Genomic DNA, 56885 nt, shown 5'->3' with positions numbered 1-56885 from the left:
CGTGCCGATCGATGTCGGCTGGCCGGCGCTGCGGCTGCGCGCCGTCGCCGCCACCACCGAGGCGGGCATCGCGATCGCCGGCGACGAGGGCCACGAGGCGCTGTTGGCGGCGGGTGTGCGTGTCGTCGGGATGCGTTTGGAAGGGGACGGCCGCCGGACCACATCGGTGCCGGGCGCCGGCGCGAGCGGCGCTGGCGCCGATCTGGTGTATGGGTTCTTCACCTCCGGTTCCACCGGCGTGCCCAAATGCGCGCTCAATCATCACGCCGGGCTGGCCAACCGCTTCCGCTACATGACGCGCCGTTTCGGTCAACGCCAGGTGGTGTACCAGAACAGCGCGCCGTTGTTCGATTCGTCGATCTGGCAGATGCTGTGGCCATTGACCGGCGGCAGCGTCTCGGTCCTGCCAGAGCGGCGCGGCCGCTGGGATCTGGATGCCGTGGTCGAAGACATCGCGCGCCACGGCGTCACCATGACCGACTTCGTGCCGACGCTGTTCAAGCTGTTGGTGCGCGGCCTGGAAAGCGGCGGCATCGCCCGTGCCAAGCTGGCCAGCCTGCGTTACTTGCTGATCGGCGGCGAGGAAATCGACGCCCCTTCGGTGCACAGCTTCCGCCGCCTGCTGCCGCAGTGCCGCGTGATCAACACCTATGGCCATACGGAGGCGTCCATCGGCATGGTGTTCCATGAGGTGCACGACGAGGACGGGCAGCATATCCCGCTCGGACGGCCGATCGATAACACCCATGTGCGCATCGTCGATCCGTCGATGCGGGTGCTTGTCGACGGGGAGCTTGGCGAGATCGTCGTCGGCGGCGTCTGTGTCGGCGCCGGCTACCTGAACCTGCCGCAGCTGACCGCGCGCGCCTTTGTGGCGAATCCCTTCCCGGACGTTCCGGGCCCGATCGTGTACCGTACCGGCGACATGGGACGCGTGCGCGCGGACGGGCTGCTCGAATATGCCGGACGGGCCGACGACCAGGTCAAGGTGCGCGGCGTTCGTATCGAACTGGGTGAGCTGGCGCTGGCGATGAAGGCGTGCTTCGATGACGTGGGCGACGCGGTGGCGCTGATGGCGCCGGCCGCGAACGGCGAGCCCGAACTGGCGCTGGCGTATGCCGCGCCGGCGGAGATCGAGGCATGCCGTCTGCGCCGGGCGCTGGCCCACCATTTGCCAATGACGCATATGCCGCGCCGTGTTCTGTGGCTGGCGTCCTTGCCGGTGTCGGCCAATGGCAAGCTGGATCGCAAGCGCATCGTCGACATGATCGCCGCGCAAACCGCGCCGGCGACCATCGCCCCCATTGCGCGGGAGGGCGCGGCCGGCATGCTGGAGATGATCGTGCATTGCTACCGCGGCGTGCTGCTGATGACAGACATCGGTCCGGATACGAATTTCTTCGATAACGGCGGCGATTCGCTGGCGGCGGTCAACCTGTCGCTGATGCTGGCACAAGCGAGCGGCGTGACGGTGCCGGTGACGCGGCTCTACGAATATCCGACGCCGCGCGCGCTGGCGGCATTCCTGAACGCGGGTGGCAACGCGGCCGGGCAGGGCAACTTGTCGCTGCCGGAGGTCGAGTACAGCAACACCGGCGTGCCGGCCGCCGCCAGCCGCCGTGTGCTGCTGACCGGCGCCACCGGCTGCATCGGCGTGCACGTGCTGGAATGCCTGCTGCGCACCACGACGCTGGAAGTGTCGGTGCTGCTGCGCGGCGCCAGCAGCCAGGCCGCGCTGGACCGGCTGGCGTCCGTCTACCGCGCGGCGCATCGCGGCCAGGCGCTGCCGCTTGCCCGCATCAAGGTGCTGCTGGGCGACCTGGCCGCGCCGAAGTGGGGGCTGCCGCTGCCGGTGTGGGAGCATCAGGCGGCCGAGATCGACGAGGTGATTCATTGCGGCGCGGAGGTCAATTTCCTGCTGCCGGCGACGCAGCTGTTCGCGCCCAACGTGCTGGGAACCGCCAGTTTGATTCAGTTTTGCCGTGAGGGCCGGGCCAAGCGCGTGCATCACGTTTCCTCGCTCGCCGCCAAGCTGAAGGCGGTGGACGTGCATGGCGCCGCGCCGGCCGGCACCACCGGCTATGGCTATACCAAGTACCTGGCGGACCGGCTGATCGTGCGCGCGCAGGCGCAAGGACTACCGGCCCGCATCTATAGGGTCGATGACGTGCTGCCGTCGATCTGCGCCGGCCATGTCAATCAGCAGTCGCTGGTGCATATGCTATTGAGTTGCTGCTTGCGGCTGGGGGTGGCGCCGGCCGGCTGCGGCGAGCTTGGCCTGCTGCCGATCGACGCGCTGGCGCGCTGGCTATGCGGGTTTGTCGGTACGCAGGCCAATTTCGGCGGCGCGCCGGCGCTGGTGGATGTGGTGGGACAGCAGTTCGTCCCGTTCGACATGCTGGTGTGGGCGGTCGCCGGCAAACTGGGGCGCGAGTCGGCGCCGATAGGCTACGACGCGTTTCTGGCGCTGCTGCGCCGGACCGACGATCCGCGCGCCGCGCTGCTGCACGACATGCTGCCGCAGGCGAGGAGCGGGCGCGTGGCCTTCACCCACCCGTTGCCGGCCGCGGAAACGCAGGCCAAATGCGCCGCCGTGCCGAACGGCCAGCAACTGGTCGCCAATCTGGGCGACTTCGCGCTGTATCTCGAATCGCTGGCGCGGACGCTGGACGGGCCGGGCGCATGATAGCGGCGCTGCTGACCACTTTGGCCAGCCTGTCCGCGCAGGCCGGCGGCGACGACGCGGCGCCAGGCGCGATGGAGGCTGCGGCCGGCCGCGCGGCGCCGGAGATGTTGGCGGCGGCGGCGACGATGCCGGCGATCCGGGCCGGCGACGCGCGTCAAACCGCGCCGTCGCTTGGCGCGATTGAGACACCGCCCGCGCAGCCCCGCATGCTGGCCGACAGTACGCTGCACATCCTGTTCAGGAACTACCGCGACAGCCTGACGATCAACGGCTACGGCACGCAGCGCGGCTGGGTGCAGGGCGCGCAGGGAAATTTCGTCTCCGGCTTGAGTTCGGGCCAAAGCGGTTTCGGTGTCGACGCCTCGCTCTTCGGCGCCGTCAAGCTCGATGGCGACGGCGCGTCCGGCGACATGGTGCACGTGGATCGTGACGGCAGCGGCGGCGAAAGGCGCAAGGCCTGGGCGTACATGGGCGGCTATGCGGTGAAGGCGCGCTATGGCGGCATGCTGCTCAAATACGGCTTGCAGCAGGTGGAGAATGTCTTTCTCGAGTCGAAGGACAACCGCGCGCTGCCGCCGTCGTTTCGTGGCGTGACGCTGACCGGGGAACCGGCCGGAGGGGTGGGCGTGGAGGCCGGCAGCGTCGATGCCGTCAATCCGCGCGGGCGCACCGGTGTGGTGGGGCTGAAAACCGCCTATGGCGGCACGCCGATCTCGCGTCTTAGTTACGGTGGCGTGAACCTGACTTCGGCGTCCAGCAAGGTATCGGTTTATGCTGCGCAGGCGCGCGATGTCTGGAACCAGCTGTTTATCGCGGGGAGGCATAGCGTCGGGGCCTCGGAGGCGAGCAAGTGGACCCTTGGCGGCGCGGCGTATTTAACCCGCGACCAGGGCGCGGGCTTGCAGGGGCCGATCGGCGGCAAGGCTTACAGCGTGGCGCTGGCCAGGCAGCTTGGCGCTTCGGAGCTGGCGATCTCGTTCCAGCACGTGATGAGCGACCAGTACCTGGACTATGTTCAGGAGGCGAACGGGCTGTATCTGGCCAACGGCATGGTGGCCGACTATAACGGGCCGCGCGAGAAGTCGCTGCAGCTGCGCTACACGGCGAACGGCGCCGATTTTTCGCTGCCGGGGATGAGCGTGATTTTTTGGGGTATCGCCGGCCGCAGCAAGTCGCCCGCCCAGGTGATGCGCGCGGCTCCCGAAGCGGGGACCTGGCGCGATGCCTACTGGCGTGGCGGGGCCCATGTCCATGGCAATCATCACGAGCTTGGGCTGAAGGCCAGCTACGTTTTCGATCGCGGCGACGTCAAGGGTATCAGCCTGGCTTTCATCGCGCTGGTGCACCGGGGTTCGGCGCACTACGTCGAACCCAGCGAGCGCGAGTACCGGTTGATCCTCAACGTGCCGGTGAAGGTGTTCTAGTCAGGATGCCCGGCTGCGGTAGCTTTGCGGCGCGAGGTCCTCTTTCGGCGCCAGCGCCTGCAGGCGCTTGTACAGCACGCGTGTTTCGAGCAGGTTCCAGACGCGCAGCATCGCTTCGAGCGTGTCGAATGGTTTGGTGAGGAAGTCCTTGGCGCCCAGGGCCAGCGAACGGCGCTTGGCTTCGGCGGTGGCGTCGGCGGTGACCACCAGCACCGGACGGAAGTCGTACGGATCGCCGCGCCGCTTGAGCCGCTCCAGCACCGCGTAGCCGTCAAGGTCCGGCATCATCAGATCGAGCACGATCAGGTCCGGGTCGAAGGCTGTGAACAGATCGAGCGCGGTCCTGGCGTCGGTGGTGCCGACGACGTGGGTCAGGCCCTCGCCGATGAACATGTCCTCCAGCAGTCGCAGATTGGCCGGCTGATCGTCGATGATCAGGATGCGCGAGGCCAGGACTTCGTTTTCCATCATTGTTTTTGCTCCGTGGTGTCGAGTAAGGCAAAGAATTCGGGGATCTTGAGCGGCTTGGCCAGATGGCGCGGCGCTCCCGGCGCGACTTCGCCGCCCAGCACCACCAGCTCGCCGGGCAGGGCGTGCACCGCGTCGTCGGCCAGGTCGCAGGCCACCAGCAGCAGATCGGGCGGCGATTGGCGCGCCAGCGCGATGCCGCCGGCCTTGTCGGCGGCGGCGGTGACGCGCCAGTGCGGCCGCCGCTGCATCAGCGCGGCGATCAGCGCGCGGGTGCCGGCGTCGGCATCGATGCAGATCATGCTGTGCGTGGTGGACGCCGGTGCCGGCGTGGAGACCGCGCGCGCGGCTTGGCCGATGGCGACATCGGCGGGAGCGCTGGAGACCGCGTCCGCGGCGGCGGCGGGCAAGGTCAGCGTGAACCGGCTGCCCCGGCCGGCCTTGTCATCAAGGCGGATATCGCCTTGCATGGCTTGCATCAGCGCCTTGGACACGGCAAGACCCAGGCCGGCGCCCTCGGTCTTGCCGCTTTCGGCGCCGAGGCGGTCGAATGGCGCGAACAGGCGGGTACGCAGCGCGGGCGTGATGCCGGGTCCGGCGTCGTCGATGTGGATGCTGACGGTGCCTGTGGCGGGATCGCTGCCGAAACCGATATCGACGTCGCCGCCTTGCTCGCCATATTTGATGGCGTTCGATAGCAGGTTGAGCATCACTTGCAGCAGGCGCTGACGGTCGGCCATGACGGCGCCGAAGATGGCCGCGCTGTCATGGCGTAGCCGCACCGCGCGTTTCTGCGCCATCGGCGCCATCAGCATCACCGCCTCGTCGACCAGCGGCGCCAGCGCCACCGGCGCGCATTCCAGCGTCAGTTTGCCGGCCTCGATGCGGCCGATGTCGAGCACCTCGTCGATCAGCGACAGCAGATGCTGGCCGGCCTGGCGGATATGCTCGGCGTGTTCGCGTTCGCGCGGAGCCTTCAGGCCCGCCTCCAGCAACTGGGCGTAGCCGAGGATGGCGTTCAAGGGCGTGCGCAGTTCGTGACTGGTGCGGGCCAGGAACTGGGTCTTGGCCAGGCTGGCCGCCTGCGCCGCCGACGCCCGTCCGGCCAGCAACACGCTGGCCTGGTGCAGCCGTTCGGCCAACTGGCCCAGTTCATCGCGGGTATCAGGCGCCGGTATCAGCGGCAGATCGCTGTTCAGGCGTTCGGCGTTTTCGGCCGCCAGGCGCACCCGCCGCACCAGGCCGACGGTGAAGGTCAGCGTGGCCATGGCGCCGGCCAGGCCGGCGGCGGCGACCGCGATGGTCATCCACAGATTGCGGTTGGAGGCCTGCTGCAGCGCCAGCGCGCGCTGCTCCACCAGCGCCGACTCGCGCAGGCTCATGACGCCGATTTCGGCGCGCAGCTGGTCGAGGATTCCTTTGCTGCTGCGCAGATGTTCTTGCAGCTCGACAGGGCTGGCGTTGCGCTGGCCGCGCATGATCTCCAGGCTTGCCAGCTTCTTGTTCAACAGCGGCGTGATACGCCGCAGGCTGGCGATTTGTTCGGTGTCCCGGACCTTGGCCTGCAGGCTGGCCAGGGTGGCCGGCAGCTGCGTGACCGCAACGCCGTAAGGCGTGAGGAAGTCGTCGCGACCCGTCAGCAGATAGCCGCGCACACCGGTTGCCGCCTCGGCGATCTGCGTGTGCAGGCGCTGGATGTCGGCCTGCGCCTGCATGGCGCGCAGCATGTCGGCGGTGGCGGCGGCGGTTTTGCGCTCCAGCGTATAGCTGGTGGCGGCGGAACCGAGCAACAGCGCCAGCGAGGCGGCGATGATGACGCCACCCTTGAAGCCTAGCGACCAGTGGCGCGGATGGAGCGCGCCGGTGCGCCCGCTCACCGCGCCGGTCATGCGCCCAGCCCCAGATCGGCGGCGCGCACCGCCGCCTGCGTGCGGTCGTTCAGATCGAGCTTGTGCAGGATGCGCTCGACGTGGACCTTGACGGTGCCGGCGGCGATGCCCAGGTGTTCGCCCATGGCGGCATTGGTCCAGCCGCTGGGCAGCAGCGCGAACACCTGCAGTTCACGCGGGGTCAGCACCTTGAGCATCTCGGCCGCCTCCGGCGCCGCCACGCGCGGCGCGTTCTGCGGCGCCGCCAGCACCGCCGCCAGCATCGTCGCCAGCGCCTGCAGCGTGAGCAGGTCGTCCGGATGGGGCGGGGGCGCGGCCTGGGTGCTGAGCAGCGCGAGCATGCCGCGATTTTTCCCGTCGAGGCACAGCGGCACCAGCACTTCGAGTCCGACCCGCTGTTCGCGGCCGATCCGCAGCCCGCTGGCGATGTCCTGCCGCACCAGCGGCGGGCGCGGACCCGGTTGCAGCACCGCCTGCAGCGCGGCCGCATACGCCAGGCGGGCGCCGACCGGCGGCACCTGCCCCTGGCTGGCCAATACCTGCAGCGCGTCGTCCTTGAGCACCATGATGGCGCCATCCTCCAGCGACAGGAAGGCCAGGGCCTTCGACAGGGCCGTCGACAGCGCCGACGCGCACAGTCCCTCGCTGGCCAGCGCGCTGGCGGCGTCGGTCAGCAGGCGCCACCGGGCCGCGCTGCTTTCGATTTGGCGATAGCGGTTGCGGACCGCGCGCGCGCTGTCGCCGGTGGAAGTCAGGTGGGTGATGTTGGTCATTTTGGACGCGGCATAGTCGAATAAATCGCGATTATATGCCAACCGGCATATGCGAATACCCCCGACCAGCAGATTTTCGAATCGCTCGCAACCATGATACTGGATTCATTGGCGGGGCAACGGCCCACCAAACTTCCTAAACAACGAATGGAGCATATGATGAAAAAGATTCTGATTTCCCTGGCACTGGCAGCTGCAAGCACCATGGCTTACGCCGATGGGGCGCCGAAGGTCTACAAGGGCGTGGCGGCGGTGCCGAGCAACGCGCAGGAAGCGGAGATCGCCGGGCTGTTCGTCAAGTGGAACGCGGCGCTGGCGACCGGCGACTCGGCCAAGGTGGCCGGCATGTACGCGCCGAACGCGGTGCTGGAACCGACGGTGTCGAACGAGGTGCGCTCCAACCCGGCCGCGATCAAGGACTACTTCGACAAGTTCCTGAAACTGAAGCCGCAAGGGACGATTAACTATCGGTATATCCACATGCTGGGCGCCGATTCCGCGCTCGACACCGGCGTGTACACCTTCCGGGTGACCCAGAACGGCAAGGTGCAGGATATCCAGGCGCGCTACACCTATGTGTACCAGAAGGTCGGCGGCGAGTGGAAGATCCTGAACCATCATTCGTCGGCGATGCCGGAAATCGCGGCCAAGTAAGCTTCATCGCCGTTGCAAAAAAAGCCACCCCGGGCGTTCAGCCCTCGGTGGCTTTTTGCTCTTCGACCGGGTTGAGGCCACTCCACGAGACGGTGGTGGCCTCGGTCACCAGCACGGACGATCCGGGGCTGATGGTCTGGGCGAAGCGGTGGATGGCGTCGCGCACTTCGTTGATCGGTTCGACGCCGCTGTAGCAAAATTCGCCCGGCGGCAGGTAGTAGCCCTTGCCGTCGTCGGCCTTGATGGCGCCGGCGATGTTGTACTTTGCCAGTTCGACCGCCAGGCGGTGGTAGGTCTGGCTGTCCGGGTCATCGAAGGCGACGCGAATGATGTAGTTGACCATGTCTATTCCTCAAAATTGGTGGGGAATCATGGCACAAAAAACCGCCCGTGGACTAAATTTTTGACCTGGCGTTTTGACAAAGCAAAGCCCCGAGCAAGCAGCAAACTTGTCGGGGCTTTTGGTCAATTACCGGAGAAAGCATTTGACTGGGGAGAAGCATAATGAAGAAAACTTAAAATTAACTTAGTTTCATCGTCGAACCCGGGGCTTTGGTGCGGTGGCCGGATGGTGTAGCATGTCGGACGGCGATTTGGCAGGGTGCAGTGGCCCCCGCCCGCCGGTATTCAAGGACAGATATGCAAATCAAAATTAATGAAGTGCTGCGCGCTTACATCGAACCGCTCACCGAGAGCGAATACGCGGCGCTGGAACGCAGCATCCTGGTCGAAGGCTGCCGCGACGCGCTGGTGCTGTGGCAGGACGTGCTGGTCGACGGCCATAATCGTTATCAAATATGCCAGCAACACGGGATTCCGTTCAAGGTCACGGAGAACACCAGTTTCCAGAACCTGGACGACGTCAAGCTGTGGATGATCGATAATAATCTGGGCCGCCGCAGCATTTCCGACTACCAGCGCGGCGTTCTGGCGCTGCGCAAGAAGGAAATCGTCGCCGCGCGCGTGGCCGACCTGATGGCGGAAGCCGCCGCCGAGGACGCGATGATCGCGCCGCCCGAAGGCGACGCGGCCAAACCCAAGCCGGCCGCCATGCCGTTGGCGTCGCGCGAGGACATCGCCCGCGCGGCCCGTTTGAGCAGCGCGACCATCAGCCAGATCGAAAAGATCCAGAAGACGGCGACGCCGGAGCTGGTGGAGGCGGTCCGCTCGGGCACGATCTCGATCAACGCCGCCGCCACGGTGGCCTCGCTGCCGGAAGCCGACCAGGTGGCGGCGGTCGCCGGCGGCAAAAAGGAATTGCAGAAGGCTGCCAAGGAAGTGCGCGAACTGCGCGCCGCCTCGCGTCCCGCCAAGGAGCCGAAGGAGGCCAAGGAAGGCGGCGACTACGGCCGTCCGCTGACCGAGGTGGAGGAGCTGCGCGCCGAGAACGCGTCGCTCAAGGAGAAGAACGCGGCGCTGCGGGCCGAGATCACCGCGCTGCAACTGCGTATTTCGGAGTTGGTCGACGCCAGCTGATGTTGTTTTCCCTTCCACCGTCCGGAGTCCGGTCCATGCCAAGTATGCGTTCCATGCTGCCGTTGATAGCTATTGTTTCGATGGGGGCGGTGGCGGCGCCGGTGTCTTTGCCGGCGCACGGGATGCCGGCGGTGGAGGCCAAGCGCTTGAAGGCGCTGGCGCAGCGGGTCACCATCCTGCGCGACAAATGGGGCATCCCCCACGTCTACGGCAAGACCGACGCCGACGCGGTGTTCGGTTTGATGTACGCGCAGGCGGAGGACGATTTCCGCCGCGTCGAACGCAATTACATCAACGCCATGGGGCGTCTGGCGGAAGTGGAGGGCGAGGCCGAGCTGTATCGCGACCTGCGCATGAAGCTTTTCATTGACCCCGCCGATCTGCAGGCGCAATACAAGCGCAGCCCGGCGTGGCTGAAAAAGCTGATGGTGGCCTTCGCCGACGGTTTGAACTACTACCTGGCCACGCATCCCGAGGTGAAGCCGGCGCTGATCACGCGCTTCGAACCGTGGATGGCGCTCAGCTTCAGCGAGGGTAGCATCGGTGGCGATATCGAAACCATCGATCTGAAACAGCTGGAAGCCTTGTACGCGAACGGCGCCAGGTATCCGCTGGCGCCGCCGCTGCTGCTGTCGTCGCCGCTGGAGCGGGGCAGCGATCTGGATAAGGAGCCGGGCGGATCGAACGGTTTCGCCATCGCGCCCGGGCTGACCAAAAATGGCCGCGCGCTGCTGCTGATTAATCCCCACACGTCGTTCTATTTCCGCCCCGAGGTGCAGGTGCAAAGCCGGCAGGGGCTGAACGCCTATGGCGCCGTCACCTGGGGCCAATTTTTTGTGTACCAGGGCTTTAACGACCGGCTGGGCTGGATGCACACGTCCGGCGGCGGCGACGTGATCGACGAGTACATGGAGACCATCATCGAAAAGGATGGCCGGTTCTACTATCAGTACGGCACCGAACAGCGCGCGCTGAAGGTGGTGGACATCACGTTGCCTTACAAGACCGGCGACGGCATGGCCAGCAAAGTGGTCAAGGTGTATTACAGCCACCATGGTCCGATCGTGCGGGCCAAGGACGGCAAATGGATTTCCGTGCGACTGATGAACGAGCCGCTCAAGGCGCTTACGCAATCGTTCATCCGCACCAAGGCGCGCAACTACAAGGACTTTTACAAGTCGATGGAGCTGCGCACCAATTCGTCCAACAACACGGTGTATGCGGACGCGGACGGGAACATCGCCTACTTCCACGGGAACTTCATTCCGAAGCGCGATCCGAAGTTCGACTGGAAGCACCCGGTCGACGGCAGCGATCCGGCCACCGAGTGGCACGGGCTGCACACGGTGAAGGAGACCATCTCGCTGTTTAACCCAAAGAACGGCTGGATACAGAACACCAACAACTGGCCTTACACGGCGGCCGGTCCGTATAGCCCGAAGGCCAGGGACTATCCGGCATACATGTCGATGAATCCGGAGAACCCGCGCGGCATCCACGCGGTGCGGGTACTGGAGAACAAGAAGGACTTCACCCTCGCCAGCTTGATCGACGCCGCCTACGACACGCAGTTGCCTGCCTTCGAACCGCTGCTGCCGCAGCTGTTCGCCGCCTACGACGAGCTGCCGGCCGACGACGCCCTCAAGACGGCGCTGGCACCGCAGATTACCGCGCTGCGCGGCTGGGACATGCGCTACTCGTTGGCGTCGACGCCGGCATCGCTGGCGATCTACTGGGCGCAGGACCTGACTGCCACGTACGGATCTGTCGCCAAGAGCAAGGAGGTGCTGGTGCTCGATTACATCCAGGCGGCGCTGACGCCGCGTCAGCGGCTGGAGGCGCTGGAGCGCGCGTCGGCCAAGCTGACCGCCGATTTCGGCACGTGGCAAACGCCGTGGGGCGAGATCAATCGCTTCCAGCGGCTGACGGGCGACATCGTGCAGCCGTTCGACGACAGCAAACCGAGTTTGCCGGTGGCGTTCGCGTCGGCCAATTGGGGATCGCTGGCGGCGTACGGCATGACGTCCAAGCAGACGACGAAGAAAATCTACGGCGAGCGTGGCAACAGCTTCGTGGCGGCGGTGGAGTTCGGGCCGCGCATCAAGGCGCGCAGCGTGCTGGCCGGTGGCCAGAGCGGCGATCCGGCGTCGCCGCATTTCGCCGACCAGGCCGAGATGTACGTGCGCGGGGAGTTGAAGGACGTATTCTTCTATAAGAGTGATGTCGAGAAAAACCTCGAGCGCCGGTATCGTCCCGGGGAGTGAGTTGCGGTGCGCTCCCGTTGGCGGTGTTCCGTTATCATGAAAAGCCTTCATCGTTTTCAATGGAGCACGTCATGGAGACTCTTGATATCCACCGTGGGCGCTTGATCGATCACATCCAGCTGGTCGTGCGCGATCTTCCCGCTTCCCGTAAGTTCTACACTTCCATCTTTGAAGTCCTGCAGATTCCCATCGAGGGCACCGGGGACGACTATTTCTGGGCCGATGAGCTGTTCGTTTCCACCGCCGACAGCGAGGCGGCGCAGGGCGCGCTGACCGGCCGCCATCACCTGGCGTTCCAGGCCCGGGACCGCGCCATGGTCGACAGGTTCTACCAGCAGGCGCTGGCCAACGGCGGCAGGGACAACGGAGCTCCCGGCGAGCGTTCCTATCATCCGGGTTACTACGCGGCGTTCGTGCTGGACCCGGAAGGTAACAACATCGAAGCCGTCTACCACGGCGAGGCCAAACGCAGCGCGCCTTCCGTCCACATCACGTTCTGATAAAAAAACGGCCCGGTCGCATTGCACGACCGGGCCGCTTACAACTCCCAGTTCACATCGGGCGGTCAGCTGCCGATACGGCCACCATCGTTTTTGGTGATGACGATGGTGGCCGAGCGTGGACGCTTGCCGGCGCCGTAACCGGCGTTCGACGGCCACTGGCTGGTGTACTTGGTCGGGTCGTTGATGTTGGCCAGCGAGGTGTTCTCACCCGGATGCTGGATGTTGATGAACATCGTCTTGCCGTCCGGCGTCTCGGTGATGCCGGTGATTTCCGAGCCCGCAGGGCCGACCAGGAAGCGCTTGAGCGTGTCGGCGGTCGGCTTCTTGCCGATGAAGGTGTCAACGGCCAGGGTGCCGCCGGCGGTGGTGGTGTAGTTCAGCGTGGACTTGGCGCCGTCGCCGACCTTGCCCGGTATCGCCGCCAGCATCATGCAGTTGGTGACATCGGTGTAGGCGCCATCGTCGGTCTGGATCCAGCAGATGCCGGTGTATTGGCTGAACGCCAGGCCGTCGGGGCTGGAGAAGTCCTGGTCGGCGGTGAGGCTCGACAGGTTGATCTTGCTGCTGTCGGCGCCGCTCTCGGCACCGAACAGGTACACGTCCCACGTGAAGCTGGTGGCAGCGGCCGCGCCGGTGCCTTCCTTGAAGCGGATGATATGGCCGTTCGGATTGCCGTTTTGCGCGGTGGTGCCTTTCATGTCCGTGTAGGCGCGCGGGTTGGCGCTGTCCGGGGCCAGCTGCGACGAGCCGGTCGGATTGACGGTGCGGTTCGAGTTATTGGTCAGCGTGTAGTAGATCTCGCCGTTGGCCGGGTTGACGGAGCACCATTCCGGACGGTCCATCTTGGTGGCGCCGACGGCGTCCGCCGCCAGGCGGGTGTTGACCATGATGTCGGCCAGGTCGGCGAACTTGTAGGCGGTGTAAGCCTGGATCTGCGCGTTCGACATCGACAGTTCGATCCACTGGCCGGTGCCGTCGGCGGCCAGCTTGGCCACATACAGTTTGCCGGAGTCGAGGTATTTGTCGCCGGTCGCCATGCGGTCGGTCGGGTTGGCGTCCGCCGCCAGCCAGGTGGCGTTGGAGACGAACTTGTAGATGTATTCGTTGCGCGAGTCGTCGCCCATGTAGACGGCCAGCTGCTGGCCGACGGCCGGCACGCTGAAGGCGGCGCTTTCATGCGCGTAGCGGCCCAGGGCAGTGCGCTTGCGGATGACCTTGGTCTTGTCGTAGGCGTCCATTTCGACGATGTAGCCCATGCCGTTCATGTCGTTGCGGTAGTCGTCGCTGCCGTCGGTCGACGTGCCTTTCTTGCTGATGTCCCAGCGCGCGTACTTGTCGTCGGTGCCGGCGGTTTCCCAGCCGTGGCGCGAGGTGGCGCCCTGGTTGCGGCCATAGCGCTTGAGCGCGACGACCGATTTGTCGCCACGGGCGGCGTCGTCGGTGGCGCTGCGCGTGAAGTAGTTGGCCCAGTTTTCTTCGCCGCTCAGGTAGGTGCCCCATGGCGATTTGCCGGTGCCGCAGTTATTCAGCGTGCCGCGCGTCTTGGTGCCGGTCGGCGAGTACTTGGTCACCACCAGCGCGTTGCCGCGCACCGGGCCGGAGATCTCGATGTCGGTCAGCGGGGTGACGCGGCGGTTGAAGGCCGAGTCGTTGACGGTGGCCCAGGTGGTGCCGGTTTTTTTCACTTCGACGACGCTCAGGCCGTGGACGGCCACTTCCTTGTCCACTTCGGCGGCGGGACGCGGCAGCGAGGTGGTGCCGCCGTTCACGTGCAGGAAGTGCGAGGCCAGTTTCTCGTCGGTGGTCGCTTCGTGGTTCATCGCCAGCACGCCGCGCTCGGCGCCCGATGCCAGCGGCGCGCCGGCCGCCGACAGGCCGAAGTACTCCATGCCGTCATGGTGGTCGCCGGCGCGGTTGTCGAAGTCGGTGTCGGTGCCGTCGTTCTTGTAGGCCGGGGTGGCGGCGCGCAGCGAGTCGCCCAGCGCGTAGATCGCGGTGGCGGTGTAGCCGGCCGGGACCGAGACTTGGTCGGCCAGGCTTTTCGGCACGGCGCTGAAGGCCAGCAGTTTTTCAGTCGGTGCCGGGGTTGGCGGCGTGACCACCGGCGCGACGTTGCCGCTGCCGCCGCAGGCGCTCAGACCCATCGATCCCATGATCGCCGTGGCGGCCGTGACGGCGCCGCCGCGCAGCATGTTGCGGCGGCTCATGCGCGCGGCCAGGATCGTGTTGAAATGCTCGCTCGGCGAGGCGTGGCTCTCGATATCATCCGCGTCGATGGAAGTGCGGACCAGATCGTTTGGCTTATTCATTGGGTGGCTTGTCCTGTAGTGACATGGTTAAAATGGCAAGCGCATGATAGCTAGCCTTTATGACGTCGCCATGACAGATCGATGACAAAATAGTGACAGTCGGTTTCTTTTGTTTCCACTAGTCGAGATTAATAATGCTTGTCTTTAGGTAATGATCTAAAATATTATTTTTTTGGTCATTAAGGCGAAAATGTCAACTCGCGAAATGTTGGTCGTTTTGAGTCTTTTGGTTGCGACGTCGGCGCAGGCGCGGACGGCGGCGGAGTTTCCGCCACCACCAGGATGCGATGTGATCGCCAGCAGCGCGGGCGTTTCCGCGGCCGAGGCGCGTCCTCAGGTATTTCCGCCGACCCAGCTCGAGGTCCGGACCCCGGTGGCGCCGACGCTGTTTCCGGCCGCCGGACGCGACTACTTGCTGTACGAACTTTATCTGAGCAACTTCTCGGATGAGGCCATGGTAGTGCGGGGCGTCGAAATCCTGAACGCCGACGACGACAGGATGCGCGTCGTCTCCCTATTAAAAGAAGCGCAGGTGAAGGAACGCCTGCGAATGGTCGGCGGCGTCGCGCAGGGCGCCCCGACGCGCCTGGGCGCCGGACAGGGCGCCATCGTTTCGCTGTGCCTCGCGTTCGACAAGACGGCGGCGCCGGCAAAATTGCGGCATCGCGTGCTGCTCGATGGCGCCTTTGCCGACGGTCCGGTGGTGACCACCCGTTCCACCAGGCTGCACGTGCTGGGCCGCCCGTTGACCGGATCGGATTGGACCGCCGACAATGGCCCGAACCTTCATTCGCACCACCGGCAGGGAGTGTTTGTCGCCGGCGGACTGGCGCAGAACGCGCGGCGCTATGCCATCGACTGGAAGAAGTACCGGAACGGCGAGATTTATAGCGGCGATGCGCGGGACGTCCGCGCGTATTACTCGTATGGCCAGGACGTCGTCGCCGTCGCCGACGGCATGGTGGTCGGCGCGCGCAACGACATGCCGGACAATATCCCGCGCACCAAGGACGGTTTCACGCCGGCCGTGCCGCTGACCATGGATAACCTGTCCGGCAATTTCATCGTCCTCGATTTGGGCAATGGACAGTACGCGCAATATGCGCATCTGCAGCCGGGGAGCGTGCGGGTCAAGGCCGGCGACAAGGTGCGGAAAGGGCAGCTGGTGGCGCGTGTCGGCAATTCGGGCGACGCGCGGGTGCCGCATTTACATTTTCAGGTGGCTACCGGGACCGATATCCTGGACGGCGAGGGTGTGCCGTACCTGATAGACCGCTTCCGCATGCGCGTGGACGAGGGCAAATGGGAGGTCCGGACGCGCGAGTATCCGCTGGATAGCGCGGTGATCGATTTCGAGGTGGACTAGCCGGGAGTCCGGCTAGTTGGCGAGGGCCTGCTCCTGCTGGACCCATTCCAGGTTGGCGATGGTGTTGTTGCGGACGTTGCCGTCCTTGTGGCGCACGCCGGTCAGCCGCTCGGGGTTGGGCAGGTAGACTTCGGCCACCAGGTCGTGCACCCAGAACTCGCCCACGCGGTCGCCGCCGCGCAGCTTGACCTTCAGGCCCTCCGGGTAGATCGTCGGGCGCAGCACGTTGACTTTGGTGCCCCCTGCCACCAGCACGCGGCCATCCCTGGAGACTTTGTAAAAGCCGCTTCCGGGGATAGGCTTGGCGCTGGCGACGCCTATCGAATAGACACAGGCGACGATGACGACGCCAATGAGGATGAAGACGAGTTCCAACATGGTTGCGATCTGGTTTCAGGCATGGTTGTTCACGTTGCGGATACTAGCACCTAAATCGCGTCGAGCGAACCGCGAATATCGGCCCTTAAATCCTCTATATCTTCGATTCCGACCGACAGCCGTATCAGGCCGTCGCCAATTCCCAACACCGCGCGCTGTGCCGGCGGGATGGTGGCATGGGTCATCAGCGCCGGATGCTCGATCAGGCTTTCGACGCCGCCCAGGCTTTCGGCCAGCGCGAACACCTCGCAATGCTCCAGGAAGCGGCGCGCTCCGGCAAGGTCGGTGTTCAGATCGATCGAGATGATGCCGCCGAAGCCTTCCATCTGGCGCTTGGCCAGCGCGTGCTGCGGGTGCGATTCCAGGCCGGGATAGTAGACGCGGCGTATTTCCGGCTGCTGCTCCATCCAGCGCGCCAGCTCCAGCGCGCTGCGGCAGTGGCGTTCCATGCGGATCGCCAGCGTTTTGACGCCGCGCAAGGTCAGGAAGCTGTCGAAAGGTCCGGCGATGGCGCCGACGGAGTTTTGCAGGAATCCCAACTGTTCGCGCCACGCCTGCTGGTGCGCCTCGGTGCCGACGATGGCGATGCCGCCGATGACGTCCGAGTGGCCGTTCAGGTACTTGGTGGCCGAATGGACGACGATGTCGAAGCCGTGTTCCAGCGGGCGTTGCACCAACGGGCTGGCGAAGGTGTTGTCCGCCACGGCGATGATGCCGCGCTCGCGGCAGATGGCGGCGATGGCCTTCAGGTCGGCCAGTTTGAGCATCGGATTGGTCGGCGTCTCGACCCAGACCATTTTGGTTTCCGGCTTGATCGCGGCCAGCAGGTTTTCCGGATTGGTCAGGTCGACGTAGGTGAAATCGTGGCCCGCGCTGCGGCGGCGCACCCGCTCGAACAGGCGGTAAGTGCCGCCGTACATGTCGTCGCCGGCGATGATGTGCGAGCCGGCGTCGGCCAGCTCCAGCACCGTCGATATCGCCGCCAGGCCGGAGGCGAAGGCGAACGCCTGCGCGCCGCTTTCCAGGTCGGCGATGCAGCGCTCCAGCGCCCAGCGCGTGGGATTGTGCGAACGGCCGTAGTCCAGCCCCTTGTGCACGCCGGGACTCTCCTGCACGTAGGTGGAGGTGGCATAGATCGGCGGCATGATGGCGCCGGTCGACGGATCGGGCGACTGGCCGGCGTGGATCACGCGCGTCGACAGGGCATGGGCGGCTTTTTTGTTCAAGATAGTGTCCTTCGGAGATGGTTGAGCAGGTCGAAGCGGGTGATCAGGCCGTAGAAGATGTCGCCGTCGGCCACCACCGCCGTCAGTCCGCGATCGAGCACGGCGCGCAGCGCGTGCAGGTCGGCCGACGGAGGCAGCGTTTCGAGCCGCCGCGTCATGGTCGCGCCGACCGGGTTGGCGAAGCGCTCCGGTTGCGTGTCGACCGTCAGCAGCAGGTCCGATTCGTCGATGATGCCGACCAGCCGGCCGGCGGAAATCACCGGCAACTGCGCCAGGTCGGCGGCGCGCATGCGGTTGAAGGCGATCAGCAGCGAGTCCTCGGGCGAGACGCTGACCACCTGGCCGGCGTCGTAGCGGCGTCCGATCAGGTCGCGCAGGTCGCGCTCCTGCGGGCGGCGGAGCAAGCCCTGGTCCTGCATCCAGCCGTCGTTGTAGACCTTCGACAGGTAGCGGGTGCCGGTGTCGCAGACGAAGCTGACCACTCTTTTCGGCGTGGTCTGCTCGCGGCAGTATTTGAGGGCGGCGGCCAGCAGGGTGCCGGTCGACGAACCGCCCGGTATGCCTTCCTCGCGCAGCAGCGTGCGGGCGCTGTCGAAGCTTTGCTGGTCGGTGATGGTGTAGGCCTTGCGCACGCCGGTCATGTCGGCGATGGCGGGGATGAAGTCCTCGCCGATGCCTTCGACCGCCCACGAGCCGCTGGTGTCGGAGACGCGGCCGGTCTCGATGTATTCGGTCAGGATCGAGCCTTGCGGGTCGGCCAGCACGAATTCGAGCCGCGGGGCGACGCGGCGGAAGTAGCGCGTCAGGCCCGTCAGCGTGCCGGAGGAGCCGACGCCGACGACGATGGCGTCGACGTCATGGCCGGTTTGCTCCCAGATTTCGGGGCCGGTGGTGGTTTCGTGCGCCAGCGGGTTGGCCGGATTGTTGAACTGGTCGGCGAACCAGGCTCCCGGGGTTTCGGCGGCCAGCCGCGCGGCGAAGTCCTGGTAGTACTCGGGATGGCCCTTGCCGACGTCGGAGCGGGTGGTGCGCACCTCGGCGCCGAGCGCCTTCAGGTGCAGCACTTTTTCGGTCGACATCTTGTCCGGCACGACCAGCAGCACGCGGTAGCCCTTGAGCCGGCCGACCAGGGCCAGACCGAGGCCGGTGTTGCCGGCGGTTGCCTCGATGATGGTGCCGCCGGGCTTGAGGCGGCCGTCGGCTTCCGCCGCTTCGATCATCGACATGCCGATGCGGTCCTTGATCGAGCCGCCGGGGTTTTGCGATTCCAGTTTGAGGAATAGTTGGCAGGGGCCGGTGTCGAGACGGGTAATCTCGATCAGTGGCGTGTTGCCAATCAGGGTAAACAGTGCGGGGGTGCGCATAAGGTCTCCTTGCTGCTTTTCAGGCAAGTATGCGCTATTTTGCGTCGATGGGTGCGTCTCGTAGATCGCGGGATATGCGGCGACGCAAGCGGCCGCCAAGTGGAGATGTGACGCGGAAATTTGCCGGCGCCGCGTCCGCTCCCGGGCGGACGCGGTGGCGTCGCCAATTACAGGCTGGGCGCGTTGTAGAGCTCGGGATAGGCTTCGCGGTAGGCGGCCAGTTCGGCACGCACCTGGGCGCGGGTTTTGCCCTCGGGAGCGGCGCTCGGCACCTGGTTCTGGTACTGCTCGCCGGAGGTCACTTCGCCGCGTTGCTGCGCAGCCAGCAGTTCGGCGCGGACGTCGGCGCGGGTTTTGGTCGAAACGAAGGCGCTGTTGTTGCCGCTGTACTGTTCGCCGGAAAGGGGCGCGTTGCCTGCGGCGACGGCGGCCTGGTATTCGGCGACCACCTGGGCGCGGGTGAGCTGGCTGGTTTCCTGGGCCGACACGGCGGCGGAAGCGAACAGGGCTGCGACGGAGAGGGCGATGACGGCGTTTTTCATGGTGGGGCTCCTGATATTAAAAGTTTTAAGTGGTTGTTGCGGCTTGCATTGGCGGTTTGTATTGCCATCGATTAGATCGTACACTATATTCATCCGGCTTTTGCTTCGTCATTTGTTTGCCAGTGAGTGAATAATACGTAGTACACGATCTAATAGCTAGCTAATAATTTCTATCGGGGCGATAGCTCTACCCAATCGGGCCTTCCCACGGTTTATAATTCCGCCCTTAAGACGTACATATTTGAAGGCAGGCGGCGGTGGCAAAACTCTATTTTCGATACTCTGCGATGAACGCAGGCAAGTCCACGGCGATGCTGCAAGTGGCGCATAACTATGAGGAGCAGGGCCAGCAGGTGCGCCTGTTCACGGCCGCCATCGACAACCGGTATGGCGTGGGGCAGGTGACGTCGCGACTGGGGCCGCAGCGCCAGACCGAAGTGTTCGACGCCGACACCGATTTCCTCGTGAAGATCGACCACAAGATCGCCTGCCTGTTGATCGACGAGGCGCAGTTCCTGTCGACGGCGCAGGTGCAGCAGTTGCACCAGTTGGCGCAGGTGCGCGGCATCCCGGTCATCACGTACGGCCTGCGCACCGATTTCCGTGGCGAGCCGTTCCCCGGCTCGGCCTATCTGCTGGCGCTGGCCGACGATATCGAGGAACTCAAGAACATCTGCACCTGCGGCAAGAAGGCGACCATGAACATCCGCGTCGACCAGGACGGCAAGCGCATGAAAGAGGGCGAGCAAATCAGCATAGGCGGCAACGAGAGCTATCGCCAGGCCTGCGGCCGCTGCTTCTACTCGGAATAAGCCCCCCTCATCCCGCGCCCACCCAGGCACCAAGTATCTTCAAAATGTTTAACGCAACTGAATTGCGTTGACATGTATAATGCAAGTCTATTGCGTTTGGAGTTTACTTTTGGAGTCTTTATGCTGATGGTGCGTCACACCCGCCTGGCGATTTGCCTGGCTGCCGCTTTTCCACTGTTCGCGTCGGCCGGCGCCGACGAACCGGAGGTCGTCGAAGTCTCCGGCGTTCGCCAGCCTTACCGCAGCCTGTCGGCAACGGCCGCCACCAAGACCGAGACCGACTTGAAGGATCTGCCGCAAAGCGCGCGCGTGCTGACCGCCGACATGCTGCGCGACGCGGGCGTGAGCCGTTTCGCCGACGCGCTGGACCTGGGCAGCGGCATCTCGCGGCAGAACAACTTCGGCGGCGTGTGGGACAGCTACGCGGTGCGCGGCTTCACCGGCGATCCGAACTACGGCTCCGATTTCCTGGTCAACGGCTTCAGCTCCAGCCGTGGGTACAACGGCCTGCGCGACAGCGCCAACGTCAACAGCATCGAGATCCTGAAAGGCCCGGCGGCCGCCTTGTATGGACGCGGAGAGCCGGGCGGCATCGTCAACATCGCCACCAAGAAGCCCTTGTTCCAGCCGTCGTACACGTTGGAGCAGTCGATCGGCAGCCATGACACCTACCGCACCGCCGCCGACCTCACCGGCCCCCTGGGCGAGAGCGTCGCCTACCGCCTGAACGCGGCATACGAGAAGGGCGACAGCTTCCGCGACACGCTGTCGTCGAAGCGCCATATGGTTTCGCCGTCGGTGATCTGGCGCGTGACGGACGACACTACCGTCTCCTATGAGCTGGAACAGTTCGAGCAGCAGGCTTACTTCGATCGCGGCGTGGTGGCGGTTAAAGGCGTGCTCGGACTGATACCGAACTCGCGCTTTCTTGGCGAGGCCGCCGATGGCCCGATCACGGTGAAATCGACCGGTCACCAGGTCTTCGTGCAGCACGACTTCAAGGACGGCTGGTCGCTGCAAAGCGGCCTGGCTTACCGCAGCAGTTCGATGAAGGGCTTTTCGACCGAGGCTTCGGCGTTGCAGGCGGACGGCCGCACCTTGTGGCGCCAGCGCCGCTTCCGTGACTTCTCGGCGCAGGACTGGTCCGGCCGCGTGGAGTTGCTGGGCAAGATAAGCACCGGCTCCTTGCGGCACAACGTCTTGTTCGGCGTCGATGGTTATCGGTTCATCGATGACCGGCTTCAGTTGCGCAAGAATCCCAACGCGGCGGCGCCTTACGCCATCGATATCTATCGGCCGGTCTACGGCGGCGCGCAACCGACCACCCTCGGGCCGTCGATCAACACCCGGGAACAGCAGTGGTCCACCGCGGTTTACGCGCAGGATCAAATCGATTTGAACACGCAGTGGAAGGCGCTGCTGGGCGTGCGGCGCGACGCCTACCGCCAGACCATCACCAATGCCAACCGCAATGGTCTGCAGAATCGGCAGACGCTCGATGTCACCAGCCCGCGCGTCGGTCTGGTGTATCAGCCGAACCGCCAGATTTCGCTGTACGCGTCGGCGGGCAAGTCGTTCCGGCCGAACAGCGGCATCGGCATCAACAACGAATCGTTCCCGGCCGAGACCAGCCGTGCCTACGAAACCGGCATCAAGTTCGACACGGCCGACGGTAAGTTGAGCAGCACCCTGGCGCTGTATTCGATCCGGAAGAAGAACGTGCTGACTTTGAACCCGCTCGACACCAACTATTCGCTGGCGGCCGGCGAAGTGGGAAGCAAGGGCGTGGAACTGGATGTGTCGGGGGAGGTGGCGCGCAAGCTGCAGCTGTCGTTCTCCTACGCTTATACGGATGCCGAAGTTCTGCGCGATAACGTGCTGGCGGTAGGCGGGGCGCTGCCCAACGTGCCGAAGCAAAGCGCCAACCTGCTGCTGGTGCGCGAGCTGACGGTCGGCGGCGCGCGCGCATCGCTGGGCGGCGGCCTGAATTATGTCGGCGAGCGCAATGGCGACGTGGCGATCACCAGCACTTTCAAGCTGCCGTCCTATACGACGGCAAAGCTGGTATCGTCCTACTCACCGACCAGCAAGTTGCGCCTGTCGCTGGACATCGACAATGTGTTCGACAAGACCTACTACCCGAGCTCCTACCAGCAAACCTGGGTGGCCGCCGGCGAGGAGCGCCGCGTCACGTTGAAGGCGCAGTATAAATTCTAAAGTTAAGTCTAAGTTCAGCGAGTGATATGAGTGTGAATGCGAGTGCAAATGTAATGAAGGCGCCGGCGCATGGCGCCCGCGTGGCGTCGATCGACGTGATGCGCGGCCTGGTGATGATGGTGATGATGCTCGACCACGTGCGCGAGCGGTTCTTCCTGCGCTGGCCGGTGCCCGATCCGATGGACATCGCGACGATCGAACCGGCGCAGTTCTTCGGCCGGTTCGCGGCGCACTTCTGCGCGCCGATCTTCGTGTTCCTCACCGGATTGTCGGCCTGGCTGTACGCGCATCCGGCCAGCGGCCCGCGCTCGGCCACCGGCTTCCTGCTCAAGCGCGGTCTGTTCCTGGTGCTGCTTGAGATTTTCGTCATCAACCTCTCATGGAGCGGACGCTTTCCACCGCCGACCCTTTACCTGCAGGTGATCTGGGCGATCGGCCTGTCGATGATCGCGCTGGCGCTGCTGCATCGCTTGCCGCGCAAGGTGGTGGCGGGGCTGGGATTGATCATCGTGTTCGGACATAACCTGTTGACACCGATCTCGTTCGAGCCGGGGAGCTGGGGCTTCGTCCCCTGGACGATTTTGCACGACCGCGGCTTCCTGGTGGCGGAGGGGGCGATGAAAATCAAGATAAGTTATCCGCTGCTGCCTTGGATCGGCGTGATTTTGCTGGGTTACGCCGCCGGCCCGTGGTACGCCAGGTCGGAACGGCCGGCGCGGCGCCGCAAGACGCTGTTGGTGGCCGGTTGCGTGTCGATGGCGCTGCTGTTGGTGCTGCGCGGGCTGAACATCTATGGCGAAACGCTCGACTGGGTGCCCGGCGAGACGGCGGTACGGACGGTGATGTCGTTCCTGAACGTGACCAAGTATCCGCCATCGCTGGCGTTCCTGCTGATAACGGTGGGCGGCGGGTGCCTGGTGCTGGCGTGGCTGGAAGGGCGCGACAATGGATTTTTGCGCGTGGCCGCCGTGTTTGGCGGCGTACCGATGTTTTACTATCTGCTGCACCTGTTCACGCTGCTGTTGCTGCAGGAAGCGGCGCTGGCGCTGCTCGGTGCCAATTATGGCGGACGCTACGAGTTCGACAACTATTGGGCGGTGTGGGTGATGTCGGCGGCGTTGATACCGCTGATGTACTGGCCGTGCAAGGCGTTCGGCCAATTCAAGCGCCGAACGACGATGGCCTGGGTGAAGTATCTTTAAAGTAGGGCGGATTAGCGTAGCGTAATCGGCCATGCATGCGTCTCGGCGACGCACGCATGGCCGATTACGGCGTTCCGCCTAATCCGCCCTACGTGTCTACACGACGGATCAGGCGGTGCCGGGGTTACGCCGCCAGCGGCAGCTTGGTGATCACCGGCGTTTTGAACTCGAAACGCTTGATCTCGCCCACCATCAGCACGTAGCACAGGATGGCGACGGCGGCGTTGGCGCCGACGAATACCAGCGCGCCGGCGAACGAGCCGGTCTGCTGCAGGATGTAGCCGATCACGATCGGCGTGGTGATGCCCGCCGTGTTGCCGAAGGTGTTGAACAAGGCGCCGCTCAGGCCGCCCGCTTCCTTCGGCGACGTGTCCGCCACCACGGCCCAACCCAGCGCGCCGATCCCTTTGCCGAAGAACGCCAGCGACATCACGGTGATGACCAGCCAGTCGGTTTCAACGTAGTTGCAGATGATCATGGACATCGCCAGCAACAGGCCGCAAACGATAGGCGTCTTGCGCGCCACCGACAGCGAGAAGCCACGCTTGATCAGACGGTCCGAGATCACGCCGCCCAAAACACCGCCGAGGAAGCCGGCCACCGCCGGCAGCGCCGCGACAAAGCCTGCCTTCAAAATCGTCATGTGGCGCTCGGTGACCAGGTAGACCGGGAACCACGTCAGGAAGAAGTAGGTCAGCGTGTTGATGCAGTACTGGCCGATGTAGACGCCCAGCAGCATGCGGTTGCCCAGCAGCTGGCGGATCGCCGAGCCGGTGTCGAGCTTGGTCGTGGCGACCGCTTTGTCCTTGCTTTCCAGGTCGATCAGCGCGCCACCTTCTTTGATATAGGCCAGCTCGGCCGCGTTGATGCGCGGATGGTCCTTCGGGCCGTACACCATCTTGAGCCAGATGAAGGACATCAGGATGCCCAGCCCGCCCATGACGTAGAACACGCTTTCCCAGCCGTGGGTGTGGACCAGCCAGCCCATCAACGGCCCGAACAGCACGGTGGCGAAGTATTGCGCCGAGTTGAAGATGGCGGCGGCCGTGCCGCGCTCGGCGGTCGGGAACCACGAAGAGGCCAACCGGCTGTTGCCAGGGAAGGAGGGCGCCTCGGACGCGCCGACGGCCAACCGCAGGCAGAACAGCGCGGTCAGCGCGGCGGCGCCGGTCAGGAAGCCGACCGTGCCCATCAGCAGGGTGAACAGCGACCACATGAAGATGCTGAAGAAATAGGTGATCTTGGTGCCGAAGCGGTCGAGCAGCCAGCCGCCCGGCAATTGCGCCAGCACATAGGACCAGGCGAAGGCCGAGAACACATAGCCCATCTGCACCGGCGACAGTCCCAGCAGCTTTTTCAGCTCGGGACCGGCGATGGCGATGGTGGCGCGGTCGGCGTAATTGATGGTGGTGACTGCGAACAGTATGGCCAGAATGAGCCAACGTACCCGCGTTGCTGGTGCTTGCTGCGTCATGCGATCTCCTTGCTGATGTTGTGTGCGCAGATAATAGCGCAGATATCAGACATCATACAACCAGATATCTCAAATTCGTATTGCAGTTATACGGATCTGTATCGCCAATCACTAAGTTCAAATAAATCAAGTAGTTAAACGTTTTCCTCGGTTGATTTTAGTTGTACGATGACGTATGGGATGGGGGCAAGGGGCCGGAGGACCCTTGCGGGGCCGGCGTGCCGTTTTGATCTCAGGCGGCGCAGCTGGCCAGCCCCTGGCGGGATCCGAATTGACGTGGGATAGCCACCATGCGACGATGCCGTATGAGCAGCCTGTTTGAATGTAACGTACTCGCGCCGGCCTGGCTGTGCCACCATCGCGATCTTCTGATCTACCTGGTGCCGTCCTTGTTGCTGGCGCTGCTGATCCGCGCCTTGTCGGCGCGGCATCCCTTCTTTTTCCTTTTCACCCTCGCCGGCACCGTCTGCCACGAGCTGGCGCATTTCGTCGCCGCCAAGCTGACCGGCGCCCGTCCAGCCGCTTTCACGGTGATACCGCGCAGGGTCGGACAGGGCTGGGAATTGGGCTCGGTGCGGCTGACGCGCGTGCGCTGGTACAACGCGGCGCCGTCCGCGCTGGCGCCGTTTGTGGTGGTGGTGTTGCCGTTCCTGGTGGCGTGGTGGCGCACCCGCCACGGCCTGCATTTCCAGTGGATCGACGTCGCGCTGGCGTTCGCGGTGGCGCCGCAGTTCCTGGCCTTCTGGCCGTCCAACGTCGACTGGAAAATCTCGCTGCGGTCGTGGCCGTATCTGCCGATCGTCGGCGCCGGCTGGTGGGTGGCCGGCGTCACGGGTCTGACTAGTGGTGCATGGCTGCCGTATTGAGCGGCTTGACCGGCGCGTCCACCACGATCTTGCTGCGCACCTTCTGCGCGTTTTCGATCTCGAGCGTCAGCGGCACGGTGCCGCCTTCCTTCAGTGGCTGCTTCAACTCCAGCAGCATCAGGTGGTAGCCGCCGGGGCTCAGCTTCACCGGTTGGCCGGCCGGCAGGTCCAGCGAAGTGATCTGGCGCATGCGCATCACATCGTCGACCATTTTCATCTCATGCACTTCGACCACGCCGGCGGCCGGCGAGCTCACGCCGACCAGTTTGGCGCCCTGCGTCGAGGTCAGCGTCATGAAGGCGCCGGTGGCTTTTTGCGCGGCGACGGTGGCGCGCACCCACGGTTCGCCGACGGTCACTTGGGCCAGGGCGGGGAGGGCGGCGAGCAGCAGCAGGGAGAGCAGTTTTTTCATTGGAATAGTCCTTTCAGGAAGCTTGTTGGTCGTGCGGGCGCCATCAGTTGACGCAGATCGTCTGCGCATTGCTGGGCGGATTGGTCATGTTTGAAGGCGAGACGGATCTTGCTGTCGGCGTCGAACACGTAGGTGATGGCGGTGTGGTCCATCGAGTACGAGCTGCCACTGGGAACCTTGCGATAGAAAATCTTGAAGTCGGCGGCGGCTTTGGCGGTCTGCGCGAGGTTGCCGCGCACACTGACGAAGGTCGGATCGAAGGCGCGCATGTATTCGGCCAGCAGCGGGCCGGTGTCGCGTTCGGGGTCGACGGTGGCGAAGACGATTTGCAGTTTGTTGCCGTCGGCGCCCAGCAGCCGTTTGATTTCGACGGCGCGCGACAGCGCCGTCGGGCAGACGTCCGGGCATTGCGTAAAGCCGAAGAACAGCATCACGTATTTGCCCTTGAAGTCGCGCAGCGACGCCGGTTTGCCATCGGCGTAAAACAGCTGGTAGTCCGGCCCGATGGCGGCGCCGGTGACGTCGATGCCGTTGTAGGCCGGCGCCGCGATGCTTGGTGCGGCAGTGATCAGTATGGCCGCGAGCGTGGAGATGAAATACCTTCGTTGCATGGATATCCTGTCGGTGATGAAAAGGCGTGCGCACGCTCGGCTCCCAATGGGGGCGGGCGGCGTATCGTGCGCTTCAAGCGAGGGTCAGGACAGCGACGGCGGGCCGCGCGGCTTGGCGCCGGACCAGGCGGCCAGCGGCGAGGGCGACAGATAATCGAGGGACGGATAGGCATCGTGGCCGTCGAGCAGCGCGACCAGCGCCGGAATGGATGGCGGCGGCGCGGCCGGGGTCGCGTGGGTGGCGCAAAATACGCAATGCTTCATGCCGGCGACCGGCATGTCCTGCGTGCGCTTGGCCGGGGTGGCGCTGCATATGTCCAAGGTCAGCGGGTCGCGCAGCAGCGTCGACATCGCCTGGCCGAGCGCCGGCGTCAACAGGTTCAGCAAGATCGCGATGCAGACGATCAGGCTGGTTCGACGCCGGTGTTTGAAGAGGTTACCCATGTGCGAATTATAAGTTAAAACGGACCGGCGCCCATTTACTCGATCTTTTTCACCAGACCCACATAAATGCGCCGCGCGATGAAATGATCGAATCCGGCCTGGCGGAAGGTGCTCGTGTCGGTCGCATAGGCGCGCCTGCTTCCGTCGAAAATGTCGTTGGCATTGACGGTCAGGCTGAGCGTCCTGGTCATCGCGTGCCTCCAGGCCAGGTTGACACTGCTGGTCGCGCCAAACCTGCCGAGCGGGGAGATGCCCGCCGACTGGCCATGCGCATCGAGCGACAGCTTGTCCTGTCCTAAGCTGTATGCGGCCCTCAGGTTGGCATAGCCGGCGATATCGTTCTGGCGCACCAGGCCGGAGAGGTCCGGCGTCTGGAGCATCACACGATAGGCGCCGCCATCCATGCCTAGCTGCAGCTTGGCGTCGGGCGTCCAGGTGATGGAGCCGGTGATGCCGGCCGAGCTGGCCCGCCCGCCGTTCTGCTTCGAGGTAACAATCACATTGTCGGTAAAACTGCGCGCGTCGGTCACCGTGTTACTGCTGGTGCGATAGAAGGCGTTAAGGCTGCCCGTTAATTGCCTGGCGCTCGCATCGGCGCCGATCTCCCAGGAGGTCAGCTGCTGCGGCCTCAGCCCCGGGTTGCCACGACTCAGGTTCTGCGCGTCGACATAGGTGGTGAACGGATTGAGATCGCGCGGATCGGGCATCTGCAGGCTGCGGCGGTAGCTGAGCGTCAGGTCGGCCTTGTCGCTGACGGCATATCGCAGGTGGAGGCTGGGGTTGAACGCCTGCCAATGCCGCGTCCGCGCGCCGCTTTCCGCCGGACGCACGCGAAGCGCCATGCGTTCGGCTCGTCCGCCCAGCAGCGCTTCCCATTTCCCGTGTGTGATCTGGTCGGTCAGATAGGCTGCGGTCACCGTTGTCGTCACGGCGTAGCCGTTGGTGGTGGCGGGATCGGACGTCTCGGCACCTGTGGCGGGATCGATGGATGCCTGATAGTTGTGGATGTTGTCGACCTTGTCCTGGATATCCAGGCCCATGCCCAACTTGCCGTAATCCGATGGGCGGCTCCAGTCGACGGTGGCTTGATCCAGGCGGCGCGTCAGCCTCGTGGCGCCGCGACTGTAGTCGGTGGCGCCCGCCGGCATGACGAACACGTCGCGGTAGGATTTGTCGATCAGGCCCTTCGTATCGCTGTGCTGGAGCATCGCCTTGAGCGCGGTGCCGCCATCCTGGTGGTTGTAGTTCAGGCTGGCTGTGCCGTCGGACTGCTCGTTGGGACCGATGGAGATGCGGTGGAAGATGGTCTCGTCCGCGCCCGTACGATTCTCGTTGAGCACGTCGTACACGGGACGCGAGCGACGCTCGTTATATTTCGTCGACATGCCGAGGCTATCCGTTTCGCTGAGCGTGTAGTCGATGCCCAATGACGCGCTTTGGACGGTGCGCCGGACGAAGACTTGCGACGTCTGGCGTGTCCGCCGGGTGTCGCCGCCCAGGGGATTGTTCCAGTCCACCGTCGATTCACGGATTTTTTCCGTGCCGTCATGGCGCAGCGCCAGGTTGCCGTGCACGCTGAGCTCCTTGTTGGTCACGTCGCCCGACGCGCCGACGTTCCACAGGCCGTGGTCCGCCGCGCTGCCCTGGATCTGCGCGTGGGCGCCGGGCTTGCGGTTGCGCTTCAACACGATATTGAGGATGGCGCCGCCGTTGGCGTTGTAGGCGGCGGAGGGATTGGTGATGACTTCGACGCTGGCGACGTCGGCGCCGCTCATGGTCTGCAGCGCCGCCGCCCGTTCATCGGCCGAGCCGGACATCATCGCCGTCGGCTTGCCGTTGACCAGCACGGTGACCTGCGCGTTGCCCTTGACCGAAATTTGCCCGTCGGACGACACCGATATCTCGGGTGTCGACTGCAAAACATCCTGGGCGGTGCCGTTCGCCGCCCTCGGCATGTTTGAAACGTCGTAGATGGTCTTATCGATTTTTTTGAGGACGGGTGCTTTTTTTGCTGTGACTGTTACCGTCGCGGAAGGGGGCGATGGCTGTTCTTCCTGGGCTTGCGTTGACATTGGTAGCGCGACAAGCATGCAGAGGATGAATCGGATTTGACGCCATAAGGCTTTCAACAGGCTGGGGAGGAGAATCGATTGGCTGGGCATGATCAAGCTTATTTGCGACGAATATGGCAATGATGCGACATGTGTCGCATAACGTCAAGCCATCATTTCCTGCGCTTGCCATTCGCCGATCACTCGCCCTGGCGCGTGTCCTTCCGATAGTCGGAAGGGCTGCTGCCGGTCCAGTGCTTAAAAGCACGGCAGAAACCTGTGGCGTCGGAGAAGCCAAGGTCAAATGCTATCGCCGCCACCCCCGTGTTTGAATTTGTCAGGCGATGAACCGCGATATCGCGTCGCAATCCATCCTTCACCGCCTGAAAGTGGGTTCCTTCCTCCGAAAATCGGCGGTTGAGCGTGCGAACGGACGTGTGCAATGCCTGCGCGAGATCTTGTATCGTCACCGGCTGCGCCAAGTTCTGCTCAAGATACTCGCGTGTTTTGGCCGCGAAGGACGCGCGGTGAAGCGCGCTGAAGGTCCAGTCTTCCGGAGCGCGTTTGAGGAAAGCCCATAGTTCGTGCTTTTCGCGTTTGTACGTCTCGGCGCAATCTTGATACGAGAAATAGATGCTCGTCGTTTCAGCATTGAAGCGCACCTCGCCGGGATACAGGAAGGCATAGTCCTCCACGTGCCTGGGCTTGGCGAAGCTGAACTCGACGCAGTGCAGAGGGATCTCCCTGCCAAGCAACCAGGAGGCGATGCCGTGAATCAGCTTCATCATCAACTCATGCGCGAGCGGCCTGACCTGCGTGCCAGGCGTTCTTTCCACGAGCGCCAGCCGGACAAGATTGTTTTTGGTTGATATCTGTAGCCGGTAGTCATCCAGCAGCAAATTCCAGAAGCGGACAAAGCGATTCAAAGCCACCAGCACGGTTGGCGCGTCCAGAAGGCTGAGCATGAGGTATTTAAGGGTGCCGGTACGGATTGGCCGGGACCACAGACCTAGCATCTCGTCATCGAGTGTCGCCGCCACTGTCTTGTACAGCGCGACGTACTGCTGGCGCGTCAGTCGTGCGTCGGGTTGGCGGAGCAGGGACTCGGGGATGGCGGCACTCGCAAGGACCTGTGCGGCTAGCCCTTCCCCGTGATGGGTGCGGACGAAGCGCAGCATCCCGTGCAGGAAGTGGGCCGAAACAGTGGTCGCGCTTTGCCAGGATAGCTTCATAGTTCTGCCATTATGGCGCATTTTGCATATTCATTGGCGTGATGCGCCATCATTTTCCCCCTTATATCCCTATACTCAGGGATGATTTCAGGAGCGTCCAATGCCCCGGTGGGCGTCGCATGGCGTATTTTGCCAATTGCGCCCGGCCTTCTTCATCTGTCAAAGAGGAGCATGATTTGAATACAAGACGAATTGTCGTGACCGGCATGGGCGTGGTGTCGCCCCTGGGCTGTGGGGTCGAGGCCGTATGGCGCCGCCTGCTGGATGGTCATTCTGGCTTGGTTGCCCTGCCTGATGAGGTCACGGAAGGGATTGCATCCAAGGTCGCCGGCGTTGTGCCGGGCCTGACGCCGGACCGTCCATGGGGATACGACCCGGCGCGCTCCGTGGAGCCCAAGGACCACAAGAAAATGGACCGATTCAGCCTGTTTGCCCTGGCTGCGGCGCAAGAGGCATTGAACCAGGCCAGATGGCAGCCCGATACCGACAGCGAACGCGAAAGAACGGCGACTATCGTGGGCTCGGGCGTGGGTGGATTCGGCGCGATCGTGGAGGCCGTGAGAACGACTGATGGACGTGGGCCAAGGCGGCTCTCTCCGTTCACCGTTCCCAGTTTTCTGGCCAATATGGCGGCCGGACACATTTCCATTCGCCACGGCTTTCGTGGTCCGCTTGGCGCGCCCGTTACCGCATGCGCCGCCAGTGCGCAGGCGATTGGCGACGCGGCGCGCCTGATCCGTGCCGGCGAAGCCGATATTGCCGTGTGCGGTGGCGCCGAGGCCTGCATCGATCGCGTCAGCTTAGGCGCGTTCGCCGCCGCTCGAACGATGTCCACGGGCTTCAACGAATTTCCCGCCCGCGCTTCCCGACCATTCGATATCGAACGGGACGGCTTTGTCATGGGGGAGGGCGCCGGCATGCTGGTGATCGAACAGCTGGAGCATGCGTTGCGTCGCGGCGCCACGCCGATTGCGGAACTACTGGGCTATGGCACCAGCGCCGACGCGTATCACATGACGTCGCCGCCCGATGACGGCGGTGGTGGACGGCGCGCCATGGAACTGGCGATCCGGCAGGCGAACATCGCACCCGAACAGATCGGGCATTTGAACGCGCATGCGACGTCCACGCCGGTCGGCGATGCCAGCGAGCTGGCTGCCATCAAGGCGATATTCGGGGCGGGGCGCGGCCCGGCGGTATCGGCCACCAAGTCCGCGACCGGCCATTTGCTCGGGGCCGCCGGGGGCGTGGAGGCGATCTTCACCGTGCTCGCCCTGCGCGACCAGATGGCGCCTCCCACACTGAATCTGGCGCAGCCCGATCCGGCGGCGGAGGGCATAGATATTGTCACCGCGTCGGCCCGGAAGATAGCGACAGACTACGCCATCTCCAATGGTTTCGGGTTTGGTGGGGTCAATGCCAGTCTGGTGTTCCGCCGGCTTTGATCGTTGTTGTGAGTAGGGCGGCAGAGATCGTGTCCGAATGACAGACTTGACCCCAAGCCTAAGTACCGACGCCCGCCATTGAAAAAGCCGCCACCGTTTTCACGATGGCGGCTTTTTCGCAGAGGCGCGATGAATTACTTCAATACCCTTACTTCAGCGCCAGATATTCGCGCTTGTCGTTACCCAAGGCCGGGGCGCCTTTGTGATTGCCCAGGTTGAAGATGCGCACCACTTGCTCCAGCTCGTGCGCCTGGTCCTGCAGCGCATGCGCGGCGGCGGCCGCTTCTTCCACCAGCGCGGCATTCTGCTGCGTGACCTGGTCCATCTGTGCGATCGCCTCGTGCACTTGGCCGATACCGGCGCGCTGCTCTTCGCTGGCGCTGCTGATCTCGGCCATGATGTCGGTCACGCGGCGCACGCTGTCGACCACTTCCTGCATCGTCGTGCCGGCCTGTTCGACCTGGCGGCTGCCGATGTCGACCTTGCTGACGGAGTCGTCGATCAGCGCCTTGATTTCCTTGGCGGCGGTGGCCGAGCGCTGCGCCAGGCTGCGCACCTCGGAGGCGACGACCGCGAAGCCGCGACCTTGTTCGCCGGCGCGCGCAGCTTCCACGGCCGCGTTCAGCGCCAGGATGTTGGTCTGGAAGGCGATGCCGTCGATGACCGAGATGATGTCGACGATCTTGCGCGACGATTGATTGATCGAGCCCATCGTGTCGACCACCTGCGCGACCACCTCGCCACCCTTGGCGGCGATGCCCGAGGCGGCCAGCGCCATCTGGTTGGCCTGGGCGGCGTTGTCGGCGTTTTGTTTGACGGCGCTGCTGAGCTGCTCCATCGAGGCGGCGGTCTCTTCCAGGCTCGACGCCTGTTCCTCGGTGCGCGACGACAGGTCCAGGTTGCCGCTGGCGATTTCACTCGAGGCGGTGGTGATCTGCTCGGCGCCGGTGCGCACCTGGCCTACCACGTTCGACAGGTTGCTGCTGATGCCGTTGAGGGCGCGCAGCACGAGGCCGATTTCATCCTTGTTGTCGATTTCCAGGTGCACGTCCAGGTCGCCCTGGGCGATGCGGGTGGCCGCTTCCTCGGCGCGGGCCAGCGGACGCGAGACGACCGAGCGCACCAGCAGGAACAGCACGCCGGCGAAGATGACCAGCGCGGTCAGACCGAGCGCGGCGTAGGTGTTGCGCAGGGTCGCGGCCTCGCGGGTGATTTCCTCGGTGTAGGTGCCGCCGACGATGAGCCAGTTCCAATCCTTGAAGGTCTTGAATTCGACCATTTTTTCGCGCGGCTGCTTACCGTCGGCGTCGGGCCAGTCGTAGGTCATGCTGCCTTGTTTGGCGGTGAGCATTTCCTGGATGAACAGGCGGCCGTCGGCGCTCTTGCGCTCGAACAGGTTCTCGCCTTCGCGCGAGCGGTGGATCAGCATCGTGCCCTGGGCCTTGCCCGGCGCTGCGTTCAGCACGTAGATGTAGCCGGTTTCGCCGATGGTGATGGCCTTGATTTTCTCCTTAAGCATATTCATGTTCTTGGAGATGTCGAGGCCGATGAACAGCACGCCGATGACCTTGCCGGCGTCGTCCTTGATCGGGTCGTACTGGGTGATGTATTGCTTGCCGAAAAGAGTGGCCAGGCCGATGTAGCTGTTGCCGGCGCGCAGGGGGGCGTAGCTCAGGTGTGCGTGGTCGAGCTGGGTGCCGACGGCGCGCTCGCCGTTCTCTTTCTTGAGCGACGTGCTCACGCGCACGAACTCCTCGCCATCGGCGGCGAAGATGGTGACGATGACGCCGGTGTCGTTGGTGAACTTGTCGGGAATGCTGAAGTCCAGGTTGAGCGGTTTGCCGTCGTGCAGCAGGGTCGGGGTCGGCTTGCCGGCGATTTCGACCTTGGTGGCCGGATCGAGCGAGAACTTGCCGCCGCCGAAGCCGGCGGCGAACAGACGGGCGAAGCTGGACGCTTCGTTGGTCATCGCATTGTTGAACACCTCGACGGTGTTGCTGATGCCGTTGAGGGAGTTGGCGACGTTGGACTTGGCGCGTTCCTTGAGCATGGCCGAGGTGTTGATATTAATCAGCGTCAGCAGCACCGCGAGGATCACGCTGATCAGCGCGAAAGTGAAAACGGTAATCTTCGTGCCAACGCCCCAGTTACGGGTATTCATAGTAAATGTGCTCATGGATCTCTTCAGAGAAAAAGTCTTGCTATTGGGATGCTCGTAGACGAGCGCGCTCCTGGGAGCGACTGGGTAAGGCGGCTACGAACTACAAGCGCCTCACCAGTGGAGGCGTGCGGGCCCTGCCGAATCATTGCTTGGCGGGCCGGGGAAATAACTGTACTGGACAGGATGATAGCATAATTTTGCTGCATGGCAATATACGTAGTTGCCGCTGCGGTTGATTTTTCGTTTGAAAACAGTAACTTAAATGGAATGTTTTCCACGGCCGCTCCGGTCCGGCGTGGCACGGGGGCATGCGAATTGCTGGACAGAAAACGATTTTCAGTTACTCTTAAGCTTGTACAGGGAAACTCTGGCTTCACGATGCCGTGGCGCGGCTGCTATCCTGTAGAATAAAATCGTGCGGTTTGTTACTGCCGCATGACCGCATTACCGAATTGCGTCACCGATAAATGGATTATTACGTTCCGGAGTAAAGCCGATGAAGAAGCAAATGCTGTTGGTGGCCATGATGTCGGCCCTGTCAGTCCAGGCCGGCGCAGCCGTGCCGGAAAAAGCGGCAGATACCCCACTCAAGCCCCAGGCGGGTCAAACCCAGGCGGCCGTTTGGGCGTCCCGCGTGCTGGGCAAGTTACACTACAAGGCCGTGCCGCTCGACGACGCGATGTCCGAAAAGATTTTCGACCGCTATTTCAAGTCGCTCGACTCCGAAAAGCTGTTCTTCACGCAAGCCGACATCGACCAGTACGCCATCGTGCGCACCCGTCTCGACGACGCCATCAACGGCGAGAACCTCAGCGTCCCGTTCGCCATCTTCAACCTGTACCAGCAGCGCCTGAACGAGCGGATCGCCTATGCGCGCGAGCTGGTCAAGACCGGCAAGTTCGAATTCAATTCCGACGAAAGCTACCAGTACGACCGCGAAAAGGCCGAATGGACCAAGAGCGATGCCGAGGTCAAGGACCTGTGGCGCAAGCGCGTCAAGAACGAATGGCTGCGCCTGAAGCTGGCCGGCAAGGATGACAAGAGCATCCGCGAGACGCTCGACAAGCGCTACGAGAACTACCTGATCCCGTCGCGCAAGCCGACCAACGAGGACGTGTTCCAGATCTTCATGAACGCCTACGCGATGTCGATCGAGCCGCACACCAACTACCTGGGCCCGCGCGCGGCCGAGAACTTCGACATCGCCATGCGCCTGTCGCTCGAGGGCATCGGCTGCGTGTTGCAAAGCCGCGACGACTACACCGTCGTGCGCGAGGTGGTGCCGGGCAGCCCGGCCGGCCTGTCGGGCAAGATCAAGGTCGGCGACAAGATCGTCGCCGTCGCCAAGGACGAGAAAACCCCGCTGACCGAGGTCATGGGCTGGCGCCTCGACGACGTCGTCGCGCTGATTCGCGGTCCGAAGGACTCCACCGTCAAGCTGGAGATCATCCCGGCCGACGCCGGCCCGGACGGCAAGCACGCGTTCGTCTCGCTGGTGCGCCAGAAGATCAGCATGGAAGAGCAGTCGGCCAAGAAGACCATCTACGAGGTCAAGGACGGCAACACCAAGCGCCGCGTCGGCGTGATCGCGCTGCCGACCTTCTACCAGGACTTCGAGGCGCGCCGCAAGAACGAGAAGGACTTCAAGAGCGCCACGCGCGACGTCGCCCGCCTGCTGGCCGAGCTGAAGAAGGATAAGGTCGACAACGTGCTGATCGACCTGCGCAACAACGGCGGCGGCTCGCTCAACGAGGCGGTCGAACTGACCGGCCTGTTCATCGACAAGGGGCCGGTAGTGCAGCAGCGCACCGCCGACAACAAGGTCGAAGTGGAAAGCGACACCAACGCCGGCATGGCGTGGGACGGCCCGATGGGCGTGCTGATCAATCGCGGCTCGGCCTCGGCGTCGGAGATTTTCGCGGCGGCGATCCAGGATTACGGCCGTGGCATCATCATCGGCGAGCCGAGCTTCGGCAAGGGCACGGTGCAAACCCTGTTCGGCCTCGACCGTTTCTCGCAAAGCGAGAAGGTCAAGTACGGCGAGCTGAAGTTCACGGTGGCGCAGTTCTTCCGCATCAACGGCGGCACCACGCAGCTGCGCGGCGTCACGCCGGACATCAAGCTGCCGACGATGTCGGACGCCGATTCCTTCGGCGAATCGAGCTACGACAACGCCTTGCCGTGGACTTCGATCAAGCCGGCGATCTACATTCCGGCCGGTGAGCTGAAGGAAATCGTGCCGATGCTGGATAAAAAGCATGACGCCCGCGTCGCCAAGGACAAGGACTTCCAGTACCTGGCCGAGGACATCGCCCTGGTCAAGAAGCAGCGCAAGGAAAATTCGATCTCGCTGAACGAAGCCGTGCGCCGCAAGGAGCGCGAGCAGCAGGAGGCGCGCGCCAAGCTGCGCGAGGCCCGTCTGCTGGCCAACACGCCGGGTGCCGACGATCCTATCCTGGTGCCCGATCCAAGGGATGCGCTGAACAAGGCGATTTCGGCCAAGCCTGCCAGCGGCAAGACGGCGCCGGTGCCGAAAGTGGCGGCCGTCAAGGGCGCGCTGCGTAGTGACGACGGCCTGCAGGGCGCCGAGCGTTCGCTGGCGGCCGAGCTGGAAGCGGAAAAGGCGGCCAAGGCGGCCAAGGACGTGCTGCTGAACGAGGCGGTGCACATCCTGGCGGACGAGGTGGCTTTGCTGAAAACCGATACGCGCATGGCGTCGCGCGTGCTGCCATACGCCGCCGACTTGAAGTAAACGGGGGCGTATTGCCGCAAGGATACATGTTATGCCTTTGGTGAATATCCAACATTATGAAGATAAATTGGATATATATGGGACCCTAAGGCATCATTCTTCTGTCTCCTCTATTCTCCTCCAAGGAAATAGATTTAGCCCGCTCTCGTAGCGGGCTTTTTTTTGGGCATATAATTGCAAACTCATTAATTGAGGTTTTTATGCAATTTATTATGGCCTCGCTCGGGACCGAGATCGTTATCTCGCTTGGAACGCTTTACCTATTGCTGGGTATGGCTTCGCTGAGCGTCGGCTGGACCCTGCGCGCCAGGCCGCAAAGCCAGCTGCGCCTGCAGGTCAATTCCTGGTGGCTGATCTTTCCCGTGTTGACCGTCAGCCTGCTGCTGCATCCGGCCGGCACCGTCCTGCTGGTGCTCGCCATCGGCGTGCTGGCCCTGCGCGAGCTGACGCCGTTCGGCGGGCCGCGCTTCGCGTCGCTGGCGGCCATCGTACTGGCCGCCGTGATCATGTCGACCTATCTGCAACCGCTGGCCTTCGACGTGCTGATGCCGGCGGCGCTGGCGCTCCAGTTGCTGCTGTATTTGCGGCACCGCGCGCCAGCGATGCTGGCCTGGCTATTGTGGCTGACGCTATGCTACAGCTGTAGTTTCCTGATGCGCTACGATACCTTGCCGCTGGATGCGCGCCAGCGCCTGGCGTGGCTGTTCTATCTGTATGCGCTGACCGCGCTGAACGACGTCGCCCAATTCATCAGCGGCACTGTCTTCGGACGGCACCGTATCGCCCCAGGCATCAGCCCCAACAAGACGTGGCAGGGCCTGGCGGGCGGCGTGGCCGTGACCATGGTGCTGTCCTTGCTGCTGGGACGCTATCTGCATCTGGCCGACGCGCGCCATCTGGCGATGTACGCCGTGCTGCTGTCGGTTGGCGGTTTTTGCGGCGACATGATGTTCTCGGCCGCCAAGCGCGCCTACGGCGTCAAGGATTTTTCGCAACTCATTCCGGGACACGGCGGCATCCTCGACCGCGTGGACAGCCTCGTGGTCACCGCGCCCTTGCTGTATTTCCTGATCACCCACCTTTACGAAAGCACCCCATGAAAGCTGAACGCTCATTGGCATGGAATACAAGCGAGTCCGGCTTCGCCTGCGATGACGGCACCCGGCTGTTCTACCGGACATGGCAACCGGCGTCCCCGCGCCAGGATGGATCGAAGCGGGCGCTGGTCTTTCTGCATCGCGGCCACGAGCATTCCGGCCGCATCCAGCCGCTGGTCGAACAGTTCGGCTTCACGCAGGACTGGGCGTTCGCGTGGGATGCGCGCGGCCACGGCCACTCTCCGGGCGAGCGCGGCGACGCGCCGAGCTTCGAGACCCTGGTTGGCGATTTCGACGGCTTCATCCGCCACATCGTCGCCACCCACGGCATCGTCATCGAGAACATCCTGGTGGTGGCCAACAGCGTCGGCGCGGTGATCGCGGCGACCTGGCTGCACGACTACGCGCCACGGGTGCGCGGCGTCATCATGGCGGCGGCCGCGTTCGAGATCAAATTGTACGTGCCGCTGGCCAAGCCGGCGCTGCGCTTCGCCCGCCGCTTCAAGCCGGAGCTGTTCGTCACAAGTTATATCCGGCCTGGCATGCTGACGCATTCGCCGCAGGAGGCGGCCGCCTATGCCGCCGATCCGCTGATCGCCAAGGCCATCTCGGCCTGCGTGCTGCTCGGCCTGGCAGACACGGCCAAACGCATCGTCGAGGATGCCGCCGCCATCGATACGCCGATATTGATGCTGGCGGCCGGCAAGGATTTCGTCGTGAAGGAGGGGCCGCAGCAGAGCTTTCATGAGCGGCTGAGCTCGCCGCTGAAACGCTATGTGCGCCTGCCGGACGCCTTCCACGCCTTGTTCTACGAACAGGACACCACGGTGGCGCTGGACGAGAGCCGCCGTTTCGTCGACGCCTGTTTCGCGCGCGCGCCGACCCCCGCGTCGTATTATTTGACCGCCGACCGGGACAGCCACAGCGCGCGCCGCTATGCCGCGCTCAAGGCCGGCCAAAGTTGCGGCGCGCTGACCAAGGCCTGGTTCGGGCTGCAACGCGTCATGCTCGGAATGATGGGGCCGGTCAGCGACGGCATGAAGATCGGTTTGCAACATGGTTTCGATTCGGGCGCCTCGCTCGACTACGTCTACCGCAACCAGGAGGGCGGCCGCTTCGTCTTCGGCAAGATCATGGACCGGGGTTACCTGGACGCGGTCGGCTGGCGCGGCATCCGCCAGCGCAAGCGCCAGTTGCAGCGGATGCTGGAGGAGCGCATCGCCGCCCATGGGGGCCACGGGCCGTTGCGCATCCTCGACGTCGCCGCCGGTTCGGGCCGCTACGTGCTGGAGAGCGTGAAGCGCTTCCAGGACAAGAACATCGAAGTCACTTTGCGCGACTTCACCCAGCACAACCTCGACCAGGCGAGGGCGCTGGCGGAGCAGTTGCAACTGAACGCCAGGGTCGACTACCAGTTGCGCGATGCCTTCAGCCCCGACAGCTACAGAGTCGCCGAGGGCCAATACGATATCGTGGTGGTCTCCGGTTTGTACGAGCTGTTCAGCGACAACGCGCCGGTGGCGGCGTCGTTGCAGGGCATCTTCAGCGTTCTGCGCGACGGTGGCTACCTGATCTACACCGGCCAGCCCTGGCATCCGCAACTGGACATGATCGCGCTGACGTTGACCAGCCATCGCGGCACGCCGTGGCAGATGCGGCCGCGTCCGCAAGCGGAGATGGACGGGCTTGTCGCCTCCACCGGCTGCCAAAAGCTGGCCACCAGCATCGGTCTGGAGGGGATCTTTACCGTGTCGTTGGCGCGGAAGCCCGCAGCGCCTGCCGCAGCCGGTTAACCACGGTCCACACCGATAGCACCGCCACCAGCGACGGCACCGCGTGTATCAGCGGCGCGGCGCTGTCGAACCCGATCAACAGACCGAGCAGGCCGAACCAGAAAGCGCGGTCGCTCTTGCCCATCGGACCGTCGAAGCGGCGGGTGGCGCCGACGGCGAGTGCGATCACGCCCGCGAACTCCGCCAGCAAACCGCCGATCACCGCCAGCAGCACCAGCCACGCCGCCACGCCGGCCCCCAGCATGAACGGCAGGTACAGCGCGACATCGGACACCTGGTCGCAGATTTCATTGAGCAAGGTGCCGAGGCGGGTCTTTTGTCCTGTGGCGTTGGCGAGCATGCCGTCGATGGCGTTGAGCGCCATGCGCAGCAGTAGAAATGCGGGCAATCCGATCCACAGCCCGGCGCATTGCGGCTGCCAGGCCAGCGCCGCGCCATAGGCGACCGACAACAGCATCGTCGCCACGGTGATCTGGTTGGGCGAGACGCGCCAGCGCACCAGCGCGCGCATCAGTGGTTGCAGCAGACGCTGGAATTGCGGTTTCAACTGGTAGATCGAAAAACTCATTGCTGACCGTGCTCCTGATAAAGTTGGGCGATTTCGCGGCTGCGCCGGTAACCCATGGCGCAGTGCAGATAGATGGGACGGCCTTCGCGGGCATATCCGGCGATGGCTTCGATAATGTGCCCGGCCGAGTGGATCGTCGGCGTGTCCAGGTCCAGCAGCGGAAAGTGGCGGTAGACATGGTTGCGCAGCGCCGGCGTTTCGCTCAGTTCATTGGCAAGGTCGATGACGACGCAGTCCGCCGGCAATCGCGCGGCCTCGGCGTCGCTCAGGCGGCGGCCCACCCATAGCCCGCCGCCATGGTGGACGAATGGCGTGCGGTGGCGTTCGCGCACCCGCACCAACTGCCAGGTGAGCAGGTAGCCGGCGAGATAGGGCGCGTAAAGCAGCCAGATCCACAGAGGATAGCGGCCGTCGCGCTTGCGCAGGAAGCCGGCGGAACGGGTGTGGTAGGCGCGCGCCACCAGCAGCAGGCTGGCGCACAGGTACAGCCACCACGGGCCGCCGAGCGCTAGCCATGCCAGCAGCGACAGGGCGGCGAGCATGGCGTAGACGAAGCTGACGGGCTTGCGAGCCTCCGCGTCGGTGGAAGGCACCGGCAGCAGGCGGATCGCGAGCACGCCGAGCAGCGCGCCGCCGGCCACATCGAGCACATGGTGCTGATAGCTGAACACGGTACTGACGGCCACCAGCAGCAGCCATCCGGCCAGCGCCGCACGTTGACATGCGGCGCGCGCGACGGTGCGCAGGGCGGGCCAGAAGATGACGCAGTAAGCGACGTGCAATGACGGCAACTGGTTGTACGGCCGGTCCACGAGCGCCAATTGCCCGAACAGCCAGGCGGGCAGGGCGGCGTCGACGGCCGGCCGGGTCAGCTCGAAGCGCAGCGGAAAGGCGGCGAAGATCAGGCAGGCGACGATGGTGGCGAAGGCCACGCGCCGGCTCAGCGCCGACAGTTCGCCGCGTCCGCGCACCAGCAGGAAGCTAAGCGCGAACAGCAAGCCCGAGGTCATGTACGGCACCACCATCCACTGCACAAAGGGCAGGGCCGCTTCCCATCCCATCGCCACACCGCCGAGGCGGGACTGCTGCTGTTTGAGCTGGCCGAGGTAGTTGGTTGCCGGATAGCAGATGCCGAACAGCGCCGCGTTCAGCCCTAGCGGGATCCAGCGTTCGGCCGCCTTCATACCGCCGCGATCGGCCGCTTCGGCGCCGACCAGCGGATCGCGCTCGCGGGTACCGGGGGCTGACTGGCGATACATTGCTGAAGCGTCCTTGTTAATAACTATGTAATTGTGCATTATGTCACGCATGACGCGAGCTGAGCGATACCCAAAATACGAACGCTGCATGGTGCTGGCCGGTGGCGGTTTCCGCTTCGGCTATTACCTCGGCATGCACGCGGCGGCCGTCGATGCCGGGCAGGAACCGGACTTGCTGCTGGCTACTTGCGGCGGCGCCGTCGCCGGCGCGATCATCGCTGGCCTGCCCGACACGGCGTCGCGCAAGGCGTGGCTCGGGTCGCGGCAGATGTACGAGTTCCTCGGCGACATGCGCTCCAGCGATCGCGCCACCCCCGCCCGCGCGCTGCTCGATGTGGCACGCCGGCGTCTGAACGGCGGCCGCGCCGCGCATGTGCCCGATCTGTTCAACGACTATCTGTTTGAGATTCCATCGCAGTTGCCGTTGCCACGGGCGGACGGCGGGAGCGGGCCGGCGCTGGCCATCATCGGCGGCAAACTGCTGTTCGGTCCGGACGAGATCGGACAGCCCCGAAACGGGCGCGCCATCTACAGCGTCACGCTGTTTTGCGACAGCCGCGCTGCCGCGCTGGCCGATGGCCTGCCTTCGTCAATAGGCGCGGACGGCTGGACCGACGCCGTCACCCCGGCTTTGCTGGTCGATACCGAGATGCCGGTGGCCGATGCCGCCCGCATCTCGATTGCGGACATGGTGTACTTCCGTTGCCAGACGGCGCGCGGCGCCGACTACACCGGCGGCGTGATCGATCTGTTCCCGGTCGAGCTGGCGCGCGGTCTGGCGCGGCACGTCACCATGGAAATGAAAGAGGCCTACGACGAGCTGCTGGCGATTCCCGCCCTGCGCTGCGCCTTCGGCTTCGACGGCAACCGGCGGCTGCGCCACGTGCATGCGCAGCCGGTCGATGTGTGGGTGGATACGTCCGACGTCCGGCGCGCCTTGCAGGGCTGCGGCGTGCGCAAGCGGGTGGACTGGCGGCGCAACCGCGTCCGGCTGGTCGCGCCGTCCAGCTACGAGCGCTATGTGGCCGATGTCGACGCGCTGTGGAACTATGGCTACGAGCGCGCGCGGGAGGCATATGCGCTGGCGGCGCAGGGCCGTCGTCCGCCGATGCGCAACAGCACCAGGCTCAACGAGGCTGCGCGATGACGGCCCGGCACGTGATGGTCATCGGCGGCACCAGCGGCATCGGCCTTGGATTGGCGCGGCACTACGCGGGACAGGGCGCGCGCGTGGCCATCTGCGGGCGCCATCCGGACAAGGTCGCAGGCCTGCCGCTGATGCGGGATGGCCGCGTCACCGCGCATGTATGCGATATCGCCGACCGTGCCCGGGTGGCGGCGGTGGTGGCCGATTTCGCGGCCGGCGGCCTGGATCTGTTGATCGTCACCGCCGGACAGTACACCGACGCGGCGGCCATCGCGCGCGATCCCGCAGCCACGTTGCCGGTGTTGCGGGTCAACGTCGGCGGGCTGGATCATGCCTTCAGCGCCGGCGCGGAGGCGATGATGGCGCGCGGCCACGGGCATCTGGTGGCCGTCGCATCGATCGCCGGCTTGCAGCGGGACTATCCGGGCGGCTCCGTCTACAGCGCCAGCAAGCGCGCGGCCATCGCCATCTGCGATGCCTACCGCAAGGCGCTGGCGCCGTTCGCCATCGCCGTGACGGTGATCGTGCCGGGATATGTCGACACCGCCCGCCTGCGCGAATTGAACGGCGGCGATGCCAGCGGCAAGCCTTTCCTGATGCACGAGGACGAGGCCGTCCAACGCATCGCCGCCGCCATCGCCCGGCGCGACCAGCGCTACGTCTTCCCCTGGCAGATGCACGCGCTGGTGCGGCTGTTTAACCTTTTGCCGCTGGCGCTGAAGCGCTTGCGCAAGAAGTGAATGCGCTGTCAAAAGATGCATGAATGCAATAATATGGTATCCAACAAGTCAACTTCAGGCTGCACAAAGTGTCTCCAACTCAACTCAAACTAATTCTGGCTGCGCTGGCGCTCGGTGGCGCGGCCATCGGTGGCGGCGTCGCCTATGTGCTGGTGCAGCCGTCCGCGGACAAGGGCGCGGCGGCGGTGGCCGTCGCCAAGGGCACGCAGCGCCAGTGGAGCGCGCGCGTCACCACCATCGCCGGAGATGGCTTGCCGGGCATGAGCAACGGCAGCGGACGCCGCACCCGCTTCGCCGATCCGTTCGGCGTGGCGCTCGACAAGGCCGGCAATCTGTATGTGGCCGATGGCGGCGACAACAACAGCATCCGCAAGATCGGTCTCGACGGCGTCAGCACCACCTTGGCCGGCGCGGTCGAGGGTTACGCGGAGGGACTCGGCCAGGCGGCCTCGTTCAACACGCCCTCCGGCCTGGCGATGGATGGCGCCGGCAACCTGTATGTGGCGGACACCGGCAACAACGCGATCCGCAAGATCACGCCGGACGGCAAGGTGTCGACCCTGGCCGGCGACGGTCTGGCGGGCGACAAGGATGGCCGAGGCGCGGAGGCGCGATTCAACGGTCCGATCGGCGTGGCGGTCGACGACGAAGGTGTCGTGTACGTCACCGATACCTATAACGACCGCATCCGCCGCATCGCGCCGAACGGCGACGTCACCACCATCGCCGGTGGGGGCCGCGCCGGCAAGGCCGACGGTCCGGCCGCGCAGGCCTTGTTCGACTTGCCCACCGGACTGGCGGTCGCCGCCAACGGCGATCTCTTTATCGCCGATACCGGCAACCACGCGATCCGCAAACTGGACAGGAACGGCGTCGTTAGCACCGTCGCCGAGGCGAAGGAGGACGAGCGGGCGTCGCTGCTGCGGTCGCCGGTGGCGCTGGCGTTGACGGCCGACGGCTATCTGTATGTGGGCAGCAATTCGCACGGCCGTCTGGCGCAGATCACGCCGGCAGGCGAGGTGCTGACCCTGGTCGATGTCGATCGCACGCCCGAGCCGGGCTACGGCCCCGACGGCAGCGTTCGTCTCTATGCGCCGCGCGGCATCGCGGTGGCCCGGGACGGTTCGCTATTCGTGACGGATGGCGCCACGTATCGCTTGCATCATGTGGGCGCGGCGGTGGCGGGCCAGCCGGCCCCGCCGGACGAGCCGGCGCCGGCCGAGCCGTCGCACGGCGCGACCATGCTGTGGCCGGTGAAACCGCAGAACAAGGCGCACGAGGTGGTCGGATTGATGGGCGAGGTGCGCGGGGATTTCAAGGGAGAGAGCCGCCATCATTTCCACGCGGGGCTGGATGTGCAGGCGGCCATCGGCACGCCGGTGCTGGCGGTCACGGCCGGCAAGGTCACCGATCCGCGCGCGGCGTGGGGGTATGGCGAGCTGTCGGAGGGCATCGCGCTCAGCGGCTTGCAGTACATCCACATGCGCGTGGGCCGCGATGGGCGTGACAAGGTGATCGATCCGCGGTTTCAGGTGTTGAAGGATGAGAAGGGCGTGCCGGATGCGGTGCGGGTCAAGCGCGGCACGCGTTTCATCGTTGGCGAGACGCTGGGCACCGTCAATCGCATGGCGCATGTGCATCTCGACTACATGCCGAACGGCGACGCGCTCAATCCGCTGAGCCTGCCGTTTATCGATCTGGAAGATACCATCGCGCCCAAGATCCAGAGCGTCACGTTGAGTGACGCCGGGGGCAAGCAGCTCAAGGAGATGGCCGGCGGGAGGTTGCTGGTGCGGCGCGGTCTTGGCGAGGTGCAGATTGTCGTGGATGCGTTCGATCAGATGAACGGCGTGCAGGCGCGCCGGAGGCTGGGGTTGTTCAAGCTGGGGTATCAGTTGCTGAATGCGGAAGGGGAGGTTATTCCGGGGATGGAGCAGCCGGTGATCACGCAGTTGTACGACAGGATTCCGCGCAATCGGGAGGCCGTCAAGCTGGCGTATATGGAGGGGAGTGGGATCACTGTGCATGGCAATGCGGAGACGCGGTTTGCGTACGCGATCAACAATTCTCTCATGCACGGCAAGCTGACGCCGGGTGCGTGGAAGGTCGGCGCGCTCGGTCCGGGCAACTACACGTTGCGCATCACCGCCGAGGATTATGCAGGCAACGCGGCGGTGAAAGGGCGCGACCTGGCGATCACGGTCGAGTAAGGTGGCGATGATTCGCGACCACGGTTGATACGCTCTGAAATACCGGCCGATTGCGCTGTGCCATTCGCTCCTGGGTTGCGCGGATGCGGCCAACCACCACGATCAATTCTAAAACACGTAGGGCGGATTAGGCGGAACGCCGTAATCGGCCATGCATGCGTCGTCGGCGGCGCATACATGGCCGATTACGCTTCGCTAATCCGCCCTACGTGTCTCCGTTGTGGCGCAGGCGCAGGCGACGCCGCAGGCGGTAGTTGTCGACCGCTAGCGCGATCAGCGCGATCAGCGTTAGCGCGCCCAGCGCTTGCTCGCCCAGATAGTGCCAGAACGCCCACGCGAAGCCGGCGCACGCCAGCGCAGTCAGTATCAGTAATAGATCGTCTCTCATGATATCGCTCACCGCTGCATGGCCGCGTATTTGTGCGTCGCCCTGCCGGCCATCTTGGGCCGGTAGATGCCCGGCGCGCGGTAAAGTTCCGCCGCCAGCCACGGACGGTGCAGGTGGTGCGTGCGCGCATATAACAAAACATCGGCGACGCTGGCGCCCCCCGACATCGACCGTCCCGTCGCCACGGCCAAACTGCCGATGCACGCGCCGGCGTAAAACGCGGCCGACAAGGTGCCGATCATCCCCAGCTGTTCCAGCCGCGTGCCGGCTCCGATGAGATCGGCGATGGTGGCCGTCTTGCCGAATTTGTCGATGCTCGCGAGCAGCACCGTGACCGTGGTCAGGCTGCTCTGCAGCGTGCCGAACAGACTGTCCGGCGCGGGCAGCCCCAGCGCCTCCATGTTCTCCTTGAAATACCGATGGAAATCCGACATCGCTTTTCTCCCCGTAGCCGCGCTCTTGTCAAATTGATCTCAGTCGCCAGCATACGGGCGCGCCGCCGCCGCGCGTTTGACGCGCGTCATCGGGCGCACGTTTGCGCATTGGCGTTGACAAAAAAAGTTTATCGGAATATATTTTCTGCAGGAATTGGAATCGTTTCCAAATCTATCCAGAAATAGTGTCCGGACAGGGATCCGGACCGGCAAGGGGACTGTAGTGACTAGCAAAACGCCTCGTAGCGAAGGCGCCCGTGCGCCCGTTTTTTTTGAGCATGGCGCCGCGTTCTTTCCCTCTCGCCGCAACGCAAGCGCCGACACCGACCGTGCCGGCATGGAGCGGGCCGGACCATTGTCCGGCTCGAATTTGAGGAAGTATCGATACGAGGAGTCATTGTGAATAAACAGAAATTCGTTCTGTCCGCCGTCGCCACCAGCATCGTGCTGGCTTACGGCGCGCCGGTGTCGGCCAGCGTCACCAGTCCCGTCATCGGCACGCTGTTGTGGTCCGAGGAATTCAACGGCGCGGCGCTGAACACGACCCTGTGGAACACCTACGATGGCAACGGCTGCCAGATCGGCCTGTGCGGCTACGGCAACCAGGAACTGGAATACTACAGCCCCAACAACCTCTCCATCGTCAACGTGCCGTTCGAGTCGAACACGCGCGCGCTGGCGATCAAGGCGCAGAACCAGACCGTCGGCAGCAACGTCTTCACCTCCGGCAAGATCGACTCGGCCAACAAGGTGCAGGTGCAGTACGGCATGATCGAAACGCGCATCGCCACGCCGCTGCTGGGCCTCGGCCTGTGGCCGGCCGCGTGGATGCTGGGCACCAGCCCGCAAGTGTGGCCGCGCAAGGGCGAGATCGACATCATGGAAATGGGGCACAAGGCCAGCAGCCGGGCCGCCGCCTCGCCGACCCCGGGCATCGACAACTTTACCGCCTCCAACGTGATCACCTGGCAGCAGGCCGCCTGCGTGCCGGGCAACGAAAGCTGCGCCGCCTCGACCGCGTGGCAGACCAAGAGCTGGTACACGCCGGGCCAGTCGCTGGCCAACCGCTTCGTGATCTACCGCTTCTACTGGACCGAGTCGCAGATGCGCTTCACCGTGGTCGACAACGGTGTCGAACACGATATGTACAACGGCCCGCTGCCGGTCAACTCGACCGCGCTGCAGGCACCGTTCTACCTGCTGTTCAACCTGGCCGTCGGCGGCAACTTCACCGACGCCGCCACGCCGGCGCAGGTGACCGCGCCGCTGCCGGGCACGATGTACGTCGACTACGTGCGCGTCTACCAGCTCGACGGCAAGGGCTCGGTCAAGCTCGGCAATCAGACCGTGCCGGAAGTGGGAAAATTCGGCGTGTTCACCGACAACACCGTCGTCAACAACAAGCTGGTGGCCGGCACCACGTCCGACATTTTCGTCTGGAACAACGCCTCGGTCTCGGCCGGCAACCTGCCGCCGTATGAGGGTAGCAACTCGATGTCGTGGAGCTACAACACGCCGGGTCAATGGTTCGGCGGCAGCGTGCAATCGCGCGCCGTGCGCGACTTGAGCAACTTCCGCAACGGCACCGTCAAGCTCAAGATCAAGATCCCGGCCAATGTCGCCTTCACGATCGGCATTGGCGACACCTACACCAACCAGCACTCGGTCAAATTCCCGGCCAACGCCACCACCTACGGCCTGGTGCGCAACGGCGACTGGGGCACCGCCACCATCCCGGTGGCCGACCTGGCCGGTCCGTTGGTCGCATTGCAATCGGTGGCGGACGTGTTCCAGATCGCCAGCGACAGCACGGCCCTGCCGACAGCCGCCTTCCAGATGGCGATCGACGACATCATCTGGGATACCGGTGTGCCGACGCCAACCCCAACGCCGATACCGACGCCTACGCCGACACCGACGCCTACGCCAACCCCAACGCCAACCCCAACGCCGACTCCGACGCCCACGCCCACTCCAACGCCAACGCCAGCCGTCACCCAGACGAGCGCGACGATGTTGAAGTTCGCGTGGAACTCATCCGCCTGGGCGGACGTGCATTACACCGTCAACGGCGGCGGCCAGATGAATGTGCGCATGACGCAAAGCGGCGGCGTCAACAGCTACACCGCCAGCGGCCTGAAGATCGGCGACGTGGTCCGCTACAACTTCACGTACTGGGACACGGCCAATAACTACGCAGTCGACACAGCCCAGCAGACCTACACGATGAAGTAAAAACCCCCCCCGGGGTCAGTGCCGACATTCAGACACGAGCTAAGCCATACAGCGGTTCAGTTCGTGTCCGAATGACAGACTTGACCCCGCGGTTTGCATTCGGATATGGGCCTTGTTTTGGACGAGCGTAACGTCGTAGCCCAGAACACGAGTGCCGCCGCACTGACGGCACCACCCAGCGCACACACGCCGGTCCAGCCGGCACGCGCATAAACCGATGTCGCGGCGATCGCGCCGCTGCCGCTGCCCACCGCGTAGAACAGCATGTAGCAGCCCACCAGCCGGCTGTGCGCCTCCGAACTCGTCCGGAAAATCATGCTTTGATTGGTGACCTGCAGCGCCTGCACGCCAAGGTCCAGCATCAGGATGCCGATGATCAGCGCCGTCAGCGCAATCGGGCCGCTGCTCACGCCGAACAGGCCCAGCGGCAGCCACGCCAGCAATATCAGCAGCAATCCGCCGCCGCTGGTCCTTTGCGCCCAGCCGCGATCGGTCCATTGTCCCGCCCGCGAGGCCGCGAGCGTGCCGGTCAAACCCACCAGCCCGAAGGCGCCGATGGCCGTATGCGAGTAGCTGTACGGCGGCGCGCTGAGCGGCAGCACCAGCGCGCTCCACAGGATGCCGAACGCGGCGAACATCAGCATGGCGATCGTGCCGCGCACCTGTAGCACGCGGTTATGCCGCAGCAGTGTGACCATCGAAGCGATCAACTGCGGATAGGGCAGCGGCCGCGCCGTCGCAGCCAGTACCGGCAGCGTGCGCCACAGCAGTAGCGCCATTGCGATCATGGCCAGCGCCGAGCTGGCATAGACGGCACGCCAGCCGGCGACGTCGGCGATCAGCCCGGCTAGCGCGCGCGCCAGCAGCAGGCCGGCCACCACGCCGCCTTGCGCGGCGCCGACCACGCGGCCGCGCTCGGACTCGGCCGAGGCGCTGGCGGCGTAGGCGATCAGGCCTTGCGTCATGGCCGTGCCCAGCATGCCGACCGCCAGCATGCCCGCCATCAGCGCGGTGGCGCTTGAGGCCAGGCTGACGCCGGCGAGGGCGGCCGTCAACGCCAGCAATTGCGCCACCATCAGGCGACGTCGCGGCAGCAGGTCGCCCAGCGGCACGAGCAACAGCAGGGCGAGTACGCTGCCGACTTGCGTGATGGTGATAACGCCGCCGATGGCGGCGCGGCCTATGGCGAAGTCGGCGGCCAGCGCGTCGAGCAGCGGCTGGGCGTAGTAGACGTTGGCGACGCTGAGCCCGCTGGCGCAGGCGAACAGCGCGACCAACGAACGGGACATTTGGGGCATGGTTATCCTTGTCTTAACCCGCACTGCCGGGCGGGGTCGTACCCTGATGGGTACGACCCCTAAGTGGCGAAACATGCGTATCGCTCAAAGCACGCTGGGTGGGTCTAAATGTGGTTGCAAATCAAAACCAGTTGAAGTCTAGCCATTCTGGTTTTAAAATGCAACCAAAGAATGCGAGGACATGCACATGGCAAAACGTAAGTCGATGCAGGATGACGCCTGTCCGGTGGCCCGCTCGCTCGACCTGGTCGGCGACCGCTGGTCGATGCTGATTGTGCGCGACGCCTTCGACGGCATCAGCCGCTTCAGCGATTTCCAGCGTAACCTGGGCGTGGCGAAGAACATCCTGTCGGACCGGCTGAGTTCGCTGGTCGAGGAGGGCGTGCTGACGGTCCAGCCGGCGTCGGACGGCACCTCGTACCAGCAATACGTGCTCACGCCCAAGGGGGAGAGCCTGTTTCCGGTCGTGGTGGCGCTGCGCCAGTGGGGCGAGCGCCATCTGTTCGCCAGCGGCGAGCCGCATTCGCTGCTGGTCGAAAAGGCCAGCGGCAAAGCGGTCGCACCCATGCTGCCGTACGATCACGCCGGACATGTGCTAAAACCTGCCCACACCGTGGTAAAGAAAATCCCCCCGCAATGAACAAATCCGCCGATTATGTCGCCCTATACAAATGCATCTATACACCGCGACGGATTGGGGTAGAATTATTTGAACGGTCGTGCTTTTCAGCGGCGAACCACATGGAGACAGCATGGATTTGAATTACACGGCGGCGGACTTGGCTTTCCGCGACATGGTGCGGGCTTTCCTCGACGCCAACCTCCCGGCCGACTTGCAAAAGAAGGTGCGCAACCATCTCCGCCTGGGACGCCGCGATTACGTCCGCTGGCACCAGATCGTCGCCAACCAGGGCTGGGCCGCGCCGTCGTGGCCGGTCGAATACGGCGGCCCCGGCTGGACGCAGACGCAGCGCCACATCTGGGAAGAGGAGTGCGGCCGTGCCGGCACGCCGCCCATCCTGCCGTTCGGCGTCAACATGGTGGCGCCGGTCATCATGGCCTTCGGTAACGACGCGCAAAAAGCCTACTACCTGCCGCGCATCCTCAGTTGCGAGGACTGGTGGTGCCAGGGCTACTCGGAACCCGGTTCCGGCTCCGACCTGGCGTCGCTCAAGACCACCGCCGAGCGCGTGGGCGACCACTACATCGTCAATGGCCAGAAGACCTGGACCACCTTGGCCCAGCACGCCGACATGATCTTCTGCCTGGTGCGCACCGACAGCACCGTGCGCAAACAGGAGGGCATCTCCTTCCTGCTGATCGACATGGACTCGCCGGGCATCACCGTCCGTCCGATCATCATGCTCGACGAGGACCACGAGGTGAACGAGGTCTTCTTCGACAACGTCAAGGTGCCGGTGCAGAACCTGATCGGCCAGGAAAACAAGGGCTGGACCTACGCCAAATATTTGCTGGGCCACGAGCGCACCGGCATCGCGGCGGTCGGCCGCTCCAAGCGTGAGCTGCTGTTCCTGAAGAAGATCGCGTCCGAGCATTTCAAGCACGGCAAACCGCTGCTGCAGGACCCGGTGTTCGCCGCCAAGGTCGCCAACCTGGAGATCGAGCTGATGGCGCTGGAGACGACGGTGCTACGGGTGATCACGCGCGAGTCGCACACGCCGGGGCCTGAGGCGTCGCTGCTGAAGGTGCGCGGCACCGAGATCCAGCAGATGCTAACCGAGTTGATGGTCGAGGCGCTGGGGCCGGACGCCTTTGCCTTCGACACCGACTACCTGGAGGGCCGGTCCGACCATGCCGTCACCGGCGACGACGCCGCAGCGCCGCTGGCGGCCTACTACTTCAATTTCCGCAAGACGTCGATCTACGGCGGCAGCAACGAGATACAGAAGAACATCATCACCCAGATGATTCTGGGACTGTGAGGGAACGGCATGGATTTCAATTTCAAAGAAGAGCAGTTGCAGTTCGCCGATGCCCTGCGTCGCTGGATCGACAAGGACTACGGTTTTGAAGTGCGCAAGCGCATCGTGCATTCGGCCAGCGGCGTTTCGGACGTCGCCTGGGACACGCTGACCGAATTAGGCATGCTGGCCTTGCCGGTGCCGGAGGCGCAGGGCGGCTTCGATGGCAACGCCGTCGACATGCTGGTGGTGATGCAGGAGCTGGGGCGCGGCCTGGTGGTCGAGCCGTACTTTTCCACCGTGTGGGGCGCGCGCTTCCTGGCGCTGGCGGGCAACCAGCATCGCCTGCTGGAGGATGTCGCCAAGGGCGAGCTCAAACTGGCCTGCGCGCTGGGTGAAAAACAATCGCGGCACGACCTGGCCGACATCAAGACCATCGCCGGCATCAATGGCGAAGGCTATCGCATCGACGGCACCAAGACGGTGGTGATCCACGGCGGCCAGGCCGACGCCTTGATCGTCTCGGCCCGCAGCGCCGGCGCCCAGCGCGACGCCAACGGCATCAGCCTGTTCGTGGTGCCGGCCGACACGCCCGGCGTGACGGTGCGCGACTACCGCACCATCGACGGCCTGCGCGCGGCCACCGTCCAGTTCAGCCATGTGGCGGTGCCGGCGTCGGCGCTGCTGAGCAAATTGGGTGGCGGCTGCGACATGCTCGACGAGGCGGCCGACTACGGCACCGCCTTGCTGTGCGCCGAGGCGCTGGGCGTGATGGACGCGTTGTTCGCGTCCACGCTGGAATATCTGAAGACGCGCAAGCAGTTCGGCACGCCGATCGGCAGCTTCCAGGCGGTGCAGCACCGCATGGCCGACATGTACATCCACCTGGAACAGGCGCGATCGATGGCGATGCTGGCGGCGGCGCGCATGTCCTGTGGCGATATCGAGGAGCGGCGCCGCGTGGTGTCGGCGGCCAAGGTGCGCATCGGCCACGCGGCCAAATTCATCGGCCAGCAGTCGGTGCAACTGCACGGCGGCATGGGCGTGACCGACGAACTGCCGGCGGCGCATCACTTCAAGCGTTTGACGACGATCGAGGCGACGCTTGGCGACGTCGATCATCACCTGGAACGGTTTATCGCACAGCGCGGATTCGGGCAGCATTCATGATGCGCGCTGTTCGTTTATTCGCGGCCGCTTGCGCCGCGCTGCTGATGCACGCCGCCGTCCATGCAGCGGAGGACTGCGTGGAGCCGACGCCGGACCCCACCAACACCTACGACGCGCAGCACACCTACGAGAAACTGGCGCCGAAGTATCCGTCGATCCGCATCGCCAGCGCCAAGGTGCCGGCCGACGTGCGGGTGGTGGCCGATCAGACGTATATTCAATATGGTACGCATTGCCTGAAGCTGGATATGTATCTGCCGGCGGACGCCAAGCAGGATTTGCCGGTGGTGGTGTTCGTCCACGGCGGCGGCTGGCGTTCCGGTTTCCGCTCGGAGTTCGTGCCGATGGCCTTGCGACTGGCGCGTAACGGCTATGCGTCGGTCACGATCAGTTACCGGTTGGCGGGGGAGGCGATGTATCCGGCGGCGGTGCACGACGTGCGCGCGGCGGTGCGCTGGGTGCGCGAGCACGCGGGCGAGTACGGACTCGATCCGAGGCGCATCGCGTTGGCGGGCGGTTCGGCCGGTGGACAGATCGCCAGCCTGGCCGGAGTGACCGGGCATATGAACCAGTTCGACCCAGGCGCTGCGACCAGCGATGTGTCCAGCGCGGTGCAGGCGGTGGTGAATATCGATGGCTTGTCCGACTTTACGTCGGAGGCGGCGCGGGTGAATGAGGACGATCCGAAGAAGCCTGTGTCGGCTGCCGGGTATTGGTTCGGCGGGCGCTATGCGGAGAAGGCGGCGTTGTGGCGCGAGGCGTCGCCGATCCAGTATGTGAATTCGAGCATGCCGCCGGTGCTGTTCATCGGCAGCGCCCAGCCTCGCTTCGCGGTCGGCCGGGATGAGATGGTCGAGAAGATGACGCAGCTGCGCGTGCCGAGCAAGGTGGTGCTGCTGCCCGATACGCCGCATTCGTTCTGGTTGTTCGACCCGTGGTTGCAGCCGACGGTGGATGTGACGGTGGCGTTTTTGAACGCGCAGATGCCGTCGCGGCAGGCCAAGCGGTTTTCGCGGAAGGCGGAGTAGGGGCGCCAGTCATTCACATATATGCACTATCCAGGGAGGTCACTAATGCCTGTCTTCACGACGGATCAACTGATCTGCGAGGTTAGCGGCGTAGAGGGTTGCACCGCGCCGAATCAAACGCTTTGGATTAGCGAAGTCGGAGAACTTACGCAGTTTGGTGCGTTCATTGAAGTCCTTCAGCCAGGGTGCAGATCCTCGATCAAGCATTGGCACAGTGCGGAAGACGAGATGGTCTATGTTCTTGCCGGTGAGATCACTGTAGTTGAGGGCTTGTCCGAGACGCTCATGCGTGCCGGTTGCGCCGCTACTTTCAAGGCTGGAGTGCAGGTCGGGCACTATCTGGAGAATCGGAGTTCTTCTGAAACGCGTTGCCTGGTTGTTGGAACCCGAGCACCGGTTGATCAAATCACCTACCCGGAGCACGATCGCATTTGTTTGCGAGATCGGTCGCTGTCGGACGACATATGGACCGACTTTGCTGGGCAGCCTGCGTCCAGCCCGTACTAGAGCCTTACCAAGCGGTGATCGAGTGGTTGTTTAGTGAGAATGTGTGTATTTCCGCCGCTGGTACAACTGTTATTGTGGCAACCTAGTCCGTCAAATAAGCGATGCCATTGCTATGACTATTGCCAAGTACGTCTTGCCATTGCTCATGGCAGTCACGCTCGTCCCCGTCGACGCATCCGCAAACGACCCGCAAAAGGTGGTCGTTAAGGGAAAGCGCGATCCCTCCACCGTTGTGATTAAAGGCGTGCGCGATCCATCGGCATGGTTCCGGATCGAGAGCCAGCATATGATCGTTTATTCAGACGACGACCCGGATGACGTCATTGAGCTGGTCAAGAATTTGGAACGGCTCGATTATCTGCTGCGCTTGTACCTGAAGCCCTTCATGCAGGGGCAAGAAACAATCCCTAAGCTGACGTTGTACTTCCAGGGACGCGTGAGCTGGCCGCCCGAGATGGACGAAAATCCTGCTTCGGCCCTCGGCATGGTCAATAGCTGTGTATCGGCAACTCAAGGGTTTCTTTACGGTGCGGGAAAGAGTTGGAAGTTGGATAACGCGTCGCTGCTGCACGCGGAAGACGATTACACGCTGATGCATAGTCTGTGGCTTTATGCCGAGAATTTCTTGTACCGCCACACGCGCATTAGGGGGCCTGTGTGGTTCATGACCGGCTTCGCAGCGTATTTCGGCGGCGTGCGCTTTACCGATACGCAAATGGCGATAGGGCGCGATGCGGGTACTTCATACAATCTGTTGCAGAGTATTGACGACGGCCGGGAGAGAATACGTCTGTCGTTCGACGAGGTACTACGTTTTAAACCATCGGCCAAGCCTATCGTGGCCCAAAGTCCCGAGTATTTTGAACGATGGGAATTCATGGGGCGCTCCTTTAATCTCATGCACTACATGCTCTCGTCGGAGAACAACCGCGGCAAAATGGTGAAGTACCTCGAGGCCGTCAACGGCGGCAGCGATGTCGCCGATGCGTTCACCGAGCTGTTCGGCCTATCGGGTCGCGATCTCGACGTGGCGATGTGGCGATACCGTCAAGCGTCTCTGAACATCCTTCGGATCGATGTGCCTACGCTGCCCAACGCCCACATCGATTTCACCCGCTTGAGCCGTATCGAGGGCGAATTCGTACTCGACAACGCTGTGCTGAAGACTTGCCCTGCGCCGCCCCAGGGCAAAAGGCTGCTAGCGCGTCTGAGGGGGACCGCAGCGAAAGCGCCCGCCGTCGATTTTGCCCAGATGACCTTGAGCCGCGCCGAGATCGACTGGGGCGATCCGCGCGCCGCTATCGACTACCTGACACGCGCCCGGGAGAACGATCCTTACAATCCCGAGGTCCATTATCTGTTGGGGCTGGCATATGCGAAGCTGGCGGAAAGCGCCGGCTCGAATAGGCAGGACTTGCTGGCGTCGGCACGCGCCGGCTTGACCCAAGCCGCCGTCCTTGAGCCGGACGCGCCCGAGATATCGTACGCGCTGTTCCGCGTCGAGCTTCTTGGCGCGGCTCCGACCGAAAAAGACGTGGCCAAGGCGATCAACGTCTGGCGTCATGGCTACGACGTTCCCGCATTTACGCGCATGGCCGCGCTGGCCCACGCATGGTTGGGCGACGCCGCCGACGCCTATCAGGCATTCAATACGCTGATAAGAGACGGGCGGAATCCCGAGAACGCCGCGTGGGCGGCAACTTGGCTGGCCAGATTGGAAAAGGGCGTGCCGCAGGACGAGCTGCTGACGGCGATGCGCGGGGAAAATCCGGCGCCTCACAGCTTCAAGTCGTGGACGATCGGCGGCCGGTGAGCCAGCGGTTGTTAGGCTGGATAAACAGCTAATCGGCGAAATGAATTTCGTCTCATATACTTTTAAGGCAGGGCACGATGAAGATAGATTCCTGGTCCCAACTAGGCAGAACTTGTTTTTTCTTTCTCGGCATGGCGGTGGGAGGAAGGGTAATCCCCCCATTAATGATGCGCACCAGAAGTAGAGGCTATGCGGCGAGGGCCAATTTCTGAATCGGCGTAATGCCGCCGAGTGCCATGTGTGGCCGGTCGTGATTGTATGTCCATAACCAGCGC

Annotated in this window: 47 protein-coding genes (1 of these 47 running past the window's edge); 25 read left to right on the top strand and 22 right to left on the bottom strand. The window is 64.1% G+C overall.

Annotated features, from left to right (window positions below; all coding sequences use genetic code 11):
- Together MRBLMU1_RS21820 and MRBLMU1_RS21815 are read left to right on the top strand one after the other, a co-directional pair.
- Positions 1-2686: the 3' portion of an amino acid adenylation domain-containing protein gene (locus tag MRBLMU1_RS21820; RefSeq protein ID WP_363505658.1), read on the top strand. Its footprint begins 275 nt before the window's first position; the window shows 2686 of its 2961 coding nt (coding positions 276-2961); the start codon falls outside the window, past its left edge; its stop codon occupies positions 2684-2686.
- Positions 2683-4110, top strand: a complete 1428-nt coding sequence (locus tag MRBLMU1_RS21815; RefSeq protein ID WP_363505655.1) for an OprD family outer membrane porin — start codon at positions 2683-2685, stop codon at positions 4108-4110. The genes MRBLMU1_RS21820 and MRBLMU1_RS21815 overlap by 4 nt, the downstream gene beginning before the upstream one ends.
- On the opposite strand, the gene MRBLMU1_RS21810 is transcribed toward MRBLMU1_RS21815, so the two are convergent.
- The 3 genes from MRBLMU1_RS21810 to MRBLMU1_RS21800 are packed head-to-tail and all read right to left on the bottom strand — an operon-like array spanning position 4111 to position 7240.
- Positions 4111-4581, bottom strand: a complete 471-nt coding sequence (locus MRBLMU1_RS21810) for a response regulator (RefSeq protein ID WP_363505652.1) — start codon at positions 4579-4581, stop codon at positions 4111-4113.
- The gene (locus tag MRBLMU1_RS21805; RefSeq protein WP_363505649.1) at positions 4578-6467 is read right to left on the bottom strand and encodes an ATP-binding protein; all 1890 of its coding nucleotides are present in this window, start codon (positions 6465-6467) and stop codon (positions 4578-4580) included. Before MRBLMU1_RS21805 ends, MRBLMU1_RS21810 begins: the two co-directional genes overlap by 4 nt.
- Positions 6464-7240, bottom strand: a complete 777-nt coding sequence (locus MRBLMU1_RS21800; RefSeq protein WP_363505646.1) for a helix-turn-helix transcriptional regulator — start codon at positions 7238-7240, stop codon at positions 6464-6466. Before MRBLMU1_RS21800 ends, MRBLMU1_RS21805 begins: the two co-directional genes overlap by 4 nt.
- A 156-nt stretch (positions 7241-7396) precedes the next feature.
- On the opposite strand from MRBLMU1_RS21800, the gene MRBLMU1_RS21795 reads away from it, so the two are divergent.
- Positions 7397-7894: an SgcJ/EcaC family oxidoreductase gene (locus tag MRBLMU1_RS21795; RefSeq protein ID WP_363505643.1), complete on the top strand. Its 498-nt coding sequence runs from the start codon at positions 7397-7399 to the stop codon at positions 7892-7894.
- Positions 7895-7931: 37 nt separating this feature from the next.
- Here MRBLMU1_RS21795 and MRBLMU1_RS21790 read toward each other — a convergent pair whose 3' ends face one another.
- Entirely contained in the window at positions 7932-8237 is a 306-nt protein-coding gene (locus MRBLMU1_RS21790; protein ID WP_363505640.1) for a hypothetical protein, read from the bottom strand.
- Positions 8238-8533: 296 nt separating this feature from the next.
- Between MRBLMU1_RS21790 and MRBLMU1_RS21785 the strand changes: the two genes are divergently transcribed.
- The 3 genes from MRBLMU1_RS21785 to MRBLMU1_RS21775 all read left to right on the top strand — a co-directional run bounded on the left by MRBLMU1_RS21785 (position 8534) and on the right by MRBLMU1_RS21775 (position 12134).
- Complete coding sequence (locus tag MRBLMU1_RS21785) at positions 8534-9370, top strand: hypothetical protein (protein WP_363505637.1); 837 nt, start codon at positions 8534-8536, stop codon at positions 9368-9370.
- 35 nt (positions 9371-9405) lie between these two features.
- Complete coding sequence (locus tag MRBLMU1_RS21780; protein WP_363505634.1) at positions 9406-11634, top strand: acylase; 2229 nt, start codon at positions 9406-9408, stop codon at positions 11632-11634.
- Positions 11635-11705: 71 nt separating this feature from the next.
- Entirely contained in the window at positions 11706-12134 is a 429-nt protein-coding gene (locus MRBLMU1_RS21775) for a VOC family protein (RefSeq protein ID WP_363505631.1), read from the top strand.
- 65 nt (positions 12135-12199) lie between these two features.
- On the opposite strand, the gene MRBLMU1_RS21770 is transcribed toward MRBLMU1_RS21775, so the two are convergent.
- A complete protein-coding gene (locus MRBLMU1_RS21770) occupies positions 12200-14446 on the bottom strand; it encodes a PhoX family protein (protein WP_363505628.1) in 2247 nt (748 codons plus the stop codon).
- A 190-nt stretch (positions 14447-14636) separates the two neighbouring features.
- Here MRBLMU1_RS21770 and MRBLMU1_RS21765 point away from each other — a divergent pair, with 190 nt between their 5' ends.
- On the top strand, positions 14637-15812 hold the full coding sequence (locus tag MRBLMU1_RS21765) for a M23 family metallopeptidase (protein ID WP_363505625.1): 1176 nt from the start codon (positions 14637-14639) through the stop codon (positions 15810-15812).
- 12 nt (positions 15813-15824) lie between these two features.
- Here the strand turns inward: MRBLMU1_RS21765 and MRBLMU1_RS21760 are convergent, their stop codons facing one another.
- From MRBLMU1_RS21760 to MRBLMU1_RS21745, 4 genes are all read right to left on the bottom strand, one after another.
- Positions 15825-16190 (bottom strand): hypothetical protein, encoded by a 366-nt coding sequence (locus MRBLMU1_RS21760; RefSeq protein ID WP_363505622.1) that lies wholly within the window; start codon positions 16188-16190, stop codon positions 15825-15827.
- 50 nt (positions 16191-16240) lie between these two features.
- Positions 16241-17416, bottom strand: a complete 1176-nt coding sequence (locus MRBLMU1_RS21755; protein WP_414646106.1) for a trans-sulfuration enzyme family protein — start codon at positions 17414-17416, stop codon at positions 16241-16243.
- Positions 17413-18780, bottom strand: coding sequence for a cystathionine beta-synthase (locus MRBLMU1_RS21750; RefSeq protein WP_363505619.1), 1368 nt, complete (start codon positions 18778-18780; stop codon positions 17413-17415). Before MRBLMU1_RS21750 ends, MRBLMU1_RS21755 begins: the two co-directional genes overlap by 4 nt.
- Positions 18781-18947: 167 nt before the next feature.
- The gene (locus MRBLMU1_RS21745; protein WP_363505616.1) at positions 18948-19322 is read right to left on the bottom strand and encodes a DUF4148 domain-containing protein; all 375 of its coding nucleotides are present in this window, start codon (positions 19320-19322) and stop codon (positions 18948-18950) included.
- Between the two features lie 257 nt (positions 19323-19579).
- Here MRBLMU1_RS21745 and MRBLMU1_RS21740 point away from each other — a divergent pair, with 257 nt between their 5' ends.
- The 3 genes from MRBLMU1_RS21740 (at position 19580) to MRBLMU1_RS21730 (ending at position 23553) form a co-directional block, all read left to right on the top strand.
- On the top strand, positions 19580-20134 hold the full coding sequence (locus tag MRBLMU1_RS21740; protein WP_363505613.1) for a thymidine kinase: 555 nt from the start codon (positions 19580-19582) through the stop codon (positions 20132-20134).
- A 120-nt stretch (positions 20135-20254) separates the two neighbouring features.
- Entirely contained in the window at positions 20255-22351 is a 2097-nt protein-coding gene (locus tag MRBLMU1_RS21735; protein WP_363505610.1) for a TonB-dependent siderophore receptor, read from the top strand.
- Positions 22352-22404: 53 nt separating this feature from the next.
- Positions 22405-23553 (top strand): DUF1624 domain-containing protein, encoded by a 1149-nt coding sequence (locus tag MRBLMU1_RS21730; RefSeq protein ID WP_363505607.1) that lies wholly within the window; start codon positions 22405-22407, stop codon positions 23551-23553.
- A 124-nt stretch (positions 23554-23677) separates the two neighbouring features.
- Here MRBLMU1_RS21730 and MRBLMU1_RS21725 read toward each other — a convergent pair whose 3' ends face one another.
- Complete coding sequence (locus MRBLMU1_RS21725) at positions 23678-25027, bottom strand: MFS transporter (RefSeq protein WP_363505604.1); 1350 nt, start codon at positions 25025-25027, stop codon at positions 23678-23680.
- Positions 25028-25332: 305 nt separating this feature from the next.
- Here MRBLMU1_RS21725 and MRBLMU1_RS21720 point away from each other — a divergent pair, with 305 nt between their 5' ends.
- Positions 25333-25893, top strand: coding sequence for a hypothetical protein (locus tag MRBLMU1_RS21720; RefSeq protein WP_363505601.1), 561 nt, complete (start codon positions 25333-25335; stop codon positions 25891-25893).
- On the opposite strand, the gene MRBLMU1_RS21715 is transcribed toward MRBLMU1_RS21720, so the two are convergent.
- The 5 genes from MRBLMU1_RS21715 to MRBLMU1_RS21695 all read right to left on the bottom strand — a co-directional run bounded on the left by MRBLMU1_RS21715 (position 25868) and on the right by MRBLMU1_RS21695 (position 30643).
- The gene (locus MRBLMU1_RS21715) at positions 25868-26305 is read right to left on the bottom strand and encodes a copper chaperone PCu(A)C (protein ID WP_363505598.1); all 438 of its coding nucleotides are present in this window, start codon (positions 26303-26305) and stop codon (positions 25868-25870) included. The two genes, MRBLMU1_RS21720 and MRBLMU1_RS21715, sit on opposite strands and share 26 nt — an antisense overlap.
- Entirely contained in the window at positions 26302-26916 is a 615-nt protein-coding gene (locus MRBLMU1_RS21710) for an SCO family protein (RefSeq protein ID WP_363505595.1), read from the bottom strand. Before MRBLMU1_RS21710 ends, MRBLMU1_RS21715 begins: the two co-directional genes overlap by 4 nt.
- An 84-nt stretch (positions 26917-27000) precedes the next feature.
- Positions 27001-27360: a DUF2946 family protein gene (locus tag MRBLMU1_RS21705; RefSeq protein ID WP_363505592.1), complete on the bottom strand. Its 360-nt coding sequence runs from the start codon at positions 27358-27360 to the stop codon at positions 27001-27003.
- Between the two features lie 35 nt (positions 27361-27395).
- Positions 27396-29432, bottom strand: a complete 2037-nt coding sequence (locus MRBLMU1_RS21700; RefSeq protein WP_363505589.1) for a TonB-dependent receptor — start codon at positions 29430-29432, stop codon at positions 27396-27398.
- Positions 29433-29611: 179 nt separating this feature from the next.
- Entirely contained in the window at positions 29612-30643 is a 1032-nt protein-coding gene (locus tag MRBLMU1_RS21695) for an AraC family transcriptional regulator (RefSeq protein WP_363505586.1), read from the bottom strand.
- Between the two features lie 119 nt (positions 30644-30762).
- Between MRBLMU1_RS21695 and fabF the strand changes: the two genes are divergently transcribed.
- Positions 30763-32088, top strand: coding sequence for a beta-ketoacyl-ACP synthase II (fabF, locus tag MRBLMU1_RS21690; protein WP_363505583.1), 1326 nt, complete (start codon positions 30763-30765; stop codon positions 32086-32088).
- Between the two features lie 148 nt (positions 32089-32236).
- Here fabF and MRBLMU1_RS21685 read toward each other — a convergent pair whose 3' ends face one another.
- A complete protein-coding gene (locus MRBLMU1_RS21685; RefSeq protein ID WP_363505580.1) occupies positions 32237-34264 on the bottom strand; it encodes a methyl-accepting chemotaxis protein in 2028 nt (675 codons plus the stop codon).
- A 481-nt stretch (positions 34265-34745) separates the two neighbouring features.
- Between MRBLMU1_RS21685 and MRBLMU1_RS21680 the strand changes: the two genes are divergently transcribed.
- The 3 genes from MRBLMU1_RS21680 (at position 34746) to MRBLMU1_RS21670 (ending at position 39891) form a co-directional block, all read left to right on the top strand.
- Positions 34746-37001 (top strand): carboxy terminal-processing peptidase, encoded by a 2256-nt coding sequence (locus MRBLMU1_RS21680; RefSeq protein WP_363505577.1) that lies wholly within the window; start codon positions 34746-34748, stop codon positions 36999-37001.
- Positions 37002-37201: 200 nt separating this feature from the next.
- Entirely contained in the window at positions 37202-38101 is a 900-nt protein-coding gene (locus MRBLMU1_RS21675) for a phosphatidate cytidylyltransferase (protein WP_363505574.1), read from the top strand.
- A complete protein-coding gene (locus MRBLMU1_RS21670; protein ID WP_363505571.1) occupies positions 38098-39891 on the top strand; it encodes a bifunctional alpha/beta hydrolase/class I SAM-dependent methyltransferase in 1794 nt (597 codons plus the stop codon). Before MRBLMU1_RS21675 ends, MRBLMU1_RS21670 begins: the two co-directional genes overlap by 4 nt.
- On the opposite strand, the gene MRBLMU1_RS21665 is transcribed toward MRBLMU1_RS21670, so the two are convergent.
- Positions 39842-40459, bottom strand: coding sequence for a CDP-alcohol phosphatidyltransferase family protein (locus MRBLMU1_RS21665; protein WP_363505568.1), 618 nt, complete (start codon positions 40457-40459; stop codon positions 39842-39844). The genes MRBLMU1_RS21670 and MRBLMU1_RS21665 overlap by 50 nt on opposite strands.
- Positions 40456-41718 carry a phosphatase PAP2 family protein gene (locus MRBLMU1_RS21660; RefSeq protein WP_363505565.1) on the bottom strand — a complete coding sequence of 421 codons (1263 nt, stop codon included), beginning with the start codon at positions 41716-41718 and terminating at the stop codon, positions 40456-40458. The genes MRBLMU1_RS21665 and MRBLMU1_RS21660 overlap by 4 nt, the downstream gene beginning before the upstream one ends.
- A gap of 88 nt (positions 41719-41806) precedes the next feature.
- Between MRBLMU1_RS21660 and MRBLMU1_RS21655 the strand changes: the two genes are divergently transcribed.
- From MRBLMU1_RS21655 to MRBLMU1_RS21645, 3 genes are all read left to right on the top strand, one after another.
- Complete coding sequence (locus MRBLMU1_RS21655) at positions 41807-42865, top strand: patatin-like phospholipase family protein (protein ID WP_363505562.1); 1059 nt, start codon at positions 41807-41809, stop codon at positions 42863-42865.
- On the top strand, positions 42862-43605 hold the full coding sequence (locus MRBLMU1_RS21650) for an SDR family NAD(P)-dependent oxidoreductase (protein WP_363505559.1): 744 nt from the start codon (positions 42862-42864) through the stop codon (positions 43603-43605). The genes MRBLMU1_RS21655 and MRBLMU1_RS21650 overlap by 4 nt, the downstream gene beginning before the upstream one ends.
- A 68-nt stretch (positions 43606-43673) precedes the next feature.
- Positions 43674-45815, top strand: coding sequence for a gluconolaconase (locus tag MRBLMU1_RS21645; RefSeq protein WP_363505556.1), 2142 nt, complete (start codon positions 43674-43676; stop codon positions 45813-45815).
- Between the two features lie 205 nt (positions 45816-46020).
- Here MRBLMU1_RS21645 and MRBLMU1_RS21640 read toward each other — a convergent pair whose 3' ends face one another.
- A complete protein-coding gene (locus MRBLMU1_RS21640) occupies positions 46021-46203 on the bottom strand; it encodes a hypothetical protein (protein ID WP_363505553.1) in 183 nt (60 codons plus the stop codon).
- Between the two features lie 8 nt (positions 46204-46211).
- A complete protein-coding gene (locus tag MRBLMU1_RS21635) occupies positions 46212-46637 on the bottom strand; it encodes a hypothetical protein (protein ID WP_363505550.1) in 426 nt (141 codons plus the stop codon).
- Positions 46638-47036: 399 nt separating this feature from the next.
- Here MRBLMU1_RS21635 and MRBLMU1_RS21630 point away from each other — a divergent pair, with 399 nt between their 5' ends.
- Complete coding sequence (locus MRBLMU1_RS21630) at positions 47037-48872, top strand: glycoside hydrolase family 16 protein (protein ID WP_363505547.1); 1836 nt, start codon at positions 47037-47039, stop codon at positions 48870-48872.
- Between the two features lie 56 nt (positions 48873-48928).
- On the opposite strand, the gene MRBLMU1_RS21625 is transcribed toward MRBLMU1_RS21630, so the two are convergent.
- A complete protein-coding gene (locus MRBLMU1_RS21625; RefSeq protein WP_414646111.1) occupies positions 48929-50176 on the bottom strand; it encodes an MFS transporter in 1248 nt (415 codons plus the stop codon).
- Positions 50177-50357: 181 nt separating this feature from the next.
- Here MRBLMU1_RS21625 and MRBLMU1_RS21620 point away from each other — a divergent pair, with 181 nt between their 5' ends.
- From MRBLMU1_RS21620 to MRBLMU1_RS21595, 6 genes are all read left to right on the top strand, one after another.
- Positions 50358-50810 carry a winged helix-turn-helix transcriptional regulator gene (locus MRBLMU1_RS21620; RefSeq protein ID WP_363505544.1) on the top strand — a complete coding sequence of 151 codons (453 nt, stop codon included), beginning with the start codon at positions 50358-50360 and terminating at the stop codon, positions 50808-50810.
- Positions 50811-50922: 112 nt separating this feature from the next.
- Positions 50923-52113, top strand: coding sequence for an acyl-CoA dehydrogenase family protein (locus MRBLMU1_RS21615; RefSeq protein WP_363505541.1), 1191 nt, complete (start codon positions 50923-50925; stop codon positions 52111-52113).
- 9 nt (positions 52114-52122) lie between these two features.
- Positions 52123-53262, top strand: a complete 1140-nt coding sequence (locus MRBLMU1_RS21610; protein WP_363505538.1) for an acyl-CoA dehydrogenase family protein — start codon at positions 52123-52125, stop codon at positions 53260-53262.
- Positions 53259-54290, top strand: a complete 1032-nt coding sequence (locus MRBLMU1_RS21605) for an alpha/beta hydrolase (protein ID WP_363505535.1) — start codon at positions 53259-53261, stop codon at positions 54288-54290. The genes MRBLMU1_RS21610 and MRBLMU1_RS21605 overlap by 4 nt, the downstream gene beginning before the upstream one ends.
- Positions 54291-54311: 21 nt before the next feature.
- Complete coding sequence (locus tag MRBLMU1_RS21600; protein ID WP_363505532.1) at positions 54312-54797, top strand: cupin domain-containing protein; 486 nt, start codon at positions 54312-54314, stop codon at positions 54795-54797.
- Positions 54798-54909: 112 nt separating this feature from the next.
- Positions 54910-56610 carry a tetratricopeptide repeat protein gene (locus MRBLMU1_RS21595; RefSeq protein ID WP_363505529.1) on the top strand — a complete coding sequence of 567 codons (1701 nt, stop codon included), beginning with the start codon at positions 54910-54912 and terminating at the stop codon, positions 56608-56610.
- Positions 56611-56797: 187 nt separating this feature from the next.
- Here MRBLMU1_RS21595 and MRBLMU1_RS21590 read toward each other — a convergent pair.
- Positions 56798-56885 (bottom strand): integrase core domain-containing protein (locus MRBLMU1_RS21590; RefSeq protein ID WP_161051113.1); only part of this gene is annotated, 88 nt, incomplete at its 5' end.

Origin of the sequence: Burkholderia sp. LMU1-1-1.1 (genome assembly GCF_040675865.1) — a bacterium.
GTDB lineage: Bacteria > Pseudomonadota > Gammaproteobacteria > Burkholderiales > Burkholderiaceae_D > Rugamonas.
This window is presented reverse-complemented; position numbering and strand designations above follow the sequence as displayed.

Bases quoted from the DNA above. Each gene is read 5' to 3' on its own strand.
- MRBLMU1_RS21765 (WP_363505625.1), top strand. From the start codon at position 14,637: ATGTCAACTCGCGAAATGTTGGTCGTTTTGAGTCTTTTGGTTGCGACG.
- MRBLMU1_RS21610 (WP_363505538.1), top strand. From the start codon at position 52,123: ATGGATTTCAATTTCAAAGAAGAGCAGTTGCAGTTCGCCGATGCCCTG.
- MRBLMU1_RS21620 (WP_363505544.1), top strand. From the start codon at position 50,358: ATGGCAAAACGTAAGTCGATGCAGGATGACGCCTGTCCGGTGGCCCGC.
- MRBLMU1_RS21700 (WP_363505589.1), bottom strand. From the start codon at position 29,432: ATGTCAACGCAAGCCCAGGAAGAACAGCCATCGCCCCCTTCCGCGACG.
- MRBLMU1_RS21775 (WP_363505631.1), top strand. From the start codon at position 11,706: ATGGAGACTCTTGATATCCACCGTGGGCGCTTGATCGATCACATCCAG.
- MRBLMU1_RS21710 (WP_363505595.1), bottom strand. From the start codon at position 26,916: ATGCAACGAAGGTATTTCATCTCCACGCTCGCGGCCATACTGATCACT.
- MRBLMU1_RS21800 (WP_363505646.1), bottom strand. From the start codon at position 7,240: ATGACCAACATCACCCACCTGACTTCCACCGGCGACAGCGCGCGCGCG.
- MRBLMU1_RS21785 (WP_363505637.1), top strand. From the start codon at position 8,534: ATGCAAATCAAAATTAATGAAGTGCTGCGCGCTTACATCGAACCGCTC.
- fabF (WP_363505583.1), top strand. From the start codon at position 30,763: ATGGCGTATTTTGCCAATTGCGCCCGGCCTTCTTCATCTGTCAAAGAG.
- MRBLMU1_RS21795 (WP_363505643.1), top strand. From the start codon at position 7,397: ATGATGAAAAAGATTCTGATTTCCCTGGCACTGGCAGCTGCAAGCACC.
- MRBLMU1_RS21670 (WP_363505571.1), top strand. From the start codon at position 38,098: ATGAAAGCTGAACGCTCATTGGCATGGAATACAAGCGAGTCCGGCTTC.
- MRBLMU1_RS21745 (WP_363505616.1), bottom strand. From the start codon at position 19,322: ATGAAAAACGCCGTCATCGCCCTCTCCGTCGCAGCCCTGTTCGCTTCC.
- MRBLMU1_RS21600 (WP_363505532.1), top strand. From the start codon at position 54,312: ATGCACTATCCAGGGAGGTCACTAATGCCTGTCTTCACGACGGATCAA.
- MRBLMU1_RS21780 (WP_363505634.1), top strand. From the start codon at position 9,406: ATGCCAAGTATGCGTTCCATGCTGCCGTTGATAGCTATTGTTTCGATG.
- MRBLMU1_RS21725 (WP_363505604.1), bottom strand. From the start codon at position 25,027: ATGACGCAGCAAGCACCAGCAACGCGGGTACGTTGGCTCATTCTGGCC.
- MRBLMU1_RS21715 (WP_363505598.1), bottom strand. From the start codon at position 26,305: ATGAAAAAACTGCTCTCCCTGCTGCTGCTCGCCGCCCTCCCCGCCCTG.
- MRBLMU1_RS21695 (WP_363505586.1), bottom strand. From the start codon at position 30,643: ATGAAGCTATCCTGGCAAAGCGCGACCACTGTTTCGGCCCACTTCCTG.
- MRBLMU1_RS21790 (WP_363505640.1), bottom strand. From the start codon at position 8,237: ATGGTCAACTACATCATTCGCGTCGCCTTCGATGACCCGGACAGCCAG.
- MRBLMU1_RS21680 (WP_363505577.1), top strand. From the start codon at position 34,746: ATGAAGAAGCAAATGCTGTTGGTGGCCATGATGTCGGCCCTGTCAGTC.
- MRBLMU1_RS21655 (WP_363505562.1), top strand. From the start codon at position 41,807: ATGGTGCTGGCCGGTGGCGGTTTCCGCTTCGGCTATTACCTCGGCATG.
- MRBLMU1_RS21810 (WP_363505652.1), bottom strand. From the start codon at position 4,581: ATGATGGAAAACGAAGTCCTGGCCTCGCGCATCCTGATCATCGACGAT.
- MRBLMU1_RS21805 (WP_363505649.1), bottom strand. From the start codon at position 6,467: ATGACCGGCGCGGTGAGCGGGCGCACCGGCGCGCTCCATCCGCGCCAC.
- MRBLMU1_RS21660 (WP_363505565.1), bottom strand. From the start codon at position 41,718: ATGTATCGCCAGTCAGCCCCCGGTACCCGCGAGCGCGATCCGCTGGTC.
- MRBLMU1_RS21665 (WP_363505568.1), bottom strand. From the start codon at position 40,459: ATGAGTTTTTCGATCTACCAGTTGAAACCGCAATTCCAGCGTCTGCTG.
- MRBLMU1_RS21685 (WP_363505580.1), bottom strand. From the start codon at position 34,264: ATGAGCACATTTACTATGAATACCCGTAACTGGGGCGTTGGCACGAAG.
- MRBLMU1_RS21730 (WP_363505607.1), top strand. From the start codon at position 22,405: ATGAAGGCGCCGGCGCATGGCGCCCGCGTGGCGTCGATCGACGTGATG.
- MRBLMU1_RS21605 (WP_363505535.1), top strand. From the start codon at position 53,259: ATGATGCGCGCTGTTCGTTTATTCGCGGCCGCTTGCGCCGCGCTGCTG.
- MRBLMU1_RS21675 (WP_363505574.1), top strand. From the start codon at position 37,202: ATGCAATTTATTATGGCCTCGCTCGGGACCGAGATCGTTATCTCGCTT.
- MRBLMU1_RS21595 (WP_363505529.1), top strand. From the start codon at position 54,910: ATGACTATTGCCAAGTACGTCTTGCCATTGCTCATGGCAGTCACGCTC.
- MRBLMU1_RS21815 (WP_363505655.1), top strand. From the start codon at position 2,683: ATGATAGCGGCGCTGCTGACCACTTTGGCCAGCCTGTCCGCGCAGGCC.
- MRBLMU1_RS21760 (WP_363505622.1), bottom strand. From the start codon at position 16,190: ATGTTGGAACTCGTCTTCATCCTCATTGGCGTCGTCATCGTCGCCTGT.
- MRBLMU1_RS21635 (WP_363505550.1), bottom strand. From the start codon at position 46,637: ATGTCGGATTTCCATCGGTATTTCAAGGAGAACATGGAGGCGCTGGGG.
- MRBLMU1_RS21615 (WP_363505541.1), top strand. From the start codon at position 50,923: ATGGATTTGAATTACACGGCGGCGGACTTGGCTTTCCGCGACATGGTG.
- MRBLMU1_RS21770 (WP_363505628.1), bottom strand. From the start codon at position 14,446: ATGAATAAGCCAAACGATCTGGTCCGCACTTCCATCGACGCGGATGAT.
- MRBLMU1_RS21735 (WP_363505610.1), top strand. From the start codon at position 20,255: ATGCTGATGGTGCGTCACACCCGCCTGGCGATTTGCCTGGCTGCCGCT.
- MRBLMU1_RS21640 (WP_363505553.1), bottom strand. From the start codon at position 46,203: ATGAGAGACGATCTATTACTGATACTGACTGCGCTGGCGTGCGCCGGC.
- MRBLMU1_RS21720 (WP_363505601.1), top strand. From the start codon at position 25,333: ATGAGCAGCCTGTTTGAATGTAACGTACTCGCGCCGGCCTGGCTGTGC.
- MRBLMU1_RS21705 (WP_363505592.1), bottom strand. From the start codon at position 27,360: ATGGGTAACCTCTTCAAACACCGGCGTCGAACCAGCCTGATCGTCTGC.
- MRBLMU1_RS21650 (WP_363505559.1), top strand. From the start codon at position 42,862: ATGACGGCCCGGCACGTGATGGTCATCGGCGGCACCAGCGGCATCGGC.
- MRBLMU1_RS21750 (WP_363505619.1), bottom strand. From the start codon at position 18,780: ATGCGCACCCCCGCACTGTTTACCCTGATTGGCAACACGCCACTGATC.